The 49,582-nt window shown below is 69.7% G+C and carries 40 protein-coding genes and 3 pseudogenes; 17 read left to right on the top strand and 26 right to left on the bottom strand.

The window, feature by feature from the left end:
- Positions 1–295 precede the first annotated feature (295 nt).
- Positions 296–706 (top strand): rodlin, encoded by a 411-nt coding sequence (locus JHN45_RS21030; RefSeq protein WP_200711930.1) that lies wholly within the window; start codon positions 296–298, stop codon positions 704–706.
- A 54-nt stretch (positions 707–760) separates the two neighbouring features.
- Here JHN45_RS21030 and JHN45_RS21025 read toward each other — a convergent pair whose 3' ends face one another.
- The 10 genes and pseudogenes from JHN45_RS21025 to iolC form a co-directional block, all read right to left on the bottom strand.
- Positions 761–2,692: a long-chain fatty acid--CoA ligase gene (locus tag JHN45_RS21025; protein WP_201050028.1), complete on the bottom strand. Its 1,932-nt coding sequence runs from the start codon at positions 2,690–2,692 to the stop codon at positions 761–763.
- A 107-nt stretch (positions 2,693–2,799) separates the two neighbouring features.
- Positions 2,800–4,386: a von Willebrand factor type A domain-containing protein gene (locus tag JHN45_RS21020; protein WP_236583885.1), complete on the bottom strand. Its 1,587-nt coding sequence runs from the start codon at positions 4,384–4,386 to the stop codon at positions 2,800–2,802.
- A gap of 147 nt (positions 4,387–4,533) precedes the next feature.
- A complete protein-coding gene (locus JHN45_RS21015) occupies positions 4,534–5,397 on the bottom strand; it encodes an ABC transporter permease (RefSeq protein WP_201050027.1) in 864 nt (287 codons plus the stop codon).
- Positions 5,394–8,339: an alpha/beta fold hydrolase gene (locus tag JHN45_RS21010; RefSeq protein WP_201050026.1), complete on the bottom strand. Its 2,946-nt coding sequence runs from the start codon at positions 8,337–8,339 to the stop codon at positions 5,394–5,396. Before JHN45_RS21010 ends, JHN45_RS21015 begins: the two co-directional genes overlap by 4 nt.
- A 214-nt stretch (positions 8,340–8,553) precedes the next feature.
- Complete coding sequence (locus JHN45_RS21005; RefSeq protein ID WP_201050025.1) at positions 8,554–9,957, bottom strand: APC family permease; 1,404 nt, start codon at positions 9,955–9,957, stop codon at positions 8,554–8,556.
- Between the two features lie 208 nt (positions 9,958–10,165).
- On the bottom strand, positions 10,166–11,668 hold the full coding sequence (gene mmsA, locus JHN45_RS21000; protein ID WP_019065702.1) for a CoA-acylating methylmalonate-semialdehyde dehydrogenase: 1,503 nt from the start codon (positions 11,666–11,668) through the stop codon (positions 10,166–10,168).
- A gap of 14 nt (positions 11,669–11,682) precedes the next feature.
- Positions 11,683–13,599, bottom strand: coding sequence for a 3D-(3,5/4)-trihydroxycyclohexane-1,2-dione acylhydrolase (decyclizing) (gene iolD, locus JHN45_RS20995; RefSeq protein WP_201050024.1), 1,917 nt, complete (start codon positions 13,597–13,599; stop codon positions 11,683–11,685).
- Between the two features lie 137 nt (positions 13,600–13,736).
- A pseudogene (locus JHN45_RS54720) lies at positions 13,737–13,832 on the bottom strand (5-deoxy-glucuronate isomerase); the annotation flags it as partial.
- Positions 13,833–14,001: 169 nt separating this feature from the next.
- The gene (locus tag JHN45_RS20990; protein ID WP_374195631.1) at positions 14,002–15,075 is read right to left on the bottom strand and encodes a deoxyribose-phosphate aldolase; all 1,074 of its coding nucleotides are present in this window, start codon (positions 15,073–15,075) and stop codon (positions 14,002–14,004) included.
- Complete coding sequence (gene iolC / locus JHN45_RS20985) at positions 15,072–16,022, bottom strand: 5-dehydro-2-deoxygluconokinase (protein ID WP_201050023.1); 951 nt, start codon at positions 16,020–16,022, stop codon at positions 15,072–15,074. Before iolC ends, JHN45_RS20990 begins: the two co-directional genes overlap by 4 nt.
- Before the next feature lie 411 nt (positions 16,023–16,433).
- Here iolC and JHN45_RS20980 point away from each other — a divergent pair, with 411 nt between their 5' ends.
- Together JHN45_RS20980 and JHN45_RS20975 are read left to right on the top strand one after the other, a co-directional pair.
- Complete coding sequence (locus tag JHN45_RS20980) at positions 16,434–16,634, top strand: AlpA family transcriptional regulator (protein ID WP_200711938.1); 201 nt, start codon at positions 16,434–16,436, stop codon at positions 16,632–16,634.
- 140 nt (positions 16,635–16,774) lie between these two features.
- Positions 16,775–17,338, top strand: a complete 564-nt coding sequence (locus tag JHN45_RS20975; protein WP_201050022.1) for a GNAT family N-acetyltransferase — start codon at positions 16,775–16,777, stop codon at positions 17,336–17,338.
- Here JHN45_RS20975 and JHN45_RS20970 read toward each other — a convergent pair.
- Together JHN45_RS20970 and JHN45_RS20965 are read right to left on the bottom strand one after the other, a co-directional pair.
- Complete coding sequence (locus JHN45_RS20970) at positions 17,319–18,362, bottom strand: zinc-dependent alcohol dehydrogenase family protein (RefSeq protein WP_201050021.1); 1,044 nt, start codon at positions 18,360–18,362, stop codon at positions 17,319–17,321. The two genes, JHN45_RS20975 and JHN45_RS20970, sit on opposite strands and share 20 nt — an antisense overlap.
- The gene (locus JHN45_RS20965) at positions 18,331–20,598 is read right to left on the bottom strand and encodes an MMPL family transporter (RefSeq protein ID WP_201050020.1); all 2,268 of its coding nucleotides are present in this window, start codon (positions 20,596–20,598) and stop codon (positions 18,331–18,333) included. Before JHN45_RS20965 ends, JHN45_RS20970 begins: the two co-directional genes overlap by 32 nt.
- Before the next feature lie 169 nt (positions 20,599–20,767).
- Between JHN45_RS20965 and JHN45_RS20960 the strand changes: the two genes are divergently transcribed.
- Positions 20,768–21,433, top strand: coding sequence for a TetR/AcrR family transcriptional regulator (locus tag JHN45_RS20960; RefSeq protein ID WP_200711942.1), 666 nt, complete (start codon positions 20,768–20,770; stop codon positions 21,431–21,433).
- On the opposite strand, the gene JHN45_RS20955 is transcribed toward JHN45_RS20960, so the two are convergent.
- A complete protein-coding gene (locus tag JHN45_RS20955) occupies positions 21,411–22,622 on the bottom strand; it encodes a cation:proton antiporter (RefSeq protein WP_201050019.1) in 1,212 nt (403 codons plus the stop codon). The two genes, JHN45_RS20960 and JHN45_RS20955, sit on opposite strands and share 23 nt — an antisense overlap.
- 61 nt (positions 22,623–22,683) lie before the next feature.
- On the opposite strand from JHN45_RS20955, the gene JHN45_RS20950 reads away from it, so the two are divergent.
- From JHN45_RS20950 to JHN45_RS20940, 3 genes are all read left to right on the top strand, one after another.
- Positions 22,684–23,634 (top strand): PrsW family intramembrane metalloprotease, encoded by a 951-nt coding sequence (locus JHN45_RS20950; RefSeq protein WP_201050018.1) that lies wholly within the window; start codon positions 22,684–22,686, stop codon positions 23,632–23,634.
- 83 nt (positions 23,635–23,717) lie between these two features.
- Positions 23,718–23,957: a heavy-metal-associated domain-containing protein gene (locus JHN45_RS20945; protein ID WP_200711945.1), complete on the top strand. Its 240-nt coding sequence runs from the start codon at positions 23,718–23,720 to the stop codon at positions 23,955–23,957.
- A gap of 98 nt (positions 23,958–24,055) precedes the next feature.
- Positions 24,056–26,314 (top strand): cation-translocating P-type ATPase, encoded by a 2,259-nt coding sequence (locus tag JHN45_RS20940; RefSeq protein WP_201050017.1) that lies wholly within the window; start codon positions 24,056–24,058, stop codon positions 26,312–26,314.
- 885 nt (positions 26,315–27,199) lie between these two features.
- Here the strand turns inward: JHN45_RS20940 and JHN45_RS20935 are convergent.
- The 5 genes from JHN45_RS20935 to tgmA form a co-directional block, all read right to left on the bottom strand.
- Positions 27,200–28,489 carry a citrate synthase gene (locus tag JHN45_RS20935; RefSeq protein ID WP_093626980.1) on the bottom strand — a complete coding sequence of 430 codons (1,290 nt, stop codon included), beginning with the start codon at positions 28,487–28,489 and terminating at the stop codon, positions 27,200–27,202.
- A 180-nt stretch (positions 28,490–28,669) separates the two neighbouring features.
- Positions 28,670–30,955, bottom strand: coding sequence for an ATP-dependent RecD-like DNA helicase (locus tag JHN45_RS20930; RefSeq protein WP_201050016.1), 2,286 nt, complete (start codon positions 30,953–30,955; stop codon positions 28,670–28,672).
- Between the two features lie 33 nt (positions 30,956–30,988).
- The gene (gene tgmC / locus JHN45_RS20925; protein ID WP_201050015.1) at positions 30,989–32,164 is read right to left on the bottom strand and encodes an ATP-grasp peptide maturase system methyltransferase; all 1,176 of its coding nucleotides are present in this window, start codon (positions 32,162–32,164) and stop codon (positions 30,989–30,991) included.
- A complete protein-coding gene (gene tgmB / locus JHN45_RS20920) occupies positions 32,164–33,132 on the bottom strand; it encodes an ATP-grasp ribosomal peptide maturase (RefSeq protein ID WP_201050014.1) in 969 nt (322 codons plus the stop codon). Before tgmB ends, tgmC begins: the two co-directional genes overlap by 1 nt.
- A 5-nt stretch (positions 33,133–33,137) precedes the next feature.
- The gene (tgmA, locus tag JHN45_RS20915) at positions 33,138–33,395 is read right to left on the bottom strand and encodes a putative ATP-grasp-modified RiPP (protein ID WP_201050013.1); all 258 of its coding nucleotides are present in this window, start codon (positions 33,393–33,395) and stop codon (positions 33,138–33,140) included.
- 190 nt (positions 33,396–33,585) lie between these two features.
- Here tgmA and JHN45_RS20910 point away from each other — a divergent pair, with 190 nt between their 5' ends.
- Genes JHN45_RS20910 through JHN45_RS20900 form a run of 3 tightly spaced genes read left to right on the top strand, consistent with a single transcriptional unit; the run spans position 33,586 to position 35,191 of the window.
- Complete coding sequence (locus JHN45_RS20910; RefSeq protein ID WP_200711951.1) at positions 33,586–33,840, top strand: hypothetical protein; 255 nt, start codon at positions 33,586–33,588, stop codon at positions 33,838–33,840.
- Positions 33,812–34,327 carry a DUF6879 family protein gene (locus JHN45_RS20905; RefSeq protein ID WP_200711952.1) on the top strand — a complete coding sequence of 172 codons (516 nt, stop codon included), beginning with the start codon at positions 33,812–33,814 and terminating at the stop codon, positions 34,325–34,327. Before JHN45_RS20910 ends, JHN45_RS20905 begins: the two co-directional genes overlap by 29 nt.
- 15 nt (positions 34,328–34,342) lie before the next feature.
- The gene (locus tag JHN45_RS20900) at positions 34,343–35,191 is read left to right on the top strand and encodes a helix-turn-helix transcriptional regulator (protein ID WP_201050012.1); all 849 of its coding nucleotides are present in this window, start codon (positions 34,343–34,345) and stop codon (positions 35,189–35,191) included.
- 20 nt (positions 35,192–35,211) lie between these two features.
- Here JHN45_RS20900 and JHN45_RS20895 read toward each other — a convergent pair whose 3' ends face one another.
- The 3 genes and pseudogenes from JHN45_RS20895 to JHN45_RS53050 form a co-directional block, all read right to left on the bottom strand.
- Entirely contained in the window at positions 35,212–35,397 is a 186-nt protein-coding gene (locus tag JHN45_RS20895) for a DUF397 domain-containing protein (RefSeq protein WP_201050030.1), read from the bottom strand.
- 8 nt (positions 35,398–35,405) lie between these two features.
- Positions 35,406–35,776 (bottom strand): annotated as a pseudogene (locus tag JHN45_RS53055) (Scr1 family TA system antitoxin-like transcriptional regulator); the annotation flags it as partial.
- A 237-nt stretch (positions 35,777–36,013) separates the two neighbouring features.
- Entirely contained in the window at positions 36,014–36,295 is a 282-nt protein-coding gene (locus tag JHN45_RS53050) for a hypothetical protein (protein ID WP_236583883.1), read from the bottom strand.
- Positions 36,296–37,011: 716 nt separating this feature from the next.
- Here JHN45_RS53050 and JHN45_RS20885 point away from each other — a divergent pair.
- The 6 genes from JHN45_RS20885 (at position 37,012) to JHN45_RS54070 (ending at position 43,550) form a co-directional block, all read left to right on the top strand.
- Positions 37,012–38,058, top strand: coding sequence for a LacI family DNA-binding transcriptional regulator (locus JHN45_RS20885; protein WP_201050011.1), 1,047 nt, complete (start codon positions 37,012–37,014; stop codon positions 38,056–38,058).
- Complete coding sequence (locus JHN45_RS20880; RefSeq protein WP_201050010.1) at positions 38,055–39,632, top strand: sugar ABC transporter ATP-binding protein; 1,578 nt, start codon at positions 38,055–38,057, stop codon at positions 39,630–39,632. The genes JHN45_RS20885 and JHN45_RS20880 overlap by 4 nt, the downstream gene beginning before the upstream one ends.
- Positions 39,622–41,580, top strand: a complete 1,959-nt coding sequence (locus JHN45_RS20875; protein ID WP_201050009.1) for a substrate-binding domain-containing protein — start codon at positions 39,622–39,624, stop codon at positions 41,578–41,580. Before JHN45_RS20880 ends, JHN45_RS20875 begins: the two co-directional genes overlap by 11 nt.
- Before the next feature lie 47 nt (positions 41,581–41,627).
- A complete protein-coding gene (locus JHN45_RS20870) occupies positions 41,628–42,530 on the top strand; it encodes a ribokinase (protein WP_201050008.1) in 903 nt (300 codons plus the stop codon).
- The gene (gene rbsD, locus JHN45_RS20865; protein ID WP_201050007.1) at positions 42,527–42,916 is read left to right on the top strand and encodes a D-ribose pyranase; all 390 of its coding nucleotides are present in this window, start codon (positions 42,527–42,529) and stop codon (positions 42,914–42,916) included. Before JHN45_RS20870 ends, rbsD begins: the two co-directional genes overlap by 4 nt.
- A 253-nt stretch (positions 42,917–43,169) precedes the next feature.
- Positions 43,170–43,550: a DUF937 domain-containing protein gene (locus tag JHN45_RS54070; RefSeq protein ID WP_201050006.1), complete on the top strand. Its 381-nt coding sequence runs from the start codon at positions 43,170–43,172 to the stop codon at positions 43,548–43,550.
- Between the two features lie 123 nt (positions 43,551–43,673).
- On the opposite strand, the gene JHN45_RS20855 is transcribed toward JHN45_RS54070, so the two are convergent.
- The 5 genes from JHN45_RS20855 to JHN45_RS20835 form a co-directional block, all read right to left on the bottom strand.
- Positions 43,674–44,030: a hypothetical protein gene (locus JHN45_RS20855; RefSeq protein WP_201050005.1), complete on the bottom strand. Its 357-nt coding sequence runs from the start codon at positions 44,028–44,030 to the stop codon at positions 43,674–43,676.
- Positions 44,031–44,354: 324 nt separating this feature from the next.
- Positions 44,355–44,879: an RICIN domain-containing protein gene (locus JHN45_RS20850; RefSeq protein WP_200711961.1), complete on the bottom strand. Its 525-nt coding sequence runs from the start codon at positions 44,877–44,879 to the stop codon at positions 44,355–44,357.
- Between the two features lie 159 nt (positions 44,880–45,038).
- On the bottom strand, positions 45,039–45,839 hold the full coding sequence (locus tag JHN45_RS20845) for a sugar phosphate isomerase/epimerase (RefSeq protein ID WP_201050029.1): 801 nt from the start codon (positions 45,837–45,839) through the stop codon (positions 45,039–45,041).
- Positions 45,840–45,874: 35 nt separating this feature from the next.
- Positions 45,875–47,026 carry a dihydrodipicolinate synthase family protein gene (locus JHN45_RS20840; RefSeq protein ID WP_201050004.1) on the bottom strand — a complete coding sequence of 384 codons (1,152 nt, stop codon included), beginning with the start codon at positions 47,024–47,026 and terminating at the stop codon, positions 45,875–45,877.
- Complete coding sequence (locus JHN45_RS20835; protein ID WP_201050003.1) at positions 47,023–48,180, bottom strand: Gfo/Idh/MocA family protein; 1,158 nt, start codon at positions 48,178–48,180, stop codon at positions 47,023–47,025. The genes JHN45_RS20840 and JHN45_RS20835 overlap by 4 nt, the downstream gene beginning before the upstream one ends.
- 227 nt (positions 48,181–48,407) lie before the next feature.
- Here JHN45_RS20835 and JHN45_RS20830 point away from each other — a divergent pair.
- A pseudogene (locus tag JHN45_RS20830) lies at positions 48,408–49,533 on the top strand (LacI family DNA-binding transcriptional regulator).
- The last annotated feature ends 49 nt before the right edge of the window (positions 49,534–49,582 follow it).

Raw genomic sequence — 49,582 nt, 5'->3', positions numbered from 1 at the left:
GACGAGCCCCTGTCGCACATCCTGGACAACATCCCGGTCCTGTCGGGCAACGGCTCCGCGGGCAGCTGATCCCCGGACGCGCACCACGGGCCGCCGACTTCTCGGCGGCCCGTTGGCTTGCCTCCGCAGGCGCGGACCGTCCACGGGGACACGCTCCCGCTCGTCCGGGAGCCGACTTGTCACCCCAACAGACTTATTGCTCCATTCAGGGCAAAGGCCGCAACCAAACCGGCCGTCACCCAGTTGATCATCGCGCGGCTCCGCAACGGGGTCCGTCCTCCGAAAGGGTTTGAACATGAAGAAGCTGTGGGCGACCGCGGCTGTTGCCGCCTCCCTCGCCGGTGCCACGGCCGCTGTCGCCACCCCGGCGATGGCGATCGGCAACGACGACGGCGTCACCACCACCCAGGGCAACGGCGCCGTCCAGAAGTACGGCAACCAGGAGACCAAGGGCGACATGAGCCCCCAGCTCTCCCTCGTCCAGGGCACCCTGAACAAGCCCTGTGTCGGCCTGCCGGTCAAGGCGAACCTGGCCTCGATCGTCGGCGTCGTGCCGGTCACCGTTCTGCAGGACGTGCCGATCCTGTCGGCCCCGCAGAACCAGCAGTGCACCGAGAACTCCACCCAGGCCAAGGGCGACGAGCCGCTGTCGCACATCCTGGACAACATCCCGGTCCTGTCGGGCAACGGCGCCGTGGGCAGCTGACCCCACCAGCACCACGAGAGCGGGCCGCCGAGCACCTCGGCGGCCCGCTTCTTGCTATGTCGGCTTCGGCTTCGCGTAGAGCGCCTCGATGTCGTCCGCGTAGGCCGCCGTCACCACATGGCGTTTGATTTTCAGGGACGGGGTGAGCAGACCGTTGTCCTCGGTGAACTCGCCCTCGACCAGGGCGAAGGCGCGGATCGACTCGGCGCGGGAGACGGCCTGGTTGGCGTGGTCGACGGCCTTCTGGACGTCCGCGCGCAGGTCCCCGTTCCGTACGAGCTCGGCGAGCGGGGTGTCCACGGGGAGTTTGCGCACCGACAGCCAGTGGGCGAGGGCCTCGGGGTCGAGGGTGATCAGGGCGGCGACGAAGGGGCGGTTGTCGCCGACGACCAGGCACTGGCCGACCGGGGCGCGGCTGCGGAGGCGGTCCTCCAGGACGGCGGGCGAGACGTTCTTGCCGCCGTTGGTGACGAGGATGTCCTTTTTGCGGCCGGTGATGGTGAGATAGCCGTCCTCGTCGAGCGCCCCGAGGTCCCCGGTCGCGAACCACTCGTCCCGCAGTACGGCGTCGGTGGCCGCCGGGTTGTTCCAGTACGCGCCGAAGACCACCCCGCCCTTGATGAGCACCTCGCCGTCGTCGGCGATGCGGACCGTGGTGCCGGGCACCGGGAGGCCGACCGTGCCGGGGCGGGGCCGCAGGGGCGGGACGATGGTGGCGGCGGCCGTGGTCTCGGTGAGGCCGTAGCCCTCGTAGACGATGATTCCGGCCGCGGCGAAGAAGAGGTTGAGGTCGCGGTCGAGCGGGGAGCCGCCGCTGATGGCGTACCGCATCCGGCCGCCGAGTTCGCTGCGGATACGGCGGTAGACCAGCAGGTCGTAGAGGGCCCACGCGGCGTACAGGGCGGGGCTCGGGCCCTTGCCGGTGCCGAGGAACCTGTCGAGGTAGGCCTTGCCGAAGCGGACCGCGACGCGGTCGGCGCGGTCGAAGGAGGCGGCGCGGCCCATCCGTTCGGCGGTCGCGCGGCCGGTGTCGTGGATCTTCTCGAAGAGGTATGGCACCCCGACCAGGAACGTGGGCCTGAACTCCCGTAGCGCCGGGCGGAGTTCGTCGGGCTTGATGCTCGGGCAGTGGCCGATCTCGATGCGGGCCATCAGACAGGCGATCTGCAGGGTGCGGCCCATGATGTGCGCGAGCGGGAGGAAGAGGAGCGTGGAGGCGACCTGGCCGGTGACCTCGGTGAAAAGGGGGTGCAGCAACTCGACCGTGTTGGCGGCCTCGGCGTGCAGGTTGGCGTGGGTGAGGACACAGCCCTTGGGGCGGCCGGTGGTGCCGGAGGTGTAGCAGATCGTCGCGACCGTGTCGGGGGTGAGCGCGGTACGGCGCTTGGTGACCTCCTCGTCGGTGATGTCCCGTCCCAGGGTGGCGAGTTCGGCCAGCGCGCCCGCGTCCAGCTGCCAGATGCGCGGGTGTTGGGGGTGGCGGGCGGTGCCCGTCATGACCGTGTCGGTGTTCTCGCTGTTCTCCGTGACGACGAAGCGGGTGCCCGAGTCCCTGACGATCCACTCCACTTGCTCGGCGGACGAGGTCGCGTAGATCGGCACGGTCCGGCCGCCGGCCGCCCAGATCGCGAAGTCGAGGACCGTCCACTCGTAGCGGGTGCGGGACATCACCGCGACCCGGCCGCCCGGTTCGAGGCCGGCGGCCATCAACCCCTTTGCGGTGGCGGTGACTTCACGGGCGAAGGCGGCGGCGGTCACGGGGTGCCAGCCGCCGTTCTGCTCACGGCGGAGGACCACGGTGTCGGGGGCCTCCGCCGCGTTGGTGAACGGCAGGTCGGCGGTGCTGCCGGTCGTCGGGCGCGAGGCGAGCGGCAGCGTGCTCGCCTCCCGTACGACTCCCCGCGCGTCCCTGGTGAGTTCGACCCGGGTGCGGGCCGCCAGGTCGGTGCGTTGCCGCGCCCGCTTCAGGTCCTTGCGTACGCCCATGTCGGCTGCTCCCGGTCGGCGGTGAGACGGTGACTGGGGCGTCAACTTACTCGCAAGTAGGGGAAGGTCAATGGGGCCGGTGGGATCGAGTACCGGTTGGGTCGGGGTCAGTTCATGCGGCTCGCCTCGTCGATCGCCTCGGCGAGTTGCTGTACGTCCTTGTCCTCCGTCTGTTTCGCCAACGCGTGGGCGCGGTCGGCGAGTTCGTCGAGGCCCGGGTCGCCCGGCAGGTCGCCGGAGCGGAGGCAGTCGGCGAAGTAGGCGGCCACGGCGGTGACTTGGAAGCGGGGGGACGCGCTGGAGAGGGAGTCGTGCAGGGCGTCGGTCTCCAGCTGGCCCGACTCCTCGTGCGGGGCACGGGTGTCGGGGTCGAGCCAGCGGACACTGGCCGTGGCGAGGTGGCCGTCGGCGCCGGGCCTGGTGCGGACGGCGTAGAGGGCGGTCACGGTGTGGCCGGGGCCGATCTCGCCGCCGTCGACGTTGTCGTTGCGGAAGTCGTCGTCGGCGACCTTGCGGTCCTCGTAGCCGATGAGCCGGAACTGCGCGACCGTCTCGGGGTCGAAGGCGACCTGGGCCTTGGCGTCGCGGGCGGTGAGGTCGATGTTCTGCGGGAGTTGGTCGACGAAGACCTTGCGGGCGTCGGCGTCGTCCGAGACGTACGCGGTGTGGCCGTCGCCCTTGTCGGCGAGTTTCTCCATCAGGGCGTCGCCGTAGTCGCTGCCGACTCCGACGCCGAACAGGGTGATGCCGTGGTCGCGGCGTTCGTTCGAGATGCGTTCCAGGATCGAATCGGCGTTGGTGTCACCGGTGTTGGCGAGGCCGTCGGAGATGAGGACGACCCGGTTGGTGGCGCCCTCGCGCAGTCCCTCGGTGGCGGTGGCGTAGCCGGTCGCGACGCCGGCGCCGAGGTTGGTCGAGGACTGGGTCTCCAACTCGTCGACGGCGTGGTGGACTGTGCCGCGATGGCCGTCGAGGCGGGTCATCGGGAGGACGGTCTCGGCCTCGTCGCTGAAGGTGACGAGGGCGACCGAGTCGTCGTCGCGCAGCCGGTCCGTCATCTCGTCGAGGGACTTCTTCGCGAGGTCCAGGCGGCCCGTCTCGGCCATGGAGCCGGAGACGTCGATGACGAACGTGAGGGCTGCGGGCGGGCGTTCGGCGTTGTCGTCGGCTGTGCGGGTGGCGAGGCCGACGCGGACCAGGGACCAGTTGGCGCTGTCGGTGCGGGCGCCGTCGACGGTGACCGTGAAGCCGTTGCCGTCGGGGCGTTCGTAGTCCTGCCGGAAGCTGTTGACGAACTCCTCGGGGCGGACCGTCGACGGGTCGGGCAGCTGCCCGTCGGCCAGGACGCGGCGGGCGTAGCCGTAGGAGGCGGTGTCGACGTCGAGGGCGAAGGTGGAGAGGTAGTCGGGGGACGGGGCGATCTTGTCGGCGGGGGTGCTTGTCTGTTCGCCGTCCTGTTCGCTGCTGTTGTCACCGCCGGAGGTGGTGGCGGGGGCCGGGGCCGGGAAACCGGTCCGGTTCGCCCCGTCCGCGCTGTTGGAGTTGCTGCTGCCGCCCGCGCTGCAGCCGGTGAGCAGCAGGCCGCCCGCGGCGGTGAGGGCGAGCAGGGTGGCGCGCAGGCGTCGAGGTCGCCGGGTGCGGTGGCGGGCGTACTCCTGCGCCGGTCGTGTGCGGTCGGTCTGGTCGGTTCCCATCTCCCGTGCCCCCTCGGTCCGTTGACGTCGGCTTCTGCGACTGTGACGGCGGAGGGGACGGGAACGTGCGCTACGGGGAGTTGCGGAAGCGTCTCGAAGGGGTCGCGATCATGGCCTGTCGTGACCGGTGGGTGATGCTCCGTTGACCTACGACACGATGTCCTTGCGGGCGAAACCCCGGAAGGCCAGGGCGAACAGCACGATGGCGTACGTAACGGAGACCGCCGTGCCCTGGATCATGCCGGACCACTCCGGATGGGGCTGCACGGCGTCCGCCCAGGCGAACTGCCAGTGCGCGGGCAGGAAGTCGCGCCAGTGGCCGAGGGCGGTGACGGCGTCCAGGACGTTGCCGACGATGGTCAGGCCGACCGCGCCGCCGACCGCGCCCAGGGGTGCGTCGGTCTTCGTCGAGAGCCAGAACGCGAGCCCGGCGGTGACCAGTTGGGACACGAAGATGTACGCCACGACCACGAGCAGGCGTTGGGCGGCCGTGCCCGAGCCGATCGCGCCGCCGGTGGGCAGCTCCAGCGGTCCCCAGCCGTAGGCGGCGGTGCCGACGGCCAGGGCGACGAGCGGGAGCAGGACCATCGCGCCGAGGCTGAGGCTCAGGCCGACGACCAGCTTCGACCACAGCAGGCGGGCCCGGGGCACGGGTGCCGCCAGCAGATAGCGCAGGGACGACCAGCTGGCCTCCGAGGCGACCGTGTCCCCGCAGAACAGGGCGACCGGGACGACCAGGAGGAAGCCCGCCGACACGAACAGGTTCACCGCGGCGAAGTTGGCGCCCGACGAGGTGGCCGTGTCCATCAGGGTCACCTGGCTGTTGCGCTCGCCCGGGGTGCCGCCGATCGCGAAGGCGGCCACCAGGATGAAGGGCAGCGCGGCGAGAATGCCGCCCATGACCAGGGTGCGGCGCCGCTTCAACTGCCGGACCAGTTCCACCCGGAGGGGCAGTGTGCGGCCCGCGCGGTAGCCGGAGGCCACCTCTACGGGCTCGGCGAGCGTGCTCATGCGGAACCTCCGATCAGGGTGAGGAAGGCGTCTTCGAGGCGGCGGTGGGGGCCGACGGAGGAGACGGGGACTTCGAGTCGTACGAGTTCGACGAGGAGTCGGGCGGCGGTGGGCGAGCCGTGAGCGGAGGGCGCCGAGGAGGGGCTCGGTGGGGTGGACGGGGTCGCCGGGTCCTCCGCGAGGGACGGGGGCACCGGCGCGTCGAGTGCGGTGCCGGGGGCGTCGGCCGTGGCGGAGGTGGCCGGCTCGGCGAGTGCGACGCCGGACGCCTCGGCGGTGGTGGCGCCCTGCGCCTCGCGCGCCGCGCCGGCCCCCTCCGCCACGGCGCCGCCCGCCGGGGAGGCGGCGGACACCAGGCGGTCGCCGAGGGCCGGTTGATCGGCGGATACCGGGTGGTCACCGGAGGACGGACCGTCGTCGGAGGCCAGCCGCAACAGCAGGCCGCCGTCCGCGCGGGTCACCGACTCGACGTCCGGCAGGGCCGCGATCTTGTCGACCAGCGGGTCGGGGATGTCGGCGGCCAGGCCGACAAGGAGGGTGTCTCCGGAGCCGATGATCTCGGCGACCGGGCCCGCCTGGACGAGTCGGCCGCGGTCCATGACCACGAGGTGGGTGCAGGACTGCTCGACCTCGGCGAGGAGGTGGCTGGAGACGATGACCGTGCGGCCGGCCTCCGCGTAGCGGATCATCACCTCGCGCATCTCGCGGATCTGCGGCGGGTCGAGGCCGTTGGTCGGTTCGTCGAGGATGAGGAGGTCGGGCAGGCCCAGCATGGCCTGGGCGATGGCGAGGCGCTGGCGCATGCCCTGGGAGTAGGTGCGCACCGCGCGGGCGAGCGCGTCCCCGAGGCCCGCGATCTCCAGGGCCTCCTCCAGGTGGGCGTCCTCCGGGGGCCGTCCCGTCGCCTGCCAGTACAGCTCCAGGTTCTCGCGGCCGGAGAGGTGCGGGAGGAAGCCCGCGCCCTCGACGAAGGCGCCGACCCTGGACAGCACCGGGGCGCCCGGGCGGATCGCGTGACCGAAGACCCTGATCTCGCCGTCGTCCGGTTTGATCAGGCCCATCAGCATGCGCAGGGTGGTCGTCTTGCCCGCGCCGTTCGGACCCAGCAGGCCGAGCACCTGGCCCTTCTCCACGCGGAAGGACAGCTCCCGGACCGCGTACCGGTCCGCCGACTTCGCGTACCGCTTGCTCAAGTCGGTGATCTGGAGCGGAACTTCGGCCAGCTCCGGGTCGGGGGGTGTCGCGGAGGTGCGGCGGCGTCCGGTCAGCAGCAGCGCCAGTGCGAGCGCCGCGCCGGCGAGCGGGAACCACCACACCCAGGACGGCAGCGTCGCCGCCGCGGTCGTCACACCCGGGGCCGTCGGCACCTTGAGGTCGCTCTTCAGGGTGACGGTGTACGTCGCCGGGGCCGTGGGCGAGGAGTACGCGAGGTCCGTCGAGGCGAGGACCAGGCGCAGGTGGTGGCCGCTCTGGACGTCGTAGTCGATGGCCGGGAGGGTGATCGTGACGTCCTTGCCCGCCTTGGCGCCCTCGACCCTGAGGGGGGTCACCAGCTGGGAGGGGAGCACCTGTTGGGTGCCGCCCGGGCCGACGTCGTAGACCTTGCCGAAGAGGACGGCGTCGTCGCTCGTCGACTTGACGTGGACGGTGACCGTGGGCGATCCGGTGATGCGGAGGCCCTGGGTGAGGGGCTTGGAGTCGAACGCGGCGTACTGGCCGGGGAAGTCGAGGGAGATGCCGACGCCCAGGGAGGACAGCTGGGACAGGCCGCCCGCGCTGCCGAGGCCGGGCAGGGCGGAGATCGCGGGCGGGCTGGCGCCGGCCGGGTTGGTGAAGGACTGCTCGCGGCGGCCGGTGAGGGCGATCGCGCGCGGGTCGCTCTCCAGGCCGGGGTAGGCGCTGCCGCTCGCGCCGCGCAGTTGGGCGGCGCCGTCGGTGGAGTCGACGCCTCCGGTGCGGGTGACGCGGAAGGCCGGGCCGGTGTCGGTGTTCTTGTCGTCCTTCAGGTACCGGTCGAACCACGAGGTCACGCGTGCCTGGACGCGGCTCGTCTCCATGTCGCCGCCGTCATGGCCGCCCGCGATCCAGTCGACGTCCACGGGGGCGCCGTTGGCGCGGATCGCCTTCGCGGCGGCGTCGGCCTGGCCGAGCGGGAAGAGGGAGTCGGTCTGGCCCTGGAGCAGGAGGGTCGGCACGTTGATGTGTGTGGCGACGGCGGACGGGGAGCGCTCATCGAGGAGTGCGCGCGCCGCCGCGTCCGGCTTGCCCGACTCGGCGACCCGGTCGTACATCGCGCACAACTGGGGCTCGAAATTGGCGCAGCCGCCACCGGAGTTGATGAAGATGCTCGCCCAGAGCTTCTTGAAGACGCCGTTCGGGAACAGGGCGTCGGCGAGGTTCCAGTACGTGATCGCCGGGGCGATGGCGTCCACGCGGGCGTCGTACCCGGCGGCCAGCAGCGAGATCGCTCCCCCGTAGGAACCGCCCGCCACGCCCACGCGCGGGTCGCCGGGCTTGTCGAGCTGGACGTCCGGCTGCTTCGCCAGCCAGTCGATCAGCTTGGAGACGTCCTTGACCTCGCCGTCCGGGTCGTTGAGCCCGATCTTGCCGGTCGACTTCCCGAAGCCGCGCGCGGACCAGGTCAGTACCGCGTAGCCGTCTCTGGCCAGGCCCTCGGCCTGCTTCCGTACGTCGTCCTTGCTGCCGCCGAAGCCGTGCGCCAGGAGGACGGCGGGGCGGCGGGCGGTGCCGCCGGTGGTGAAGTACGAGGTGTCGAGGTTCACGCCGTCGACTGCCATCGTGCGGTCGGAGCGGTGTACCTCCGGCGGTTTGTCGGAGGCCACGGCCGTCCAGGTGCCGGCGGCGGCGAGCACGGCTACGGCGGCGGTGGCGGCGAGCCAGCGCCGGGGGCGTCGTAGTCGTAGCTGCGGGCGAAGATCCATGTCGTCAACGGTACGGGGCGTCTCTGACAGTTGGGGGCGACCCTGGGGTGAACCGGGGGTGAGGGGTGTACCGCGCTTGGTGTATGGCTAGTAGCTCGGGAGGCTTATGTGGGGTGCCGGGTGCGGGTGCGTTGTGGCTGGGCGCGCCCACGCGGCGGAGCCGCAAATTGATACAGCCCCGCGCCCCTGACGAGGACTCGGCCCCTTCGGGGCCTCAGTCCTCCTCAGGGATCGACACAAGCCAGCGGGTTTCGCGGCGTGGGCGCAGGTAGAACGCCCAGTAGAGGGTGGCCGCGGCGACTATGCCCCCTGTCCACAGCAGATAGCTCGTCTCCTGTTGCGTGAGGATGTACGCCAGGACCGCGATCAGGAGGATCGGCATTGCGGGCCACAGCGGCATGCGCCACGCGCGCGTGTGCCTGTGTTGGCCTCGGCGGGAGAGCAGGGCAGCTACCGCGACCAGCAGGTACATGCCCGTCACCGACACACCCGTCACGCCGTACAGGGTGTCCAGGTTGACGAAGCAGAGGACTGCTCCGGGGATGCCTACGGCGAGGGTGGCCACCCAAGGGGCGCCGAAGCGGCCGAGCTTGGAGAAGACCGTGTTGACCGGGGTGGGCCAGGCCTTGTCGCGGGCGGAGGCGAAGAGGACGCGGGAGTTCTGGATGACCATGACGATGCCCGCGTTGATGATCGCGAGGGCTACGCAGAGGCTGACGAAGGTGCCGACCGCCGAGTTGGACCAGGCGGTGACCATGCTGCTGATGTCGCCGCCGGCCAGCTCCGAGAGGTCGGACGCGCCCATGGTGATGGCGACCACCGGGACCAGGATGATCACCGTGGAGATCGCGAGGGTGGCGAGGACCGTGCGGGCCACGTTGCGGCGCGGGTTCTCCAGCTCCTCGGAGAGGTAGACCGCCGTCGAGAAGCCCTGGGTGACGAAGAGGGCGATCGCCAGGCCGGAGACCACCAGCATCGCCGTCACCGTGTCCGTGTGGCCGCCGGTGCCCGCGACCTGCATCGAGGTCAGGCTGCCCAGGCCCCGGTGGCTGTGCGTGAAGCCGAGGAGGGCCACGACTCCCGCCGCAATGACCTCCAGGACCAGGAAGATGCCCGTGATCCAGGCGTTGGCGCGCAGGTCCAACAGGCCCGCCAGCGTGGCCAGGAGCATCACGCCCGCGCCGGTCATCGACGGGTTCAGGTGGACGATCGGGGTCAGGTAGTCCGCCGTGCCCATCGCTATCACCGGCGGGACGATCATCACGACCAGGAGCGAGAGGACGAAGACCAGCCAGCCCGCCAGGCGGCCCGCCAGCGTCGACACCATCGCGTACTCGCCGCCCGCGCTGGGGATGAGGGTGCCCAGCTCCGAGTAGCAGAACGCGACGGCGATGCAGAGGACCGAGCCGATCGCGATCGTGAGGGCGGTCGCGGTGCCCAGCGTGCCGAACAGGTCGGGGACGACCACGAAGAGCGTGGAGGCCGGTGTCACGCAGGAGAGCGTGAGGAGCGTGCCACCGACTATGCCGATGGAGCGCTTGAGCTGCCGGGGGCTTCGGGAGCTGTCCGACGGCGCCTCGGAAACGGCGGCCTCGGCAGTGGGGAGGGTGTCGGTCACGGGCCTGATGGAACATTGACGGAAACCATCACGTCAATGGGTGTTCACCTACGGAATCCGTTGATCCAGACCGTCGAGAGTGACGTATTCGGCGTCCGTGGGCAGTGGTGGCCCCGGTTCGGGTTCCTGCGGTTACCGCAGCCGTCGTAGCGAAAAAATGGGGCCGTCCGCGATACGGACGGCCCCATTCAGGCCTGCTGAAGGCTGCTCAGTGGTTGCGCGGGAACCCGAGGTCGACGCCGGTCGGGGCGTCGGCCGGGTCGGGCCAGCGGGTGGTGACGACCTTGCCGCGGGTGTAGAAGTGCGTGCCGTCGTTGCCGTAGATGTGGTGGTCCCCGAAGAGGGAGTCCTTCCAGCCACCGAACGAGTGGTAGCCCACCGGGACCGGGATCGGGACGTTGACGCCGACCATGCCGGCCTCGATCTCCAGCTGGAAGCGGCGGGCGGCGCCGCCGTCGCGGGTGAAGATCGCGGTGCCGTTGCCGAAGGGGGAGCTGTTGATGAGGGCCACGCCCTCGTCGTAGGTGTCCACGCGCAGGACGCAGAGGACCGGGCCGAAGATCTCGTCCGTGTACGCCTTCGCCGTCGTCGGCACCTTGTCGAGGAGAGAGATGCCGATCCAGTGGCCGTCCTCGAAGCCCTCGACCGTGTAGCCGGTGCCGTCGAGGACCACTTCGGCGCCTTCCGCCGCCGCGCCCGTCACGTAGGACGCGACCTTGTCGCGGTGCACGGCGGTGATCAGCGGGCCCATCTCCGACGTCGGGTCGTTGCCGGGGCCGATCTTGATCTTCTCGGCGCGCTCGCGGATCTTCTCGACCAGCTCGTCGCCGATGGAGCCGACCGCGACCACGGCCGAGATGGCCATGCAGCGCTCGCCCGCCGAACCGTAGGCGGCGGAGACGGCCGCGTCGGCCGCCGCGTCGAGGTCGGCGTCGGGCAGGACCAGCATGTGGTTCTTGGCGCCGCCCAGGGCCTGGACGCGCTTGTGGTTCGCGGAGGCCGTGGTGTGGATGTAGCGGGCGATCGGGGTCGAGCCGACGAAGGAGACCGCCTTGACGTCCGGGTGCTCGAGGAGGCGGTCCACGGCCACCTTGTCGCCGTGGACGACGTTGAAGACGCCGTCCGGGAGGCCTGCTTCCGCCAGCAGTTCGGCGATCTTCAGGGACGCCGACGGGTCCTTCTCGGAGGGCTTGAGGACGAAGGTGTTGCCGGTCGCGATGGCGATCGGGAACATCCACATCGGCACCATGGCGGGGAAGTTGAACGGCGTGATGCCGGCCACGACACCCAGCGGCTGGCGGATCGACGCCACGTCGACGCGCGACGCGACCTCGGTGGAGAGTTCGCCCTTGAGCTGCACGGTGATCCCGCACGCCAGGTCGACGATCTCCAGGCCGCGCGCGACCTCGCCCAGCGCGTCGCTGTGCACCTTGCCGTGCTCGGCGGTGATCAGCTCGGCGATGGCGTCCCGGTTGGCCTCGAGCAGCGCCCGGAACTTGAAGAGGATCGTGGTCCGCTTGGCGAGCGAGGAGGTGCCCCAGGTCGCGTAGGCGTCCTTGGCGGCGGCGACGGCCGCGTCGACCTCCTCGACCGACGCGAACGCGACCTTCGTGGTGACCGCGCCGGTCGCCGGGTCGGTGACCGGCCCGTAGTTCCCCGACGCGCCTTCGACGGTCTTGCCGCCGATCCAGTGGTTGACGATCTTCGTCATGCCCAGTTGCTCCTTCACAGATGGCGGCGTCGGGTGGTGACGTGCCGTTCGTACAGCTCTCGTGCCTTGACCGCGGACGATCGGGCCGCGGTCTCGGCCACAGGAACATCCCACCAGGCCTGCGCCGGAGGCGCGCCCGACACAGTGTCTGCGGTTTCGGTCTCCACGTAGACACAAGTGGGAGTGTCCGCGGCCCGCGCCTCGGCGAGCGCCGTGCGCAGGTCACGGACGGTCTTCGCGCGCAGCACGCGCATGCCGAGGCTGGCCGCGTTGGCGGCGAGGTCGACGGGCAGCGGGGCGCCGGTGTAGGTGCCGTCGTCGGCGCGGTGGCGGTACGCGGTGCCGAACCGCTCGGCACCCACCGACTCCGACAGGCCGCCTATGGACGCGTACCCGTGGTTCTGTATCAGCAGCACCTTGATCGCGATGCCTTCCTGTACGGCGGTCACGATCTCCGTCGGCATCATCAGATACGTGCCGTCGCCGACCAGCGCCCACACCGGCCGGTCCGGCGCGGCCAGCTTCACGCCGATCGCGGCCGGGATCTCGTAGCCCATGCAGGAGTAGCCGTACTCCAGGTGGTACTGGTCGAACGACCTCGTCCGCCACAGCTTGTGCAGGTCTCCGGGGAGCGAGCCGGCCGCGTTGACGATGATGTCCGACGCGTCGACGATCTCGTCGAGTGCGCCCAGGACTTGGGGCTGGGTGGGGCGTACGTCGGGCTCGTCGGCCTCGTAGCAGGCGTCGACGCGCTGTTCCCAACGCTCCTTGTCCTCGCGGTACTCGGCGATGTACGACGCGTCGACCCGGTGGCCGTGGCGGCCCAACTCCTTTGCCAGCGCGGTCAGTCCGCCGCGGGCGTCGGCGATCAGCGGCTGTCCGGCGAGTTTGTGGCCGTCGTACGGGGCGATGTTGAGGTTGAGGAAGCGGACGCCGGGGCGTTCGAAGAGGGTGTGGGAGGCGGTGGTGAAGTCGGTGTAGCGGGTGCCGACGCCGATCACCAGGTCGGCCATCCGGGCGAGTTCGTCGGCGGTCGCGGTGCCGGTGTGGCCGATGCCGCCGACGTCCTGCGGGTGGTCGTGGTTCAGGGAGCCCTTGCCGGCCTGGGTGGAGGCGACCGGGATGCCGGTGGCGGACGCGAACTCGGCGAGGGCTGCCTCGGCGCGGCTGTGGTGGACTCCGCCGCCCGCGACGACGAGCGGCCTCCGCGCCTCGCGAACTGCCCTTACCGCTTCGGCGAGTTCGGCCGGGTCGGCGGCCGGTCGCCGTACGTACCAGGTGCGTTCGGCGAAGAACTCGTCCGGCCAGTCGTACGCCTCGGCCTGAACGTCCTGCGGGAGAGCGAGAGTTACGGCCCCGGTCTCGACGGGGTCGCTGAGTACGCGCATGGCGTTCAGGGCGGCCGGGATCAGCGCCTCAGGGCGGGTGATCCGGTCGAAGTACCTCGACACCGGGCGCAGACAGTCGTTGACCGACACATCGCCCGCGTACGGGACTTCGAGCTGCTGGAGCACCGGATCCGCGGGGCGGGTGGCGAAGGTGTCGCCGGGGAGGAGCAGGACCGGGAGGTGGTTGATCGTGGCGAGCGCGGCGCCGGTGACGAGGTTGGTGGCGCCGGGGCCGATGGAGGTCGTGACGGCGTGCGTCGACAGCCGGTTCGACTGGCGCGCGTAGCCAACTGCCGCGTGCACCATGGACTGTTCGTTACGGCCCTGGTGGTACGGCATGACCGGTGACGCGGGGGATGTCTCCCCGCCGGGCACGGTGGCGTACTCGATGAGTGCCTGGCCGAGCCCGGCCACGTTGCCGTGGCCGAAGATGCCCCAGGTCGCACTGATCAACCGCCGCCGTACGCCGTCGCGTTCGGTGTACTGGACGGACAGGAAGCGTACGAGCGCCTGTGCGACCGTGAGCCTCGTCGTTGAGGTCATCGGTGTTCCTCCGTGTGTTCCGGGTGCAAGCTGATCCGCAACTCCGGTACGGCTCCGCGACCCCGTCCGACTCGATGCCCGAGGCCGGGAACCTCAGTGCGCATGCTCCAACACGCAGGGTGATCAGCCGTGTTGGAGACCTCCGGCGCGGGGCCGTAGCGAGCGGGGAGTCGTCGCTCGCACTTCGCTCCTGCCAGGGCGAAGCGGCCTCCCGCGCCGGAGGCGTTCTGTGTCCGGGCGAACATGCTTTCCCCGCCCGGGAGTTGGACCGTCGGGTCCACGAGTTGGACCTTTCGGTCCGCAACAAGTTGGACCTTTTGGTCCGTAATTCGCACGGTACATCCACCGCTGATCGGAAGCACGATCCGCTGCCCGTCACCGGCGGCCGTCATCAGCCGGCCCTCACAGCAGCCCTACGGCGGTGTCGACGGCGGCGGCCACATCTCCGTCCGGCGGGTAGAGCAGCGAACGGCCGACCACCAGGCCCCGCACGGTGGGGAGTTGGAGGGCGCCGCGCCACTTCTCGTAGGCGCCGTCCTGGTCGTCGCCGACCTCGCCGCCGAGGAGGACGGCGGGGAGGGTGGAGGTCTCCATGACCTGGGCCATGTCGTCCGGGTTCTCGGTGACCGGGAGCTTGAGCCAGGTGTAGGCCGAAGTGCCGCCCAGGCCCGAGGAGATGGCGATGGACTTGATGACGGCCTCGGCGCTCAGATCGTTCTTCAGCTTGCCCTCGTCGGTGCGGCGGCTGATGAACGGCTCGACGAACAGCGGGAGTCGGCGCGCTGCCATGTCGTCGATGGCGCGGGCGGTGGACTCCAGGGTGGTGAGGGAGCCCGGGTCGTCGTAGTCGATGCGCAGCAGCAGCTTGCCCGCGTCGAAGCGGAGCCGCTCGATGTCCTCGGCGCGGTGGCCGGTGAAGCGGTCGTCGAGCTCGAAGCGGGCGCCCTGGAGGCCGCCGCGGTTCATCGAGCCCATGACGACCTTGCCGTCGAGGGCGCCGAGGAGGAGCAGGTCGTCCAGGATGTCGGCGGTCGCGAGGACACCGTCGACGCCGGGCCGGGACAGCGCCAGGCAGAGGCGTTCGAGCAGCTCGGCGCGGTTGGCCATGGCGAACTTGCGGTCGCCGACGCCGAGCGCGCCGCGGGCGGGGTGGTCGGCGGCGACGATCATCAGCCGGCCGGCGTCGTCGAGGAGGGGGCGCCGGACGCGGCGCGCGGCGGCCTCGGCTATCGCCTCGGGGTGACGGGCGCGGACGCGGACGAGTTCGGAGATGTCGACGCGGGGGCCGGTGCCACTGTCATGGCTGGAGGGTCCGGAGTTGCCTGCGGGACCGGAGGTGCCGGAGTCGCCTTCGTGACCGGTGAGGCCGTCGCCGCCCTCGTGGTCCAGATGCGCGTGCGTCACGCCGTCCCCGTCCCTGTTTCCGTCGCCGCCCTCGCGCTCGTGCTCGGCGCCCGCCACGCGGCCGGCCCTCACAGCACCGCTCCGGCCGCGATCGCGCCCTCGACCTCGGCGACCGTGGGCATCGCGGACGAGCACTCCAGGCGCGAGGCGACGATCGCCCCGGCCGCGTTGGCGTGCCGCATGATCTTCTCCAGGTCCCAGCCGGCCAGCAGTCCGTGGCAGAGCGAGCCGCCGAAGGCGTCACCGGCGCCGAGTCCGTTGAGGACGTTCACAGGCAGCGGGGGCACCTCGGCCGACTCGCCGTCCCGGTTGACCGCGAGGACACCCTTGGGGCCCTGCTTGACGACGGCGAGTTCGACACCGGCGTCCAGCAGCGCGCGGGCGGCGGCGTGCGGCTCGCGCACTCCGGTGGCGACCTCCACCTCGTCGAGGTTGCCGACCGCGACGGTGGTGTGGCGCAGGGCCTCCTCGTAGAACGGGCGGGCCGCGCTCGGGTCCTTCCAGAACATCGGCCGCCAGTCGAGGTCGAAGACCGTCGTACCGGACTTGGCGCGGTGCGCGAGCGCTGCGAGGGTCGCCGTACGGCTGGGCTCCTCGCTCAGGCCCGTGCCGGTGATCCAGAAGATCCGCGCCTGGTGGATCGCGTCCAGGTCGAGCTCGTGGGCGTCGATCTCCAGGTCCGGGGCCTTGGGCTGCCGGTAGAAGTACAGCGGGAAGTCGTCCGGCGGGAAGATCTCGCAGAAGGTGACCGGGGTCGGATAGTCGGCGACCGGGGTGACCCAACGGTCGTCGACGCCGAAGTCGCGCAGCGCCTCGTGCAGGTAGGTGCCGAAGGGGTCGTCGCCGGTGCGCGAGACCAGGGCGACCTCGCGGCCCAGCCGGGCGGCGGCGACGGCGACGTTCGCCGCGGAGCCGCCGAGGAACTTCCCGAAGGTCGTCACCTGGGGCAGCGGCACGCCCGTCTGCAGCGGATAGAGGTCCACCCCTAGCCGCCCCATGGTGATCAGGTCGTACGCCATCGACTTCCCCTTCGTTTCGGCTCTCCACGGTTTGTAGTCCCGTGGCCCGAGCCCTGTCAATGTTTTGTCCAGACATTCGGACGAGACGTGGACAGCTTGAGGGTAAGGGCTTGCACGATGACGGACGTAACCGGCCATTTGCCGAGTGCGGGTCTGTCCCCGCGCCAGGTGTCAACGCGCCGCGCCTCCGCGCCCGCGTGCGCCTTTGCGTCACTTGCGTCACAAAAGCCCCCTTCGCGTCACACATGTCGCGTGTACGCGGGTCTTGCGTCACACCCGGTCCACAGGCGCTTCCCGTTCCTCACTCTGTGTCGTTGACCGGGCACAGGCTTTGTGATCGCCAGCGCAGCGCACGGCTCCCCCGACGGCCGCCCCCGGCCGCCGCCGCGGCGCGCGCAGGGAGGTGCACTGATGACCGACCGACGGCTCTGGTCGTACAAGGAAATCGCGGCCCACATCCGGGTCCAGCCCGACACCGTCCGCTCCTACCGCAAGCACGGCCTGCTGCCCCCGCCCGACCACGTGGAGAGCGGCAAGCCCTACTGGTACGCCGACACGGTCCGGGCCTGGGTGGCCGCCCGGCCGGGCAACCGGGGGCGCAGGGAGGACTGACCCGAGCCGGCGGGGCGACGCGGTACCGGGTGTCCGCCCGGTGCCGCGTCGGTCGCCCCGGTCGCCCCGGTCGCCCTCGTCGCGTCCGCGAACAGCCAATTCGGTTGCCCGCACTGCCGACCGGCGCCGAGGATCCCCGGATGAACCTCTCCGTCAAACCCGTCCTCACCGGCGAGAAGACCGTCCTCCGCCCGTTCACCGAGTCCGACGCCGACGGCATCTGGCAGTTGATCCAGGACCCGGAGGTCGTCCGCTTCACCTTCGAGCCGTCGACCGAACTGACGCCGGAGCGGCTGCGTTCCTGGTACGCGACGCGGGCCGACCAGCCCGACCGCCTCGACCTCGCCGTCACCGACCCCGCCACCGGTGAACTCCTCGGCGAGGTCGTCCTCCACGAGTGGGATCCCAGCGCCCGCAGCTGCACCTTCCGCACCCTCATCGGCCCCCGGGGCCGCGGCCGGGGCATCGGCACGGAGGCGACCCGCCTGATCGTCGGCCACGCCTTCGAGCAACTCGGCCTGCACCGGATCCAGTTGGAGGTCTACGGCCACAACCACCGGGCCCGGCGGGTGTACGAGAAGGTCGGGTTCGTGGTCGAAGGCGTGCGGCGCGAGGCCATGCTGCGGGACGGGGAGTGGGTCGACGACGTGCTCATGGCGATCCTCGACCACGAGTGGGCCGCCCTCACCGCCACGGCTCGATGACCGTCACCCCTGCTCCGGGTGCCGTGCCCATCGCCGCGAGGGCGGCCGGGGTCTCCTCCAGGGTGATCGTGGACGTGGTCAGGAGATCGGGGCGGAGCACTCCGGACCGGACCAGTTCCAGCATGGGTGGGTAGGTGTGGGCCGCCATGCCGTGGCTGCCGAGCAGTTCGAGTTCCAGGCCGATCGCGCGGGCCATCGGGACCGGGGTCGTACCGGAGGGAGAGGGGAGCAGGCCCACCTGGATGTGGCGGCCCCGGCGGCGCAGGCCGTTCACCGACGCGGCGCAGGTCGCCGGTGAGCCCAGGGCGTCCAGGGAGAGGTGGGCGCCGCCGCCCGTCAGCTCGCGGATCGCCGCCGCCGGGTCCGGGGTGCTCGTGCCGTCCACGCACTCCGCCGCCCCGAACTTCCTTGCCAGGTCCAGTGCTTGGGGCGAGATGTCGACGGCGACGACACGGGCGCCCGAGGCCGCCGCGATCATCACCGCCGACAGGCCGACCCCGCCGCAGCCGTGCACCGCGACCCACTCCCCCGCGGCGACCCGGCCCTGCTGCACCACCGCGCGGAACGCCGTCGCGAACCGGCAGCCCAGCGAGGCCGCTGTCGCGAAGGACATTCCGTCGGGGATCGCGACCAGGTTCACGTCGGCGTGGTCCAGCGCCACGTACTGGGCGAAGGAGCCCCAGTGGGTGAAGCCGGGCTGGGTCTGACGTGCGCAGACCTGCTGGTCGCCGGCCGCGCATGCCTCGCAGGTTCCGCAGGCGCACACGAACGGGACGGTGACTCTGTCGCCGGGGTGCCAGTTGGTCACCCGGGCGCCGACCTCCTCCACTACACCGGCGAGTTCGTGGCCCGGTACGTGCGGGAGTGTGATGTCGGGGTCGTGGCCCTGCCAGCCGTGCCAGTCGCTTCGGCACAGGCCGGTGGCCTCGACCCGGACGGTCACTCCGTGGTCGGCGGGGTGGGGGTCGGGTACGTCTCTTACCTCGGCGGGGTCACCGTATTGCTCGTACACCACCGCTTTCATTCAGGCTCCCATCGCCGTTTTCGTCTGCGGGTGCGTTGTGGCTGGTCGCGCCGTTCCCCGCGCCCCTAAGGGAGTTCTCTCCTCCCTCACTTACACCGAACCGGTCGTGGAAGCGACGCAACGGACCCGGTGCCCACCAAGTCGCCCTCCCCGTCAGCTTCATCACCGCCGGTACCAACAGGCTCCGGACGATCATCGCGTCCATCAACACCGCCAGCGCGATGCCCAGCCCGAGCATCTTGGTGTTGGTCACCCGGGACGTGCCGATCGCGACCATCACCACGGCCAGGATCACCGCTGCCGCTGTGATGAGGCCACCCGTGCGCTGGAGGCCGTGGCGGACCGCCTCGTTGTGGTCGCCGGTGCGGTCGTACTCCTCCTTGATGCGGGAGAGCAGGAAGACGCCGTAGTCCATGGAGAGTCCGAAGGCGACGCAGAACATGAGGACCGGCAGGGTCGTCTCTATGGAGCCGGTGCTGGTGAAGCCGAGGAGGCCGGAGAGGTGGCCGTCCTGGAAGACCCACACGACCGCGCCGAACATCGCGGTGAGGCTGAGGGCGTTGAGCAGCACCGCCTGGAGGGGGATCAGCACGCTGCCGGTCAGGAGGAAGACCAGGAGCAGGGTGACCACGGCGATGAGGCCGGCCGCCCAGGGCAGGCGGCTCGCTATCGCGTGCTTGGAGTCGACCAGGACGGCCGCCGTGCCGGTCACCTTGGTGGTGAAGGGGGCGTCCGTGGCGCGCAGGTCACCGACCAGGCGCTGGGCCGTGGTGTCGACCGCCTCGCCCTTGGGGAGCACCGTGAAGTACGCCGAGTCGCCCTGGACCACAGGGCCGTCCACCCTTATCACCTCGGGCAGTTGGGCGATCCTCGCCTTGTACGCGCTGTACTGCGCCGGTGTCGCCCGTCCCTCGGCGAGTACTTCGAGGGTGCCGCCGGGGTTGCCCGGGAAGCCGTCGCGGATGTGCTGCTGCACGACGTGGGACTCGGCGCCCGAGGGCAGTTGCCGGTCGTCGGCCGTGCCGAACTTGACGCCCAGGAAGGGCAGTCCGAGGAGGACGAGGACGGCTGCGGTGGCGAGGGCGAAGAAGGGGGCCCGCCGCATCACGAGGGTCGCCAGGCGGGCCCAGGCCGTGCCCTCCTCGTCGGAGCCTGAGGCCTTCGCCGGGCGGCCCCGGCGGAACAGGCGCCGTAGATCGAGGGAGTTGACCCGGTGGCCGAGCAGGAGCAGGGCCGCGGGGAGCAGGATCAGGGCGGATGCCGCGGCCAGGAGCACCACCGCGATGCCCGCGTAGGCGAAGGAGCGCAGGAAGTACATCGGGAAGACGAGCATTGCGGCCAGGGAGACCGCGACCGTGAGGGCGGAGAAGAGGACCGTGCGGCCGGCCGTGCGCAGGGTGGTGGCGATGGCGGGCAAGGGCTCGGCGCCGGTGGACAGTTCCTCGCGGAAGCGGCGGACGATGAACAGGGCGTAGTCGATGGCCAGTCCGAGGCCCAGGGCCGTGGTGAGGTTCAGCGCGAAGACCGAGACATCGGTGAACTCCGTGAGACCGCGCAGCACCGCGTTCGTCCCGAGGATGGCGACGATGCCGATGCCGAGCGGGAGGAGGGCCGCGACCGCGGAGCCGAAGACCATCACCAGCAGGAGGAGGGTCACCGGGAGGGCGATCATCTCGGCGCGGGCGAGATCCTCCTTGATGGTCGTCTGCATCTCGTGGCGCACGGCGACGATGCCGCCGACCTTGACCTTCACCGGGCCGTGCGTGCCGCGGAGGGCGGGCGCGATGCGGTCCAGGGTGTCGGTCGTCGTCTTCTCGTCGCCCGTGAGGTGGGCGGCGATCAGCGCCTCGTGTCCGTCCTTCGCGCGCAGGGCCGGGGATTTGGTCCCCCAGTAGGAGCCGACGCCCGTGACGCCCCGCTCGCCGGTCAGCCGGGCGGTGAGGCGGGCGGCCTCGGCGGCCACCGCCGGGTCGTCCACCGAGGCGCTGCCGGTGTCGACGAGGAGCAGGAGGTTGGGCTGGGAGGCCGGGAACTCGCGCTCCAGTGCCTTGGTCGCGTACGTCGACTGGGCGGTCGGGTCCTCCCAGCCGCCGCTGCCCAGCCGGTCGGCGACCCCGCTGCCCGCCACCACGGCGAGCGCGGTGAGCACCAGGGCCACGAGCAGCGACAACCGCGGGCGGGCGGTCACGAAACGTGTCCACCCTCCGAGGCTCGGCGGGCTGTTGACTTCGGTCATCTCGCGGTGCTCCCCTTCACCATGACCCGTGCCTCCGCGCAGGCCGGTGGCAGGGGTCGGCATTGCAATAGAATTGGCAAACGCGAGAGACCGCTCGCGTTTCGCCAGGATCAGAATGCGAGTGACCGCTCGCGTTTGTCAACGCCGTTCGGAGAGCTGGGGATAACTCGTGTCCGTGGACCAGGAGAAGGCCGGCCCCCGCCGCCAGGCCCGCGGCGAGCGCCGCATCGCCCAGCTGCTGGAAGCCGCTGCCAACGTCTTCTGCACGACGGGCTACACGGCCTCCAGCACCAACGCCATCGCCCGCGAGGCCGGCGTCTCACCGGGCACGCTCTACCAGTTCTTCCCGAACAAGGAAGCGATCGCGATCGAGCTGGGCGACCGGCTCATCCACCAGATGCGGGAGACCACCGGCGAGGCGCTCGCCGCGGTCGACCCGTCGATCCCGCTGGAGGAGGCGATCGGCACCCTCGTCGACCGTTTCACCGCCTTCAGCTGCCAGCACCCGGTGTTCTTCGCCCTGATGCACGGCCCGGACATCCCCGGCCGGCTCACCGAGGAGCACGACGCGCTGCACGCGCACCTGCTCGGCCAGGTCGAGGCACTCGTCGCGGCGTTCCTGCCCGGCGCCCCGGCCGCCGACGTCACCCGTACCGCGCACCTGTGCCTGGGCCTCTACAAGGCCGGCCTGGAACTGGTCCTCTCCCACGAGGGCGCCGAACGCGACGCGTACGTCCGGGAGTTGAAGAACGTCCTGATCCGCTACCTGGAACCGCTGCTCGCCGAGTACCGGGACCGGGCCACCGCGGACCTCACCACGACTCGGACCCCCTGACCGCCCCTTCCGCCCTGTCCGCCGCGCCCACCCGCTCGCCCCGCAGCCGCAGCGCGACCAGCGGAAACACCAGCACCGACACCATCGCCGCGCCGACCAGCGCCGCCGCGTCCGCCGACTTCAGGACCTTGTCGTCGACCCCGATGGTGGTGATGGCGACCACCAGGGGCAGCGCGGTGGAGGCGAGCAGGGTGAGGGCGCGCCGGTCCCGTCGTAGGAGATCGCGCGGGGCGAGGACGTAGACCGGAAGGCCTCGTACGACGAGGAACAGCGCCAGGAACACCGGGAGCAGGAGCAGGGTGTGGCCCCCGGACAGCAGGGCGTCCAGGTCGAACTCGATGCCGGTGACCACGAAGAACACCGGTACCAGGAAACCGAAGCCCATCGCCTCGACCTTCTCCAGGACCGAACCCGCGCTCTCCGGGGCCGCACCGTGCAGCACCAGGCGGGTGATCAGGCCGGCGGCGAAGGCGCCGAGGAGGGTGTCGAGGCCGAGGGTCTGGGCGATGCCCAGCATCACCGCCAGGAGGAGGACCACGAGCCGTACGGCGAACTGGCCGCTGCTGTGCAGGGTCTTGGCGATGACCCGGGAGAACCACGGCGGGCGCGGGCGCAGCGCCCACCACACCGCGCCCGCCGTGAGGAGCGCGAACGCGGCCAGCAGGGCCGTAGAGCGGCCGGGCGCCCGCCCGCTGAGCAGCAGGGCCATGGCGATGACCGGGCCGAACTCCCCCACCGCGCCGAACGCGAGCATCACCGACCCGAAGCGCGAGTGCAGGTCCCCGGCGTCGCGCAGCACCGGCAGGACCGTGCCGAGGGCGGTGCTGGTGAGGGCCGTTCCGACGTAGACGCCCTTGGACCAGCCGGCGAGGAGGGTGGCCAGGGCGAGGCCGAGCGCGAGGGAGACCATCCACGCGCGTACGGACCGTTTCAGGGTGTCGCCGCGGATCCGGTCGAACTCGATCTCGTACCCGGCGAGGAAGATCAGCATCGTCAGACCGAGGTCGGACAGGGTGTCGATCACCTGTCCGTCGCCCGCCCAGCCGAGTACGTCGGGCCCTACGAGGATGCCCAGCAGGATCTCGAAGATGACCAGCGGGACCGGGAGCCGGCGGCCGATCCCGTAGGCCAGCAGGGGTGCCAGTACGGCTATGGCCATGATCAGGACGAGCGTCCCGGACTGCGACATGAGGCGTATCTACCATAAAGTGCCGGTAAATCTGCCCTGTAGGAGTACGAGGGGATTCGCCGTGACCTACTCTCCGCCGCCCGGCGCGCCCCGGGGCCGCATCCCCGGGCCGCAGCAGCCGCCGCCGACGTACCCCCAGATCCGCACCGGCCTGTGGAAGCACTGTCTGGGCGGCGGTCTTGCGCTGTGGGCGCTGACCGCGCTGGTCACGTACGCGACGCGGAACACCACCCTGCTGCCGACGCTGATCCTGCTCGGCAGCTTCCTGGTGCCGGTGACCTTCGTCCTGTGGGCGTACGAGCGGCACGGGCGCGACCTGGGTGTCAGCGTGATCCTGGGCTGCTTCCTGACCGGCGGCACGCTCGGGGTGCTGGGCGCCTCGGTGATGGAGTACTACCTGCTGCACCCCTCCCTGGGGATGTTCGTCGGCGTCGGGCTGATCGAGGAGGCCGCGAAGCTCGGGGCGCTGATGTTCGTGCTGCGCCGGCAGCCGCGGTTGCACGGGATCCGCGCGGGACTGGTGCTCGGCGCGACGGTCGGCTTCGGGTTCGCGGCCCTGGAGAGCGCCGGGTACGCCTTCAACGCGGCCGTCTCCACCAAGGGCATCGATCTGCGGGCGCTCCTGGAGACCGAGATCCTGCGCGGGGTCCTCGCCCCTTTCGGGCACGGCCTGTGGACGGCGGTCGCGGGTGCGGTCCTGCTCTCCTACCGACAGCTGAACGGCCGCTTCCGCTTCACCGGTTCGGTCGTCGGCACATATCTCGGCGTCTCGGTGCTGCACGCCCTGTGGGACTCGACGCACGGCATCGCGATCTGGCTGGTGGCCCGGCTGTCGGGTGCGGGCCTGGACCGGCACCTGTTCGCCCAGGGATACATCCCCCGGCCGACCGGCCAGCAGGAGCACCTCTTCACGATGTTCTCGGTGGGCGGAATGGCGCTCGTGGCACTGCTCGGCATCGGCTGGGTGCGGTCGCTGGCCCGCCGCGACCCCTCTTGGAGAAATACCCCCTAGGGGTATACCCTGAAGTTCAGAGCAAGCCACCGTGGGCCACTCCGACCCCAGCTGCCTCCACACGCCTCCACGAGGAGAACGACATGAGCGCCCAGACCGACACCCAGGGTTCCGTCACCACCGTCTACAAGGTGAGCGGGATGAGCTGCGGACACTGCGAGGGCTCCGTCTCCGGCGAGATCTCCGAGCTGCCCGGCGTCAGCTCGGTGAAGGCCGTCGCGTCGACCGGAGAGGTCACCGTCACCTCCACCGCCCCGCTCGACGCCGAGGCCGTCCGCGCGGCCGTCGACGAGGCCGGCTTCGAGCTCGTCGGCCAGGCCTGACACAGCACCGGCACCACACTTCCGTTGTCTCCGACCGGGCCGTGCCGACCAGCTGATACTGGCTCCGCGCGGTCCGGTCCGATGTCTGGAGTCCGGACATGACCAGCACCACCACAGACACACGTATAGCCCCGGTCACCGAAGCCGCCGAAGCGGCCGAGGTCGAGTTGCTCATCGGCGGGATGACCTGCGCCTCCTGCGCGGCCCGCGTCGAGAAGAAGCTCAACCGCATGGACGGCGTCAGCGCCACCGTCAACTACGCGACGGAGAAGGCGAAAGTCAGCTACCCGGCGGGCATCCAGGTCGCCGACCTCATCGCGACCGTGGTGAAGACCGGGTACACCGCCGAGGAACCCGCGCCGCCGGAGCCGGAGGCGCAGCCCTCCGAGGACGACGACGATCCCGAACTCGCCTCCCTGCGCGAGCGGTTGACCGTCTCGGCCCTCCTCGCCACGCCCGTGGTCCTCCTCTCGATGATTCCGGCCCTGCAGTTCGACAACTGGCAGTGGCTCGCGCTCACTCTGGCCGCGCCGGTCGTCGTCTGGGGCGGACTCCCGTTCCACAAGGCCGCGTTCACCAACGCCCGGCACGGCGCCGCCACCATGGACACCCTCGTCTCGGTCGGCACCCTGGCCGCGTTCGGCTGGTCGCTGTGGGCGCTGTTCTGGGGCGACGCGGGCATGGCCGGCATGCACGACGAGTTCCGTCTCACCGTCTCGCGCACGGACGGCGCCTCGACGATCTACCTCGAAGTGGCCGCCGGAGTCGTCGCGTTGATCCTGCTGGGCCGCTATCTGGAGGCCCGCTCCAAGAGGCGGGCGGGCGCGGCCCTGCGCGCGCTGTTCGAACTGGGTGCCAAAGAGGTGGCAGTTCTGCGGGACGGACGTGAAGTACGGGTCCCGGTCGGCGAGTTGAAGGTCGGGGACCGTTTCGTCGTACGCCCCGGGGAGAAGATCGCGACCGACGGCACCGTCGTCGAGGGCGTCTCCGCGGTCGACGCGTCGATGCTGACCGGCGAGTCGGTACCGGTGGACGTGGCACCGGGTGACACGGTCACCGGCGCGACCGTCAACGCCGGCGGGCGGCTGGTCGTAGCGGCGAGCCGGGTCGGTTCGGACACCCAACTCGCGCGCATGGCACGGCTGGTGGAGGACGCGCAGAACGGCAAGGCCGAGGTGCAGCGGCTCGCCGACCGGATCTCCGGGATCTTCGTGCCGGTGGTGCTGCTGATCGCGCTCGGCACGTTCGGGACGTGGCTCGCGGTCACCGGCGACACGGCCGCCGCGTTCACCGCGGCCGTCTCCGTGCTGATCATCGCCTGCCCGTGCGCACTGGGCCTGGCCACCCCGACCGCCCTCATGGTCGGCACCGGCCGCGGCGCCCAACTGGGCATCCTGATCAAGGGCCCCGAGGTCCTGGAGTCCACCCGCCGCGTCGACACCGTCGTCCTCGACAAGACCGGCACGATCACCACCGGCCGCATGACCCTCCAGGAGATCCACGTCGCCGAAGGCACCGACGAGCACGAGCTGCTGCGGCTCGCGGGCGCCCTGGAGCACGCCTCCGAGCACCCCGTGGCGCGGGCGGTGGCGGCGGGCGCGGAGGAGCGGGTCGGCACACTCCCGCCGGCCGAGCACTTCGAGAACGTGCCCGGCCGTGGCGTGCGCGGGCGCGTGGAGGGCCGTGAGGTGGCCGTGGGGCGCCTGTACGACACCCTCCCCGAGGAGTTGGCCCGAGCGGCCTCCGAGGCCGAGAGCCGCGGTCGTACGGCCGTGGTGGTCGGCTGGGACGGAGTGGCGCGCGGGGTCGTCGCGGTCGCCGACGCGGTCAAGGAAACCAGCGCCGAGGCCGTGCGCGAGCTGCGGGCCCTCGGGCTCACCCCGGTGCTGCTGACCGGCGACAACCGCGCGGTGGCCGACGCGGTGGCCGCCGCCGTCGGGATCTCCCCCGGGGACGTCATCGCCGAGGTGCTGCCCGAGGACAAGGTCGACGTCGTACGACGGCTGCAGGGCGAGGGGAGGACCGTCGCGATGGTGGGCGACGGGGTCAACGACGCCGCCGCGCTCGCCACCGCCGACCTGGGGCTCGCGATGGGCACCGGGACGGACGCGGCGATCGAGGCGAGCGATCTGACGCTGGTGCGCGGGGATCTGCGGGTGGCCGCGGACGCGATCCGGCTGTCGCGGAGGACGCTCGGCACCATCAAGGGCAATCTCGTATGGGCTTTTGGATACAATGTCGCGGCACTTCCGCTGGCCGCGGCGGGCATGTTGAACCCCATGATCGCGGGGGCCGCGATGGCCTTCTCCTCGGTGTTCGTGGTCACCAACAGCCTGCGACTCCGGACATTTCGCTGAAGTTCCGCAAAGTTACCGGGAGTTACGGGGAGTTGAAGTAAGAGTCCCTCTAGAGACCGACGACGGCCTCACATAAGCTCTTCACAAGGCTCGTGCATCATCCTTACGCTGGGGCCCCGACCGCGACATCGGGGCTCTTGCGCATCTAACGGACATATGCAAGAGACGCAGATCACAGTGATGTGAACGTAACCATCGAAGGGGTTCGAAGGTCTAAGTTGACGATGTCAGCAAGCGTCTTGGGGGGCGCGAACTGGCATCTGAGGATGTCTTGGGGGACTTCCTCAGAGATGCGTTGCCGGGACACGTACACCGGGGAGCTTTGAGCGGCCCTCCCGTCGTGCGGTGTCCCGGCAGATCGCACACATCACTGGCTCCACCCAGTAGTACGAGGAGTTTTGCTCGTTCTGCTCAGTTCGACGAAGCTCAGTTTCATCGAGCTTCGGCACGACAGCGATTCAGGCGCTGGTTCTCACAGGCGCCCGGCCGGATCCCGTGGGGGGAATCCGCACCGGGACATGGGAAGGCGCCCTGTACGCCGGCCCGTGGGGGGACCGTCGGCAGGGCGCCTTCTTCCATCTTTTTTTGAGGCTCGGTTCGCCTCCGGGGCGCATAAGTCGTTGTCGAGAGGCCGACCGTGCTCGACCCTGCGGGCCTCCGCGCTCCCCCACTCTCGGCTTCGCTCGAGCGGGAGGGGCCCCCATGCCCTCTCGACAACGACGCGCCCCTTCGGCTCACTCGCCGCTTGAGGCGAGGGGGTCGAAAGGGCGCCGTGTTGCAGCACCGCCGGTTTTGGCTTTCAGGGGCGCGAGCAACTGCGCGACCAGCCCCCACCGGACCCGCAATGGACGAACTACGGACCCGGCGGAGCTGTTGGCGGAGTGGTCAGCGACCCTCGACCGGCACGAAGTCCCGCTCGACGACGCCCGTGTAGATCTGACGCGGGCGCCCGATACGCGAACCGGGCTCCTTGATCATCTCGTGCCACTGGGCGATCCAGCCCGGGAGGCGGCCCAGGGCGAACAGGACCGTGAACATCTCGGTCGGGAAGCCCATCGCCCGGTAGATCAGACCGGTGTAGAAGTCGACGTTCGGGTAGAGGTTGCGCGAGACGAAGTAGTCGTCCGACAGCGCGTGCTCCTCCAGCTTCAGCGCGATGTCCAGCAGCTCGTCGGACTTGCCGAGGGCCGAGAGGACGTCGTGCGCGGCAGCCTTGATGATCTTGGCGCGCGGGTCGAAGGACTTGTACACCCGGTGGCCGAAGCCCATCAGGCGGACGCCGTCCTCCTTGTTCTTCACCTTGCGGATGAAGGAGTCGACATCGCCGCCGTTGGCCTGGATGCCCTCCAGCATCTCCAGGACCGACTGGTTGGCGCCGCCGTGCAGCGGGCCCCACAGCGCGTTGATGCCGGCCGAGATCGAGGCGAACATGTTGGCCTGCGAGGAGCCGACGAGGCGGACCGTGGAGGTCGAACAGTTCTGCTCGTGGTCGGCGTGCAGGATGAGCAGCTTGTCGAGCGCGGAGACGACGACCGGGTCGAGGTCGTACTCCTGGGCGGGGACCGAGAAGGTCATGCGCAGGAAGTTCTCGACGTAGCCGAGGTCGTTGCGCGGGTAGACGAACGGGTGACCGATCGACTTCTTGTACGCGTACGCCGCGATCGTCGGAAGCTTCGCGAGCAGCCGGATCGTGGAGAGGTTGCGCTGCTTCTCGTCGAACGGGTTGTGGCTGTCCTGGTAGAAGGTGGACAGCGCCGAGACGACCGACGACAGCATCGCCATCGGGTGGGCGTCGCGCGGGAAGCCCTTGTAGAAGTTCTTGACGTCCTCGTGCAGCAGGGTGTGCTGCGTGATGTCGTTCTTGAACACGGTGAGCTCGTCGACGGTCGGCAGCTCGCCGTTGATCAGCAGGTAGGCGACCTCCACGAACGTGGAACGCTCGGCCAGCTGCTCGATCGGGTAGCCGCGGTACCGGAGGATGCCCTGCTCACCGTCGAGGTAGGTGATGGCGGATTTATAGGCGGCGGTGTTCCCATAACCGCTGTCCAGCGTCACCAGACCGGTCTGAGCACGGAGCTTCCCGATGTCGAAGCCCTTGTCGCCGACGGTGCTGTCGATCACCGGGTAGGTGTACTCGCCGTCGCCGAACCGCAGTACTACAGAGTTGTCGCTCACGTCATCCCTCACCGACGTTGTGCCTCTTCTTCGAGGTTGCCCTGACTGTCTCTACCATCCCCCATTTGGCGCAGGAGAGTGCACTCGGGGTCGACCATTGGGCCTATTGGCGGCACTGAGTGCCGTCAACCTGTTCATCCTGCCCCCTCCACCCCGCTGTCAGGAAGTGCTGTGTGACCTTCACGACTCATTTGATCGATCATTTTTTACGGTCAGTCGGAAGTCCAGTGCCGTGCAGCGCCGCCCCGCCGACACCGTACGCACGGCCTGTCCGATCGCCTTGCGCGAGCCGACCAGCACGACCAGCTGTTTCGCCCGGGTCACGGCCGTATACAGCAGGTTCCGCTGAAGCATCGTCCACGCGCTCGTGGTGACCGGGATCACGACGGCCGGATATTCACTGCCCTGCGAACGGTGAATTGTCACCGCATACGCGTGCGCCAACTCGTCCAGTTCATCGAATTCGTACGGAACCTCCTCGTCCTCGTCCGTCAGCACGGTGAGGCGCTGGTCCACCGGGTCGAGTGAGGTGACGACGCCGACCGTGCCGTTGAAGACGCCGTTGGCGCCCTTGTCGTAGTTGTTGCGGATCTGGGTGACCTTGTCGCCGACTCTGAACACCCGCCCGCCGAACCGCTTCTCGGCGAGGTCGGGCCGGCCGGGCGTGATCGCCTGCTGCAGCAGCCCGTTGAGATTGCCCGCGCCCGCCGGTCCCCGGTGCATGGGCGCGAGCACCTGCACGTCCCGGCGCGGGTCGAGCCCGAACTTGGCCGGAATCCGGCGCGCCACCACGTCCACGGTGAGCCGGCCGACCTCCTCCGTGTCGTCCTCGACGAAGAGGAAGAAGTCCTTCATGCCGTCGGTGACGGGGTGTTGGCCGGAGTTGATCCGGTGCGCGTTGGTGATGACGCCGGACTGCTGGGCCTGCCGGAACACGCGCGTGAGCCGTACGGCGGGGATGGGCCCGCCCTCGGTCAGCATGTCCCGCAGCACCTCGCCGGCGCCGACGCTGGGGAGTTGGTCCACGTCACCGACGAAGAGGAGGTGTGCCCCCGGGGGTACGGCTTTGACGAGCTTGTTGGCGAGGAGGAGGTCGAGCATGGATGCCTCGTCGACCACGACGAGGTCCGCGTCCAGGGGCCGGTCCTTGTCGTAGGCGGCATCGCCCCCGGGTTTGAGTTCGAGGAGACGGTGAACGGTCGATGCCTCGGCGCCGGTGAGTTCGGCAAGTCGCTTGGCGGCACGGCCGGTTGGGGCGGCGAGGACGACCTTGGCCTTCTTGGCGCGGGCGAGTTCGACGATCGAGCGCACGGTGAAGGACTTCCCGCAGCCGGGGCCGCCGGTGAGAACGGCGACCTTCTTGGTGAGCGCGAGCCGGACGGCAGCCTCCTGCTCGGGCGCGAGCTCCACACCGGTCCTCCCCTTCAACCAGCCCAGCGCCTTGTCCCAGGCCACGTCGTGGAAGCCGGGCATACGGTCGGCCTGCGTGTGCAGAAGGCGGCGGAGCTGGGCGGCGAGGGAGAGTTCGGCGCGGTGGAAGGGGACGAGGTAGACGGCGGTGACGGGTTCGGAGTCGCCGTCGGGCCCGGGGAGTTTTTCGCGTACGACACCCGGGTCGCCCGACTCCTCGTCGGAGAGGGCGAGTTCGGCGAGGCACTCGATGACGAGGCCGGTGTCGACCTGGAGCAGCTTCACCGCGTCGGCGATGAGCCGTTCCTCGGGGAGATAGCAGTTGCCCTGGTCCGTCGCCTGCGAAAGGGCGTACTGCAGCCCCGCCTTGACGCGCTCCGGACTGTCATGGGGAATCCCGACGGACTGGGCGATCTTGTCGGCGGTGAGGAAGCCGATGCCCCAGACGTCGGAGGCGAGGCGGTACGGCTGGTTCTTGACGACGGAGATGGAGGCGTCGCCGTACTTCTTGTAGATGCGCACGGCGATGGACGTGGACACCTCGACGGTCTGGAGGAAGAGCATGACCTCCTTGATCGCCTTCTGCTCCTCCCAGGCCTCGGCGATCTTCTTGGTCCGCTTGGGCCCGAGCCCCGGGACCTCGATCAGCCGCTTGGGCTCCTCCTCGATGATCTGGAGCGTGTCCATGCCGAAGTGCTGCGTGATGCGGTCGGCGAAGACGGGCCCGATGCCCTTGACGAGGCCGGAGCCGAGGTAGCGGCGGATGCCCTGGATGGTGGCGGGGAGGACGGTCGTGTAGTTCTCGACGGTGAACTGCTTGCCGTACTGGGGGTGCGAGCCCCAACGGCCTTCCATCCGGAGGGATTCGCCGGCCTGGGCACCGAGCAGCGCGCCGACGACGGTCAGCAGGTCTCCGCCGCCGCGGCCGGTGTCGACGCGGGCGACCGTGTAGCCGTTGTCCTCGTTGGCGTAGGTGATCCGCTCCAGGACCCCTTCGAGGACGGCGAGACGGCGCTCGTTTGTGGGGTTCCCCGCGGTTGTCGGCTGGGTGGGCATGGGTCCGACGGTAGCGGGTGGGTGTGACAGTGCTCAGGGGAGTCGGTGGAGGGGGTGCTCCCACCGGAGGGCTTGCTGGTCGCCGATCCAGTAGGTGTGCGCCTCCTTGGTGATGTGGAGGCGGACGCTCGCGATGTCGGGGCTCCCGGCGTCCCGCCAGGCGGTCAGAGTCTCCTCGACCGCGTCCCACAGAGCCAAGGGGCCGCCCTGGCGGACCGTCCAGCCTTCGGTGTCCTCGGTGAACGCGGTGAACGACTCCCGCTCGGCGTCGAAGAGGTAGAGGTTCTCGGTGCCGTCGCCAACCGTTGCGCGAACGAATTGTGCGCCGGGAACAGCGAGTTGGGCCAGGAAGGCGGGCATCCACTCCCCCAGCAGCACGGGCGGGATCCTGGCAGGGCGCTCGGTGTCCGCGTAGGCGGTGCGAGCCGACAAGTCACCGGCCAACGGGGGCAGGGCCTGTGCACGGGCGTGCATGAAGGAGGAGCGGCCGATGATCTGTCCCTCTGCCGAACCGTCGTCGTTCACGGCGACCTTGGCGAGGCCCGTACCGTACGGCCAGGAGCCGATCGTGGCGAGGATGATCCCGCCGGGCCTGGTCTGGCGTACCCAGGTGTACGGGATACGCCGTACCGCGCAGGTGGCGATGACACGGTCATAGGGCGATCGGGCCGGATGGCCGAGCAGTCCGTCACCGGTGACCGTCCACGTGGAGTGCCCGGCCACTTCCAGAGCCGCATCCGCGCGGGCGGCCACCTGGGGGTCGACCTCGACCGTGGTCACGTTGTCGTCGCCGAGACGGTGGCACATGAGGGCGCTGGAGTAGCCGGTACCGGTGCCGATTTCGAGGACGGAATCGTCGTCGGCTACGTCGAGTTGTTCCAGCATTCCGACGACCGTGGTCGGGGTGGTGGAGGACGAGGTGGGGACACCGGTCACGAGTCCGGTTGTCCGGTCGGCGGTGAGGTGGCCGTCGAGCTGTGTGACCAGCGACTCGTCGCGGTAGGCGATCCGGGACCACTCCGACGGGGGCGTGCCGAGCGCGGTCACCGGCTGCCAGAGTCCGCCGTCGGTCGGCAGGAACACCCCTGGATTCAGGAAGAGTTCGCGCGGCACCTCTTCGACGGCCGGCCGCCACGGTGACTCCGGTCGCAGCACACCGGACGCCGTCAGCCGGTCGGCGAGTGCACGGCGCTCAGGGGCGGTGTCCATCAGGTTCTCCCAGGTTTTCCTTGGATCAGCAGATCCGCGAATGCGGCGGCCATCCCCAGGCCGGTCTTCTCCTCCAGCCAGCCCCATTGGCCGTTCGGGTTCAACTCCAACCAGTGGAATGCACCGTCGCCGTCCAAGGCGATGTCGAAGGATCCGGAGGCGAGCCCGAAGTGGTCCAGAACAGCGTGCAGCGCCTTCACCAGGCGGTCGGGGAGACCGACGACGGCGTAGGAGAGTGCGTCGTAATCCGTGCGCCAGTCCAACAGAGAGGAGTCGATCCGGACGCCGAACACCCGGCGTCCGACAACCAACACCCTTAGGTCGGCGACCTTCTCTACACGGACCTGGAACAGGTGAGGGGCTGCGCGAAGGGTGTCGTCGATCTCGTCGGTGACCACCGGTTCGGCCCACGAGGTCATGGGAACCCCGTCACGCTCGTACGGTGTCCATCGCAACGTCTTGGCGACGACCGGACCGTGCGCCGCGATGAACTGGCGTGCTGTGTCAGGGTCGTTGGTGACCAGGGTGGGCGGGACGCTCAGCCCCAGTCGCTGGGCGACGGCGAGTTGGGCGGGCTTGTAGTCGGCAGCCGCGTCCCGGTGGGGATGGTTCACCCACAGGGGACCGTCGAGGGCGTACAGGATGCCGCCCAACCCGTAACGCACCTGCGCGAGGGCGTAACGGGCGTCTGCGGCCTCCAGGTGATCGAAGGTGGGCCAGCCGGGACGACGCCAGTACACCGCCCGCGCGTGCTCCAGGGCGGCGGTTCTCGACAGGGTACGGAGCTGTCCGGCCACGGGGGCCGGGAGGCATCCGAACCGGGCCGATACCGTCAAGTCGGCGCCGATGTCAGCAGGGTTGAAGCGGACCACCTCGACACCCTTGCGGTTGAGTTCGGCGATCACCATGTCAGCGGTCAGGTCGAGTGGTTCGGTGGCCACGAGGACGGGCCCGTCGGTCTCGGTCATGCGCGTCAGTCCTGCTGGGAATCCTGGTCGGAGCCTTGGTCGTTCTTCGAGTCCAGGTTCGTGACGGTGCTCGTCGAGGTGGCGGAACTGGTGCCGTGCTTGCCCATCTCGACGACCTGACCGCCGGCGTCACGAAAGACGCCGGCCTGTGTGTCCGGATCGACCGTGACCGTGGTGAACGGCATTTTCACCGTGTTCGGGTACGGCCCGAGTCGGCGGAGACCCCAAGGACGGTGAGCTGCTGTCCGCGCTGCGGTCTGCATGGTGTTCCTCCAGTGCCGAACGCCGTTCCATGTGGATGTGCCGACCGTACGAAGTCGTGGGCGCGGTACTCCACGAACTTGCATCGACTTGCACGTCAATTGGCATGGCTGACGGCGCCATTGACGCTGTATCCGCAGTTCAGCAAAGCTGGTGCAAGTCACAGCAAGCACTCGAACCCGGGAGCCGAGCATGGCCGTAGAGTTCGTCGGAATCGACCCCGACACCGACCTGGACCACTGCCCCACGGTGTGGGTGGACGCGGAAGCGCAGGAGATCTTGTTGCAGGGGTGGAAGCCGAGCAGCGAGACTCAGGCGGAGTGCGAGACGAGCAGCCCCGCGAACGGCGGGGTGCCGGGCAGCGAGGCCATCGTCAGGATTCCGGCTCGGATGATCCCGATGATCAGGGAGGCGTGTGATGCCGTCGAGCGTGCCCGGCTTCGCTGAGCTGCTTGGCCGGTGCGAGCGGTCCGCCTTCCATCTGGAGCTGCGCGACTCCTACGCCTCGACGGAGCGGTTCGAGGCGTGGAAGCGGGGTGAGCGGATCAACTGGGCGGACCGCGAAGCCTGGTGGCATCCCTTCTACCAGTCGATCACGGACGCGGCTGCCCGCGGCATTACGATCCGCCGCGCACGGGTGGTCTCCGAACCCGTGTCGGAGTACATCCGCTGGGAGCACTACGTCACGCAGGCCAATGTCACGGCAGGTGAGGAGGTTCGGTGGCTGCCACGACGGCGGGCCACGAACATCCCTCTTCCCGGAAACGACTTCTGGCTGTTCGATGGCGCGCTGCTCCGGGTGCACCACTTCTCTGGTGACGGAGTGGTGGTCGAGGACGAGTTCACAGCAGACCCGGAGGCCGTGAAACTGTGCTCGACCGCCTTCGAGACGGTCTGGGAGCGCGCGATACCTCACCACCTGTACAAGATCTGACGGAAAGCCAGTTCCATGCCCCCGCATCCCTCTTCCAACGTCCAGAAGGCACGCGAAGGCCTCGCCGGCCGTCTGCGCGATATTCGGAAGGATGCCGGGATCAGCGGCCGGGAACTGGCTGTCAGGTGCGGCTGGTCGGAGTCGAAGTCGTCCCGGATCGAGAACGCCAGGACTCCTCCCTCCGACGCGGACATCTCTGCGTGGTGCCGGGCCTGCGCCGCTGAGGCTCAGGCCCCTGATCTGATCGCGGCGAACAGGCAGTCCACCGACGCCCATGTGGAGTGGAGGCGGCTCCAGCGCAGCGGTCTCCGTCTCCTTCAGGAGTCCGTGGTCGGCCTCTACCAACAGACCAGGATGTTCCGCGTCTACGTGTCCGATGTCGTCCCCGGATTCCTCCAGACACCCGGATACGCCACCGCACTCCTGTCCTCCATCGCGGACTTCCGGGGGACTCCGGACGACGTGAGCGCTGCGGTGGCGGCCCGCATGAGACGCAACGCCGTGCTGAGCAACGGCTCCCGGCGGTTCTCGTTCGTACTGGAGGAGTCGGTGTTGCGATACCGGCTCTGCAGCGCCGAGACCATGGCGGCGCAGCTCGGCCATCTACTCGGGGTCATGGATCTCCAGAACGTCGCGGTGGGCATCGTCCCGTTCTCAGCGCAACGGACTGTGTGGCCCATGCCCACGTTCACGATCTTCGACGACAGCAGGGTGCACGCGGACTCGCTGGATGCCGCTTCCGCTCTCACCCGGCCGAGCCAGGTCGAGCTGTACACCCGAGCATTTGAACGGCTCTCTCAAGGGGCCGCGAGGGGTGCGGCGGCGCGTTCTCTGATAGCGGGTGCGTTGTCGTCCTTGGAGTGAATCGGACGAGGTCCGGGAAGTCAGCGGTGGGGGTGCCGCTTCAGCGCTTCGACGAAGGCGGTGAAGGCGGGGGCCAGGAAGGTGAGGGTGGCGCTGAAGGGGGTTTTCGTGTCGCGAACCGCTATGCGGGTCGGGGTGTTCGCGATCTCCACGCAACTGTTGCCGTCGCCCTCGCCGGAGTAGGACGACTTCCGCCAGTTGTCCATGCGTTGCCTCACAGCTCTTTCTCCAGCTTGTGGATGAATCCGCGCGACCGTTCGGGTTCGAGTGACGCGGCCTCCACTCTACGGAAGCTTGTTCGGTAGGTAGTGAGCTGAGCCTCGGAGTCGATGAGGACCGAGCCATGGGGCGCATCACGGACCACGGTGTCCAGCTTCGACAGCGGGCCGCCACATACGTCATCGTGCTTGAGGCTTTGGCGAAGTCGTCCAGGTCGAAAGGAACGACACGCAGGGTGACGTGATCCGCTTCGGAAAGCTCAAGAAGCTGGCGGAGTTGGGCCCTTGTGGTGGCGCGGTCACTGACCCTGAAACGCAGCGCAGCCTCGTGAATGACAACCTCGTGCGGGATGACGACCTGCTGGCGTCCTCCCAGAGGGGACCATCCTGCACGAAGAGTGACATTGCAGCGCAAAGTGTCATACTTTCCGAGCTGCACACTCCTGCTGGCGAAGGTCCCCGCGCACTGCCCGACTTCGAAGACCCCGCGACCGGCCACGACCAGTCACACCCCAGCACACGACAGCCCTGCTCCGACTCTCAATCTGAGTCTGCACGGCTGGACAGGCACTCCCCTATCCGTCAAAGTGCCGTGTCGTTCGCGTTAGACAGCCACCGCGCGAACGAGCATCGTGCCTTCAGCCGCGCCCTCCGGTGGATCGATCAAGGACACCGACACGTCGGCGAATCCGTGGCCGGTGAGGAGGCACTCCCAAGCACCCGGACTGTGATCGTGCCGCATTCCCGCCGTGCCTGGTCGTAGGGCTTGGCCATCCGCGGGGAGGTGTGAGAACGCCAGGGTGCCGCCCGACGTCATGCGGGACCGGATCAGTGGCAGCAGCGTGTCCGGATCGACGAACCACACGGCACCGAAGATCGAGAGCACGACATCGAACCTCTCGTCGGTGTCGTTCAGGAACGCCGTCGCCTCCGCAGTACGGAACTCAAGGCCCGGCAGACCACTCCAGCGTTCCTTGCGCGACCGCCTCGCGGGTGGGTGCTACGTCCACTCCGAGACCGCTTGCACCCAGGGTCACCAGATGGGCCAGATTGCTCCCGCTCCCCGACCCGAGTTCCAGTACACGGCGTCCGGCCACGGGACCCAGAACGCTCTCGTCCGGCCCGTGATCGGCGTACTGGGTCCAGTTCAGCCAGGTCGTATCGCCCTTGGTGTTCACAATTCCGCGTGGCTCACTCCCGACCGCGCACCTGTCCCAGGACTCAGCCAATGACATGCGGTGATCCTTCCTGACAAGAGGGGCCCACCCCCAACGTACGAGGGCAGGCCCCAACTCGCCCGCTGCTCACTGCTACTTGGGCGAGTCATGACACCCGGCGTGACACTGGTTGCAGTCGGCCACATCCGCACGTCCGGCAGCGACCCCATCAGATCCGGGTCGAAGAAGCACTTCACGTCATCCCACAGCAGGTCGGCCACCCCGCCATGCCGCCGGGGCCGCCGGCCCGACGCACCTCCGTTTCCCTCTGCCAAAGGCACAGGGACGCCCCCCACATCACAATCCGGTCACACCCCCTTGTTAACTCCCATGTAATCGATTCCAATCCTCCGTGTAATCGATTCCACGAGGAGGTGGAACGGCGATGGCGAGCATCAAGGACGTCGCCGCCGAGGCCGGGGTCTCCGTGGCCACGGTGTCGCGGGTGCTGAATGATCATCCGTCGGTCAGTGACGACGCACGTACCCGCGTGCTGGCCGCCGTCGAGACGCTGGACTACCGTCCGAACGCCGTCGCCCGGTCGCTGCGCACCGATCAGACCCGCACCCTCGGGCTGGTCATCAGCGATGTGCTGAACCCTTACTTCACCGAGCTGGCCCGCTCCGTCGAGGAGGAGGCCCGCGCCCTCGGGTACAGCGTCATCATCGGCAACGCCGACGAGCGGCCGGAGCTCCAGGACCACCACGTGCGGACGCTGCTGGACCGTCGTATCGACGGACTGCTCGTGTCCCCGACCGACGGCGGCTCCCCGGGCATGCTGGACGCCGCCCGTGCCGGGACCCCCATGGTGTTCGTGGACCGGTGGATCCCGGGGCTCGACGTGCCCGTCGTGCGGGCCGACGGTCGCGCCGCGATCCGGGATCTCGTCGCGCATCTGCACCGGCTCGGGCATCGCAGGCTCGCCATCATCGCCGGCCCCGCCGCCACGACCACCGGCAGTGAGCGCGTCGCCGCCTTCCGGGACGCGCTCGCCGAGTACGGGATTCCGCTCCCCGACGAATACATCGGGCAGGGCGACTTCCAGGCCGAGAGCGGGCGGCGGGTGACTGACGGGTTTCTCGATCTGACCGAGCCGCCCGAGGTCGTCTTCGCCACCGACAACCTGATGGCGCTCGGCGCCCTGGACGCCGTACGCGCGCGTGGGTTGCGGGTTCCCGAGGATCTCGCGCTGGCCGCGTTCGACGACATCCGGTGGTTCGTGCACACCGATCCGCCGATCACCGCGATCGCCCAGCCGACCCCCGAGTTGGGGCGGGCCGCCGTGCGCGCCCTCGTCGACCGGATCGAGGGGCGGGTGCCGGAGTCCGTCACCCTTCCCGCCCGGCTGGTCGTGCGCCGCTCGTGCGGTGAACCGGGCCCCGCGCAACCCCCTGTTGGAAGTGTTGAAACCGTTCGAAGGAGCAAGTCGTGAGCAACGACGACGAGTTGCTGCGCATCGAGGGCATCCGCAAGACCTTCCCCGGTGTCGTCGCGCTGGACGGCGTCGACTTCGATCTGCGCCGGGGCGAGGTCCATGTGCTGCTCGGTGAGAACGGCGCCGGCAAGAGCACCCTCATCAAGATGCTCTCCGGTGCCTACCGTCCCGACGGCGGTCGCATCCTGGCCGGTGGCGAGGAGGTGCGCATCCACAGCGCGCAGGACTCCGCGCACCTCGGGATCGCCACCATCTACCAGGAGTTCAACCTCGTTCCCGATCTGACGGTCGCCGAGAACATCTTTCTCGGGCGGCAGCCGCGCCGGTTCGGGATGATCGACCGGAAGCGGATGGAGGCCGACGCCGCCGTGCTGCTGGAGCGCGTCGGCGTGAACGTGTCTCCGCGTGCTCGCGTCCGTGAACTCGGTATCGCCCGGCTCCAGATGGTCGAGATCGCCAAGGCGCTGAGTCTCCACGCGCGTGTGCTGATCATGGATGAGCCCACCGCCGTGCTGACCTCCGAAGAGGTCGAGAAGCTGTTCTCCATCGTGCGTCAACTGCGCGCCGACGGGGTCGGGATCGTCTTTATCACCCATCATCTTGAGGAAATCGCCGCCCTTGGTGACCGCGTCACCGTCATCCGGGACGGGAAGAGTGTGGGGCAGGTGCCTGCCTCCACCTCCGAGGACGAGCTCGTACGGCTCATGGTCGGGCGGTCCATCGAGCAGCAGTATCCGCGTCAACGGGCCGACACCGGCGGTGCGTTGCTCTCCGTCGAGGGGCTCACCCGGGACGGTGTCTTCCACGACATCGGCTTCGAGGTGCGGGCCGGGGAGGTCGTCGGGATCGCCGGGCTCGTCGGGGCGGGTCGTACCGAAGTCGTACGGGCTGTCTTCGGGGCCGACCCGTACGACCAGGGGACCGTGAAGGTCGGCGGCTCCGCGTTGCGCGGGCATGACGTCAACGCGGCCATGACCGCGGGGATCGGGCTCGTGCCCGAGGACCGCAAGGGGCAGGGGCTCGTTCTCGACCAGTCGGTGGAGGAGAACCTCGGGCTCGTCACCATGCGGGCCGCGACCCACGGCGGGCTCGTCGACCTCAAGGGGCAGCGGGTCGCGGCCGCGCGGATCGCCGAGCAACTGGGCGTACGGATGGCGGGACTCGGGCAGCAGGTGCGGACGTTGTCCGGCGGCAACCAGCAGAAGGTCGTCATCGGCAAGTGGCTGCTGGCCGACACCAAGGTGCTGATCCTCGACGAGCCGACGCGCGGGATCGACGTCGGCGCCAAGGTCGAGATCTATCAACTCATCAATGAACTCACGGCCGCCGGCGCCGCCGTTCTCATGATCTCCAGCGATCTGCCCGAAGTCCTCGGCATGAGCGACCGGGTGCTGGTCATGGCCCAGGGGCGCATCGCCGGCGAACTCTCCGCCGAACAGGCCACGCAGGACTCCGTGATGGCACTCGCCGTCAGCACACCCGGCACACCCGGCACATCAACCCAAGCAACTACCGCTCCAGCGACCACCGCTGATGCACCTACCGCTGTGGAGGACCACCGTGGCCACTGACACGCTCAAGAGCACGCCGGGCGCGACGGGCGCGAGTGGCGCCTCCGGGATCCGCCGACTCCTGCTCGACAACGGCGCGTTGACCGCGCTCATCGTCCTCGTCATCGCCATGTCGGCGCTCTCCGGCGACTTCCTCACCACCGACAACCTCCTCAACGTCGGTGTCCAGGCGGCCGTGACCGCCATCCTCGCGTTCGGTGTCACCTTCGTGATCGTCTCGGCGGGTATCGACCTGTCGGTCGGTTCGGTGGCCGCCCTCTCCGCCACCGTGCTGGCCTGGAGCGCCACGCAGCACGGTGTCCCCGTCTTCCTCGCGGTGATCCTCGCGATCGCCACCGGCATCGCGGCCGGTCTCGTCAACGGCTTCCTCATCGCCTACGGCAAACTCCCGCCGTTCATCGCGACGTTGGCGATGCTGTCGGTGGCGCGCGGGCTTTCGCTGGTGATCTCGCAGGGCTCGCCGATCGCCTTCCCCGACTCGGTCTCGCACCTCGGTGACACGCTGGGCGGCTGGCTGCCGGTGCCGGTCCTGGTGATGATCGTGATGGGGCTGATCGCCGCGTTCATCCTCGGGCGGACGTACATCGGGCGGTCCATGTACGCGATCGGCGGCAACGAAGAGGCCGCGCGGCTCTCGGGGCTGCGGGTCTCCAAGCAGAAGCTCGCGATCTACGCCCTGTCCGGCGTGTTCGCCGCCGCCGCGGGCATCGTCCTCGCCTCCCGGCTCTCCTCGGCGCAGCCGCAGGCCGCCGACGGCTACGAGTTGGACGCGATCGCCGCTGTCGTCATCGGCGGCGCCTCCCTCGCGGGCGGCACCGGCAAGGCGTCCGGCACGCTCATCGGCGCGCTGATCCTCGCGGTGCTGCGCAACGGCCTCAACCTCCTTTCGGTATCGGCCTTCTGGCAGCAGGTCGTCATCGGTGTCGTCATCGCGCTCGCCGTCCTCCTCGACACCGTGCGCCGCAAGGCGGGCGCAACTCCCGTCACTGGAGCCGGTGTTGGTGGCGGCAAGGGCAAGCAGGCGACGACCTACGCCCTCGCCGCCGTCGTCACCGTCGCGATCGTCGGTGCGACCTCCTTCCTGCACAACGACTCCTCCACGTCGTCCAAGCCCAAGCTCGGCCTCTCCCTCTCCACGCTCAACAACCCGTTCTTCGTGCAGATCCGGGCCGGTGCGCAGGCCGAGGCGAAGAAGCTGGGCCTGGACCTGACCGTCACCGACGCGCAGAACGACGCCTCGCAGCAGGCCAACCAGCTGCAGAACTTCACCAGTTCGAACTACGGCGCGATCATCGTCAACCCGGTGGACTCGGACGCGGCGAGCAACTCCGTGAAGGCCGCCGACAAGGCGAAGATCCCGGTGATCGCGGTCGACCGGGGCGTCAACAAGGCGGCCGTGGACACCCTCGTCGCCTCCGACAACATCGCCGGTGGTGAACTCGCCGCCAAGACCGTCGCCGAAAAGCTGGGCGGCACCGGCAAGATCGTCATCCTCCAGGGCCAGGCGGGTACTTCGGCGGCGCGCGAGCGGGCCGAGGGCTTCGCCAAGGGGCTGAAGGCCTACCCCGGCATCCAGGTTCTCGCCCAGCAGCCCGCCGACTTCGACCGCACCAAGGGCCTCGACGTGATGTCGAACCTGCTCCAGGCCCACCCCGACGTCCAGGGCGTCATCGCGGCCAACGACGAGATGGCCCTCGGCGCCATCAAGGCGCTCGGTTCCAAGGCGGGCAAGTCCGTCTCGGTCGTAGGCTTCGACGGCACGCCCGACGGGCTGACCGCCGTGAAGCAAGGGACGCTGTACGCGTCCGTGGCGCAGCAGCCGAGCCAGTTGGGCAAAATCGCCGTGGACAACGCGCTGCGCGCGGCTCAGGGCAAGAAGGTGGAGACGACGGTGAAGGTGCCCGTGAAGGTGGTCACCCAGGAGAACGTCGCCGGTTTCACCGGCTGACAGCGGACCGGTCACCACACCAAGTCACCACTGTGGGGAGTCACTTCATGTACGACTACGACCTCCTGGTCGTCGGATCGGCCAACGCCGATCTCGTGATCGACGTCGAGCGGCGGCCGGGCGCCGGCGAGACGGTCCTCGGTTCCGACCTGGCCGTGCACCCCGGCGGCAAGGGCGCCAACCAGGCGGTCGCGGCCGCCCGGCTGGGTGCCAGTACGGTCCTGCTGGCCCGGGTCGGCGACGACGCGTACGGCAGGCTGCTGCTCGACTCGCAGCGGGCGGCCGGGGTCGACACGGTGGGCGTGCTGGTGGGCGGGGCGCCGACCGGGGTCGCGCTGATCACGGTGGATCCGTCCGGCGACAACAGCATCGTCGTGTCACCGGGGGCCAACGGGAAGCTGTTCCCGGTCGACATCCAGGCCGCCGCCTGCCTCTTCCACGCCTCCCGCGTGGTCTCCGTACAGCTGGAGATCCCGCTGGAGACGGTCGTGGAGGTCGTACGGAGTCTGGCGCCCGACAGCCGGTTCGTGCTGAACCCGTCGCCGCCCCGGCCAATCCCCTCCGAAGTCCTGGCCGCCTGCGACCCGTTGATCGTCAACGAGCACGAGGCGCGGGTGATCCTCGGGGACGCGTGTGTGAGCGAACGGCCCGAGGACTGGGCGCGGATCCTGCTGGCGAAGGGGCCGCGTTCGGTCGTCGTGACGCTGGGTGCGGAGGGCGCGCTGGTGGCCTCCAAGGACGGGGTCACCCGGGTGCCGTCCGTGAAGGTGGACGCCGTGGACACGACGGGCGCGGGCGATGCCTTCACGGCAGCGCTGGCCTGGAAGCTGGGTACGGGTTCGTCCCTCGCCGAGGCCGCGGCGTACGCGGCGCGGGTCGGGGCGGTGGCCGTCACCAGGAAGGGCGCGCAGGAGTCCTTCCCGACGGCGGACGAGGTCGCCGCGCTGTGAAGAAGGCAGGAATCCTCAACCGTCATCTCTCCGGTGCGCTGGCCGAGTTGGGGCACGGGGACGGGGTGCTGGTGTGCGACGCCGGGATGCCGATCCCGGCCGGGCCCCGGGTGGTGGACCTGGCGTTCCGGGCCGGGGTGCCGTCCTTCGCGGAGGTGCTGGACGGGCTGCTGGCCGAGCTGGTGGTGGAGGGCGCGACGGCGGCACGTGAGATACGCGGCGCCAACCGGGCCGCCACCGCCCTCCTCGACGCGCGCTTCCCCGACCTGGACCTCGTCTCCCACGAGCAGCTCAAGGAGCTGTCGGCGGGCGCGCGGCTGATCGTCAGGACGGGCGAGGCGCGGCCGTACGCGAATGTGCTGCTGCGGTGCGGGGTGTTCTTCTGAAACCAGGGGGCCGGGCCGGGACACATTCGAGGGGGCCCGGTCCGTCGACCAAGCCCCCTCGGCTATTCCCCTCCAACATCAGGACCCCTCAAGATCCCCCCAGATCCCCCTCCAAGAGTCCTGATGCCAAGTAGGACCCGCGGACTGCGGGGAGGGTTGTACGCCGTCTTGAGAATTTTTCAAAACGGCTTCCGGACGGCTGCCGGCCGGTCTCCAGGTGCCGATGAATCGGGGCAGACGTAGCGTTTCAGGCATGAGCGAAGACTCTGCTACGGCCTTCCAGGGCGCCGTCCTCGACGAACTGGGCGGCGACAAGGTCCAGGAGATCGCGGGCCTGCTGGGGACGGACGAGGCGGGCGCCAGGGAGGTCGTCGGTACGACGGTCTCGGCACTGTCCGGCGAGGCGGCGACCGTCGAGACACCCCAGGAGGCTCCGCTCCAGGGCGTGGCCACGCTGGGCGGTTTCGCGACCGGTGGGCTGATGGCCGGGGTGCTGGCCAAGGCGGCCAAGCCGGTGGCGGACGCGGTGGCCAAGAAGACGGGCCTGCCGCCGGCGACCGTGGCCCGGGTCGTCGAGATGCTGATCCCGGTGGTGCTGACGGTGCTGACGAAGCGGGCGGCGAAGAAGAAGTAGGCCCTGCGGGTGCGGGCCGGGCGGGTACGGCATACTCCTGACCTCCTGCCCCACCCCGGATCGGACGGGGTGGGGCAGGGCTCAGGGGTACTTCAGGGGTGTTTCGGCGCGGGGCGGCCGACGTCAGCGGACGGTGACCGAGACCGCCTTGGAGACGGTGGCTCCGTCCTTGACGCGCAGGACCGAGACGCCCTTCTTCTGGAACTTGTCGGTCAGCTTGTAGGCGCTGTGGTTGACCTTGGCGGTCACGGGCAGGGACTTCCAGCTCGCGCCGGACTTGACCTGGAGGGTCACCTTGGAGCCCTCCTTCAGACCGGCGGACTTGCCGGTGAAGGTCACCACGTCGCCGAGCTTCACGGTGGTGCGGTTGGCCTTGAGCGTGATGCTCGGCGCCGGGGCGGGCGCGGCGACGGCGGCGGTGGCACCGGCGGCGACGAGCGCGGCGGAAGCCAGGGAGACGGCGGCGATACGCACGTTCACAGATAACTCCTTGTTCGATTCCGAGAATTACTTCTCTTATGCGGCTCTCAGACTTCTCTCATGCGAGAGAAAGCCCGGCCCACCGCGTTTCCGGGATTTCTCCCGGCCTCGCGGCGAGCACGATCCTATAGACACGACCTGGGGAGATACGGTTCCGGAAGGCTCCGAAAAAGAAGAATCGACAGCTCAGTCACAGGAATTGCGGCCATTACACACGCCGTGATCTGCATTTATTAAAGAGACCTGTGTGAAGGCGACTCTCACATTCCGCCGCCGGACATGAAACTGCCCCGCCGGACGAATCTCCGATGCGGGGCAGAACTCTCAGACGGTGACGAACTGCCAATGCTGGGCGGCGCTGCCGTCACAGGCCGCCAGTCTGGTCGCCACGGAATCGGCCACGCTGGAGCTCACCACCCACAGGCACTGCTGGTCGAGGAGCCGCGACCGGAGCTCGTTCCACTCGAACCCGGCGGGTACCGCCCGCCACTGCTGGCCGGTCGCTCCGCTGCAGGTGTTCACCACGGTGACGGTGAACAGGAAGGGCTGCATGCACAGGCCGCTTTCCTTGCTCACCAGGTAGGAGTAGCCGTCGCCGGTGGACACCGCCGTCCACAGCTGGTTGTCCGTTCCGGTGCACCTGTACTGCTGGACCCCGGCCAGCGGTTTGGGGTCCTCGCGCCTGACGTCCAGGCACTTGCCGCTGTTCTGGTTGACCACCTTGAAGTACGCGCCGGCCAGCGCCGAACCGGCCGGTTGGGCGCTGGCGGTGCCCGCGCCGCCGATCACCACGACCGCCAGGAGCGCCAGGAGCGCCCCCGCGCGTCTGCAGATACTGGAAACGGCCATCTCATCCCCCCGTCGGACGGCCGCGACGGCTCCGTGCCCCCGCGATGCCGGACCGTCCGCGGGCAGTGTGTACGTGCCGCGAGTGGCCTGTCCCGCCCCGTTCCGGCCAACGGAACCGCCCCACCCCGCCGGAGCGGAGCGGGGCAGGCCACGGACCCGTCAGTCCGCCGTGTGTTCCACGAACCGCGCCGCCGTCTCCGCCAGGACCTCGCGGCCGTCCCGTGCCCACAGGCCGTCGTTGAACAGCTCGACCTCGATCGGGCCGGTGTATCCGGCGGCCTCGACGTACGACTTCCACTCCCGCATGTCGATCGCGCCGTCCCCGATCTGTCCGCGTCCGTTGAGGACGCCCTCGGGCAACGGGGTGGTCCAGTCGGCGAGTTGGAAGGTGTGGATACGGCCGCCCGCGCCCGCCCTGGCGATCTGCGCCGGAGCCTGGTCGTCCCACCAGATGTGGTACGTGTCGACCGTGACGCCGACCTGCTGCGCAGGGAAGCGCTCGGCGAGGTCGAGGGCCTGGGTGAGCGTGGAGACCACGCAGCGGTCGGAGGCGAACATGGGGTGCAGCGGCTCGATGGCCAGCCGTACGCCCCGCTCCTCGGCGTAGGGCCCCAACTCGCCCAGCGCGTCGGCGATCCGCTCGCGCGCGCCGTGCAGATCCTTGGAGCCGGCCGGGAGACCGCCCGACACCAGGACGAGGGTGTCCGTGCCCAGCGTGGCGGCCTCGTCGACCGCCTTGCGGTTGTCGTCCAGGGCGGCGGCGCGTTCGGCCGGGTCGAGCGCCGTGAAGAAGCCGCCCCTGCACAACGTTGTCACCGTGAGGCCCGCGTCGCGGACCAGCTTCGCGGTGGCGTCCAGGCCGTACGACTGGACCGGCTCGCGCCACAGGCCGACGCCGGGGACGCCCAACTCCAGGCAGGCGTCGACCAGTTCGGGCATGCTCAGCTGCTTCACCGTCATCTGGTTGATGGAGAAGCGGGAGAGGTCGGCGGCGCTCACTGGGTCACTCCGTACAGGGACAGCAGGTTCTTCATCCGTTCCTCCGCGAGCTTCGGGTCGGGGAACAGGCCCAGGCCGTCGGCGAGTCGGTAGGCGTGGGCGAAGTGCGGGAGGGAGCGGGCGGATTGGAGGCCGCCGACCATAGTGAAGTGCGACTGGTGGCCCGCGAGCCAGGCCAGGAAGACCACGCCCGTCTTGTAGAAGCGGGTCGGGGTCTGGAAGAGGTGGCGGGACAACTCGACGGTGGGGTCAAGGAGTTCGCGGAAGCCTGCAGTGTTCCCGGTGTCCAGGACGCGGACCGCCTCCGCCGCCAGCGGGCCGAGCGGGTCGAAGATGCCGAGCAGGGCGTGACTGAAGCCCTGGTCGTCGCCCGCGATCAGCTCGGGGTAGTTGAAGTCGTCGCCTGTGTAGCAGCGGACGCCCTGGGGCAGTCGGCGCCGGATGTCGATCTCCCGCTGAGCCTCCAGGAGCGACACCTTGATGCCGTCCACCTTGTCGGGGTGGGCCGCGATGACTTCGAGGAACGTGTCGGTGGCCGTGTCGAGGTTCGACGAGCCCCAGTAGCCTTCCAGCGCCGGGTCGAACATCGGGCCCAGCCAGTGCAGGACGACGGGTTCGGTGGCCTGGCGGAGGAGATGGCCGTAGACCTCGAGGTAGTCCTCGGGGCCCTTCGCGACGGCCGCGAGCGCCCGCGAGGCCATCAGGATGGCCTGCGCGCCCGACTCCTCGACGAGGGCCAACTGCTCCTCGTACGCGGCCTGTACGTCGGCCAGGGTGCCGCCGGTGATCTGGTCGGTGCCGACACCGCAGGCGATACGGCCGCCAACTGCCTTGGCCTCTGCGGAACTTCGGCGGATCAGCTCGCTCGCGCCCGCCCAGTCCAGGCCCATGCCGCGCTGGGCGGTGTCCATCGCCTCGGCGACACCGAGGCCGTGGGACCAGAGGTGGCGGCGGAAGGCGAGGGTGGCGTCCCAGTCGACGGCGGCGGGCGAGTCGGGGCTGGTGTCGGCGAACGGGTCCGCGACGACGTGCGCCGCCGAGAACACCGTACGAGAGGTGAAGGGGGTGCCGGAGGTGACGGCGAGGGGTTCGGAGCGGGGCTCGTACGCCGTCAAGGCCCCTGATGTGTCCGGGAGTTGGATGGTCACAGCGAGATCTCCGGGACGTCGAGGCGGCGGCCCTCGGCGGACGACTTCAGGCCCAGCTCGGCGAGCTGGACGCCGCGGGCGCCGGCCAGCAGGTCCCAGTGGTAGGGGGCGTCGGCGTAGACGTGGCGGAGGAAGAGCTCCCACTGCGCCTTGAAGCCGTTGTCGAAGTCGGCGTTGTCGGGGACCTCCTGCCACTGGTCGCGGAAGACCTCGGTGGCGGGGATGTCGGGGTTCCACACCGGCTTGGGGGTGGAACTGCGGTGCTGGGCACGGCAGTTGCGCAGACCCGCGACCGCCGAACCCTCCGTGCCGTCGACCTGGAACTCGACGAGTTCGTCGCGGTTGACGCGGACGGCCCAGGAGGAGTTGATCTGGGCGATGGCTCCGCTGTCGAGTTCGAAGATGCCGTAGGCGGCGTCGTCGGCGGTGGCGTCGTAGGGCTTGCCGTTCTCGTCCCAGCGCTGCGGGATGTGGGTGGTGGCGATGGCCTGGACGGACTTGACGCGGCCGAACAGCTCGTGGAGGACGTACTCCCAGTGCGGGAACATGTCGACGACGATGCCGCCGCCGTCCTCCGAGCGGTAGTTCCACGACGGGCGCTGGGCGGCCTGCCAGTCGCCCTCGAAGACCCAGTAGCCGAACTCGCCCCGGATGGAGAGGATCCGGCCGAAGAAGCCGCCGTCGATGAGGCGCTTGAGCTTGAGCAGGCCCGGGAGGAACAGCTTGTCCTGGACGACGCCGTGCTTGATGCCGGCCGCGTCGGCGAGGCGGGCCAGCTCCAGGGCGCCGTCGAGGCCGGTCGCGGTCGGCTTCTCGGTGTAGATGTGCTTGCCCGCGGCGATCGCCTTCTTGAGCGCCTCCTCGCGGGCCGAGGTGACCTGGGCGTCGAAGTAGATCTCGACGGTCGGGTCGGCGAGGACCGCGTCGACGTCCGTGGAGACGTTCGCCGGGTCGAGCCCGTGCTGCTCGGCAAGCGCCTTCAGCGCGTGCTCGCGGCGGCCGACGAGGATCGGTTCGGGCCACAGCACGGTTCCGTCGCCGAGGTCTAGACCACCCTGCTCTCGCAGTGCGAGGATCGAGCGGACGAGGTGCTGTCGGTAGCCCATTCGCCCGGTCACGCCGTTCATGGCGATACGCACCGTCTTGCGTGTCACGTGTTCCCCTTCGTCCGCATACGTCTCAACAACGCAGCAAGCGCTTTCTATATATGCAGAAGCTAGCCTTTGCACATAGGTCTGTACAAGACCGTGATGGGGTCGAGTTGTTCGAGGGGGCGAACGACAGGGGTGTATGGCCTTATCGTCTGCTCGGACGGGGGCTTCCTTTGAGCAACCTATGCACAACGGCGTACGACAAGATGCGCGACCGGAGGACGAACGACATGACGGTGACCCTGGCGGACGTGGCGGCCCGCGCCCAGGTCTCCCCCGCGACGGTGTCGCGCGTACTGAACGGCAACTACCCGGTCGCGGCCACCACCCGCGAGCGGGTGCTGCGCGCGGTCGACGAGCTGGACTACGTCCTCAACGGTCCCGCGAGCGCGCTCGCGGCGGCCACCTCCGACCTCGTCGGCATCCTGGTCAACGACATCGCCGACCCCTTCTTCGGGATCATGGCGAGCGCGATCCAGGCGGAGATCGGGGGGCCCGGCGGACGTGCGGGCGGGGAGCGGCTGGCTGTGGTGTGCAACACAGGGGGCTCTCCGGAGCGCGAGCTGACGTATCTGACCCTGCTGCAGCGGCAGCGGGCGGCGGCCGTCGTCCTGACCGGTGGCGCCATGGAGAACGCGCCGCACGCGGCCGCCGTCGCGGCGAAGCTGCGGAAGCTCGGGGAGGCCGGGACGCGCGTGGTGCTGTGCGGGCGCCCGCCGGCGCCGGACACGGGGGCGTTCGCGCTGACCTTCGACAACCGCGGGGGCGGCCGTGAACTGACCGAGCACCTCATCGGCCTCGGCCACCGCCGCCTCGGCTACATCGCGGGCCCGGAGGAACGGACCACGACCCGGCACCGCCTGGAGGGCCACCGCGAGGCGCTGGCCGCGCACGGCATCGCGGAGGACCCGCGGTGGACCGTGCACGGCCGCTACGACCGCCGGTCCGGCTACGAGGCGACGCTCGAACTCCTGCGCCGCGACCACGGCCGTCGACGCCGTGGTCGCGGCGCAGGAGTTCGAGCGTCGCCTCGTAGCCGGACCGGCGGTCGTCGGCCGTGGTCGCGGCTTGACGGCCGTGGTCGCGGCGAACGACTCCGTCGCGGTGGGCGCGTGCGCGGCCCTGCGCGAATCCGGCCGCCGCATCCCGGAGGACGTCTCGGTCGCCGGCTTCGACGATCTCCCGTTCAGCGTGGACGCGGTGCCTTCTCTTACGACGGTGCGGTTGCCGCTGTCGGAGGCGGGCGCGCGGGCCGGACGGATCGCGATGGGGCGCGAGGAGCCGCCGCCGGGCGGGATCGCCACGGTTCGCGGGGAGTTGATGGTGCGGGGGTCTTCGGGGGTGCCCCGGAAGTAGCGCCGCCGGCGCCTCCAGAGGGGACCTGCTCCAAAAAAGTGTGTCACTT

It is taken from the genome of Streptomyces sp. MBT53 (assembly GCF_016654115.1).
GTDB lineage: Bacteria > Actinomycetota > Actinomycetes > Streptomycetales > Streptomycetaceae > Streptomyces.
This window is presented reverse-complemented; position numbering and strand designations above follow the sequence as displayed.

What these genes read in the sequence shown, in the direction of transcription:
- JHN45_RS21020 (WP_236583885.1), bottom strand. Translation starts at nt 4,386, where the DNA reads ATGGGAACCGACCAGACCGACCGCACACGACCGGCGCAGGAGTACGCC.
- iolC (WP_201050023.1), bottom strand. Translation starts at nt 16,022, where the DNA reads ATGGCGTACGACCTGATCACCATGGGGCGGCTAGGGGTGGACCTCTAT.
- JHN45_RS21010 (WP_201050026.1), bottom strand. Translation starts at nt 8,339, where the DNA reads ATGGATCTTCGCCCGCAGCTACGACTACGACGCCCCCGGCGCTGGCTC.
- tgmA (WP_201050013.1), bottom strand. Translation starts at nt 33,395, where the DNA reads ATGCAGACCGCAGCGCGGACAGCAGCTCACCGTCCTTGGGGTCTCCGC.
- JHN45_RS20885 (WP_201050011.1), top strand. Translation starts at nt 37,012, where the DNA reads ATGGCGAGCATCAAGGACGTCGCCGCCGAGGCCGGGGTCTCCGTGGCC.
- JHN45_RS21030 (WP_200711930.1), top strand. Translation starts at nt 296, where the DNA reads ATGAAGAAGCTGTGGGCGACCGCGGCTGTTGCCGCCTCCCTCGCCGGT.
- JHN45_RS20930 (WP_201050016.1), bottom strand. Translation starts at nt 30,955, where the DNA reads ATGCCCACCCAGCCGACAACCGCGGGGAACCCCACAAACGAGCGCCGT.
- JHN45_RS20965 (WP_201050020.1), bottom strand. Translation starts at nt 20,598, where the DNA reads ATGACCGAAGTCAACAGCCCGCCGAGCCTCGGAGGGTGGACACGTTTC.
- JHN45_RS54070 (WP_201050006.1), top strand. Translation starts at nt 43,170, where the DNA reads ATGAGCGAAGACTCTGCTACGGCCTTCCAGGGCGCCGTCCTCGACGAA.
- JHN45_RS21025 (WP_201050028.1), bottom strand. Translation starts at nt 2,692, where the DNA reads ATGGGCGTACGCAAGGACCTGAAGCGGGCGCGGCAACGCACCGACCTG.
- JHN45_RS20845 (WP_201050029.1), bottom strand. Translation starts at nt 45,839, where the DNA reads ATGACGGTGAAGCAGCTGAGCATGCCCGAACTGGTCGACGCCTGCCTG.
- JHN45_RS20940 (WP_201050017.1), top strand. Translation starts at nt 24,056, where the DNA reads ATGACCAGCACCACCACAGACACACGTATAGCCCCGGTCACCGAAGCC.
- JHN45_RS21015 (WP_201050027.1), bottom strand. Translation starts at nt 5,397, where the DNA reads ATGAGCACGCTCGCCGAGCCCGTAGAGGTGGCCTCCGGCTACCGCGCG.
- JHN45_RS20895 (WP_201050030.1), bottom strand. Translation starts at nt 35,397, where the DNA reads ATGGACAACTGGCGGAAGTCGTCCTACTCCGGCGAGGGCGACGGCAAC.
- JHN45_RS20975 (WP_201050022.1), top strand. Translation starts at nt 16,775, where the DNA reads ATGAACCTCTCCGTCAAACCCGTCCTCACCGGCGAGAAGACCGTCCTC.
- JHN45_RS20900 (WP_201050012.1), top strand. Translation starts at nt 34,343, where the DNA reads ATGCCCCCGCATCCCTCTTCCAACGTCCAGAAGGCACGCGAAGGCCTC.
- mmsA (WP_019065702.1), bottom strand. Translation starts at nt 11,668, where the DNA reads ATGACGAAGATCGTCAACCACTGGATCGGCGGCAAGACCGTCGAAGGC.
- JHN45_RS20850 (WP_200711961.1), bottom strand. Translation starts at nt 44,879, where the DNA reads ATGGCCGTTTCCAGTATCTGCAGACGCGCGGGGGCGCTCCTGGCGCTC.
- JHN45_RS20955 (WP_201050019.1), bottom strand. Translation starts at nt 22,622, where the DNA reads ATGTCGCAGTCCGGGACGCTCGTCCTGATCATGGCCATAGCCGTACTG.
- tgmB (WP_201050014.1), bottom strand. Translation starts at nt 33,132, where the DNA reads ATGACCGAGACCGACGGGCCCGTCCTCGTGGCCACCGAACCACTCGAC.
- iolD (WP_201050024.1), bottom strand. Translation starts at nt 13,599, where the DNA reads ATGACCTCAACGACGAGGCTCACGGTCGCACAGGCGCTCGTACGCTTC.
- JHN45_RS20970 (WP_201050021.1), bottom strand. Translation starts at nt 18,362, where the DNA reads ATGAAAGCGGTGGTGTACGAGCAATACGGTGACCCCGCCGAGGTAAGA.
- JHN45_RS20980 (WP_200711938.1), top strand. Translation starts at nt 16,434, where the DNA reads ATGACCGACCGACGGCTCTGGTCGTACAAGGAAATCGCGGCCCACATC.
- JHN45_RS20910 (WP_200711951.1), top strand. Translation starts at nt 33,586, where the DNA reads ATGGCCGTAGAGTTCGTCGGAATCGACCCCGACACCGACCTGGACCAC.
- JHN45_RS20905 (WP_200711952.1), top strand. Translation starts at nt 33,812, where the DNA reads ATGCCGTCGAGCGTGCCCGGCTTCGCTGAGCTGCTTGGCCGGTGCGAG.
- JHN45_RS20870 (WP_201050008.1), top strand. Translation starts at nt 41,628, where the DNA reads ATGTACGACTACGACCTCCTGGTCGTCGGATCGGCCAACGCCGATCTC.
- tgmC (WP_201050015.1), bottom strand. Translation starts at nt 32,164, where the DNA reads ATGGACACCGCCCCTGAGCGCCGTGCACTCGCCGACCGGCTGACGGCG.
- JHN45_RS20945 (WP_200711945.1), top strand. Translation starts at nt 23,718, where the DNA reads ATGAGCGCCCAGACCGACACCCAGGGTTCCGTCACCACCGTCTACAAG.